Genomic DNA, 53,645 nt, shown 5'->3' on the forward strand with positions numbered 1-53,645 from the left:
ACCACCGACACCAGATGGTCCATCCCGTCGTCACGCCGAGCGGCCCACACCGCGGCCACCATCGTGATGACGGCAGCACAGAGCAGCGCCACCCGAGGCGTCCCGGAGTCAGTCCGGGACAGAACCCGCGGCAGCCGCCGGTCCCGGGACATCGCGAACAGCAGCCGCCCGGCCGCCGCCTGCCCCGCCAGCGCCGCGAACGCCGCCCCGATCGCCTTGCTCACCGCCACCAGATCGTGCAGCCACGTCCCGACGGAGGCGTCCACGGCGTCGTAGAACGCCGACCCCTGCTTGCCCGGATCGGCGGCGAGCTGCGCGGACGACAGCGGTTCGAGCAGGGCGATGAGATACGTCTGCGCGATGAACAGCACACCGGCGAGGGCGAGACAGAACAGCACCGCCCTGGCCACCTTCTCCGAACTCCCCGTCACCTCCTCGGCGAAGGAGGCGATGGCGTCGAAGCCGAGATAGGAGAGCACCGCGATCGACACGGCCCCGACGACCGCGGACAGCGCGAACGCCCCCTGGGAGCCGTCACCCGACAGCGGCGACAGCCACCCCCGCTCGGCCCCGTCGCGTGCGAGGACGACGACCGCCGACACGACGAAGACAAGGAGGACCACGATTTCCATCGCGAGCACCAGGAATCCGACGCGCGCGGCGGCCCGTACGCCCCACAGGTTGAGCAGCGTCGTGACGACGACGGCGAGTGCGGTCCACACCCAGCGCGAGACCTCCGGGACCAGGGAGTTCATCGCGATCCCGGAGAAGAGGTACGCCACCGCGGGGATGAGGAGGTAGTCCAGCATCGCCATCCAGCCGGCGATGAACCCCGCCTCCTTTCCGAGCGCCGCGCGCGCGTAGGCGAACACCGAACCCGCCTGGGGGACCACGCGCACCATCTGGGCGTAGCTGAAAGCGGTGAACGCCATCGCGACCGTGGCGACGACGTAGACCAGCGCGACCGCCCCGTGCGACCTGGCGTCGAGGGTCCCGAAGATGCCGACCGGCGCCATGGGCGCGATGAACAGCAGCCCGTAGACGACCAGATCGCGGAAGCCGAGATCGCGCCGCAGGCCGTGTCCGTCGTGTCCGTCGTGTTCGTCGTCGGCCCGCGCGGCCGAGGTCTCCGTGCCGGACATCCGTACCTCCCGAGAGTCGCGCCTTGCCCCACCCCTCCCAGCTCCCCAGCTGCCCGACCAGTCTCCCCAAGGCGGCGATCTTTGACGCGCAGGGCGCGGCCTTACGATGGGATGCATGACTGCTTCGACTGGCCGCCGTGTCCTCCTCGCCGCTCCTCGTGGCTACTGCGCGGGAGTGGACCGTGCCGTGATCGCCGTCGAGAAGGCCCTGGAGCAGTACGGGGCCCCGATCTATGTCCGCCACGAAATCGTCCACAACAAGTACGTCGTGCAGACCCTGGAGAAGAAGGGCGCGATCTTCGTCGAACGGACGGCGGAGGTCCCCGAGGGGTCCATCGTCATGTTCTCGGCGCACGGCGTCGCCCCGGTCGTCCACGACGAGGCCGCGGCCGGCAGGCTCGCCACGATCGACGCGACCTGCCCGCTGGTCACCAAGGTCCACAAGGAAGCGGTCCGCTTCGCCAAGGAGGACTACGACATCCTCCTGATCGGGCACGAGGGCCACGAGGAGGTCATCGGCACGTCCGGCGAGGCGCCCGAGCACATCACGCTCGTCGACGGCCCCGACGACGTCGCCAAGGTCGAGGTCCGCGACCCCTCCAAGGTCGTCTGGCTCTCCCAGACCACGCTGTCGGTCGACGAGACCATGGAGACGGTCGACGCGCTCAAGAACAAGTTCCCGCAGCTCATCTCGCCGCCCAGCGACGACATCTGCTACGCCACGCAGAACCGCCAGATCGCGGTGAAGAAGCTCGCCGAGGACGCCCAGCTGGTGATCGTCGTGGGTTCGAAGAACTCCTCGAACTCGATCCGCATGGTCGAGGTCGCCCTGGACGCGGGTGCCGCCGCCGCGCACCTGGTGGACTTCGCCGCCGAGATCGACGAGGCCTGGCTGGAGGGTGTCACCACCGTCGGCCTGACCTCCGGCGCCTCGGTCCCGGACGTACTGGTGGACGGCGTGCTGGAGTGGCTGGCCGAGCGCGGCTACGGCGACGTGGAGACGGTGAAGACGGCCGACGAGTCCATCACGTTCTCCCTCCCCAAGGAACTGCGCCGTGACCTGCGCGCGGAGGCGGCGGCCCTGGTGGCGGACCGCACCGGTAGCACCCCCTCGGCGGAGTGACTGTCCGTCGTACGACGTAACGTAGAGCCATGCAGATCTTCGGTGTGGACATCGGCGGTTCAGGGATCAAGGGTGCGCCCGTGGACCTGGACCGCGGCGACCTGGCGGAGGAGCGCTACAAGGTGCTCACGCCGCACCCCGCGACCCCGGACGCGGTGGCGGACGGTGTGAAGGAGGTCGTCGGCCACTTCGGCTGGACGGGCCCGGTCGGGATCACCTTCCCGGGTGTGGTCACCGGCGGCGCCACCATCCGTACGGCGGCCAACGTGGACAAGGGCTGGATCGACACGGACGCCCGCGCCCTCCTCGGCGACCGGCTGGGCGGACTGCCGGTGACGGTGCTGAACGACGCGGACGCGGCGGGCGTCGCCGAGATGCAGTTCGGCGCGGGCCGCGACCGCCAGGGCACGGTCTTCCTGCTCACGTTCGGTACGGGGATCGGCAGCGCCCTCTTCGTGGACGGCGTCCTCGTGCCGAACACGGAGCTGGGCCACCTGGAGCTGAACGGCCACGACGCGGAGAAGCACGCGTCCACCAAGGCCAAGGAGGACCACGACCTCACGTGGGAGCACTGGGCCCGGCGCGTCCAGAAGTACCTCGCCCACGTGGAGATGCTCTTCTCGCCCGAGCTGTTCATCATCGGCGGCGGCGTCAGCCGCAAGTCCCAGAAGTTCCTGCCGCTGATCGAGGACATCAAGGCGGAGATCGTCCCGGCCCAGCTGCAGAACAACGCGGGGATCGTGGGCGCGGCGATGCGGGCGGCGAAGGCGAGCTAGCGGCGCAGGCGACGCCCCCGGCGTCGACCACCCCGGGCGGCACTCGGGCCGAGCCGCCCGGGCATGGCTCCGAGGCCCGGGCGGCCATGGGGAGACAGGGACGCGAACCTCAGCCGACCCTGCGCCGCTGCTGCGCCGCACGACGGCTCATCATCCGTACCTTGCGCACGGTGACGATGAGCCCGGCGACCAGCGTGCCTCCGTACAGCCACCCGGCGTGCAGCGCGAGTGCGGTGACCAGCCCCATCAGCCGCCCGAAGAGCCCCCCGTCGCTGTCGGCGATCGGCAGCAGTCCGACGGCGAAGGCGATCGGCACGGCGACGACCGCCGTGACGAGGTCGGCCCGCCGCACCCACACCGCCGTCAACGCGCACACGGGCAGGAACAGCACCCCGTAGACGACGAGCGAGGACCCGAACAGCAGCGCGTCCAGACAGGCCAGCGCGAACATCGACGCGGCACAGAACAGCCCGCTGCCCAGCCCGGTGAGCCGGGGGTTGGGGAACCGGCGGACGGCCTGCACGAGCGGTGACACGGCCGGCGCGCTCCGCGGAACACCGGCCCCGGCCTGCCGGGTCGTACGGGCTCCGCCCCGTCCGGCCTGCGGGGGAAGGGGCGCGCCGCGTCGCAGCGGCGGTGACTGAGGGGGGCGAGTTCTGTGTTGCTCCACAGGTCCAACTTAGGTCGGGTTATGTGTGGAATAGGCCCTGGGACACGCGCTTTGGCCGACCTTGAGCAAGCGTTCGATACGTCGCCGGTACGGGGCGCGGAACGCCGTAGACTGGTGGATCGTCTGGATCGTCCTCCACCCTTACGTACGGGAAGTCGCAACGTGTCGCTCACGATCGGAATCGTCGGTCTGCCGAATGTCGGCAAGTCGACCCTGTTCAACGCCCTGACCAAGAACGACGTGCTGGCGGCCAACTACCCGTTCGCCACGATCGAGCCGAACGTCGGCGTGGTCGGCGTCCCTGACGCCAGGCTGACCAAGCTGGCGGAGATCTTCGGCTCTCAGAAGATCCTTCCGGCCACGGTCGACTTCGTGGACATCGCGGGCATCGTGCGCGGCGCGAGCGAGGGCGAGGGCCTCGGCAACAAGTTCCTCGCGAACATCCGTGAGTCGGACGCGATCTGCCAGGTCATCCGTGCCTTCAAAGACGAGAACGTCGTGCACGTGGACGGCAAGGTCTCGCCGAAGGACGACATCGAGACGATCAACACCGAGCTGATCCTCGCCGACCTGCAGACCATCGAGAAGGTCCTGCCGCGCCTCCAGAAGGAGTCGCGGATCAAGAAGGACGTCGCGGCGAAGGTGGCGGCGGTCGAGGCGGCCAAGTCCATCCTGGACGGCGGCCAGACGCTCTTCGCCGCGGGCATCAAGCAGGACTCGGACCAGGAGGCGCTCCTCCACGACCTGCACCTGCTCACCGTCAAGCCGTTCCTGTACGTCTTCAACGTCGACGAGGACGAGCTGACCGACGACGCCTTCAAGGCCGAGCAGAGCGCACTGGTTGCCCCCGCCGAGGCGATCTTCCTCAACGCCAAGCTGGAGGCGGACCTCGCCGAGCTGGACGACGAGGAGGCCCTGGAGCTCCTCCAGTCCGTCGGAGTCGAGGAGCCCGGCCTCGCCACGCTGGCCCACGTGGGCTTCAACACCCTCGGCCTGCAGACCTACCTCACCGCCGGCCCCAAGGAATCCCGAGCCTGGACCATCAAGAAGGGCGCCACCGCCCCCGAGGCCGCCGGAGTCATCCACACCGACTTCCAGAAGGGCTTCATCAAGGCGGAGGTCATCTCCTTCGAAGACCTGGTCGAAACAGGCTCAGTATCCGAGGCCCGCGCCAAGGGCAAGGCCCGCATGGAGGGCAAGGAGTATGTGATGCGGGACGGGGATGTGGTGGAGTTCAGGTTCAACGTGTAGCGGGTGACATACCATCACGTCGCTGATCTGGCAAATATGCAGTTCAGAAGGGGTCTGACTCTTCGGAGTCGGGCCCCTGGTTTTTTCCCGTGCTGGATCGGTGCTGGATTTTCTGACACCTCGTCACCTCTCGTCACCCCTCTTCATCCCTACCGTGCTGGATTGATGCTGGGTCTTCTGGGTGGGCTTCCGACGCACGAGGCGTCGCTAGGGTTGCCCGCTACCCGGCAGTACAAAGTGTGAGCCTCGCGGGCACGGAATGCGCTTGCATTCGAACGCGCGTCCGTTTTGGATAACTGGAAGCACTTGTTCCGAACCGGGGGGTTCTCTGTGGCTGCACGTCGTCTGTCCGTTTCCCGTGTCCTCGCGCTGCCGACGAAGGGGGAGCCGCAGAGAAGAACGGCCTTCGCGGGGTGGGGCATGCTCGCAACCGCCCTCGTATACGGCGGGTCGCTGGCCGCCTTGCAGCCAGGCGGCAACGTGGGGGCCCCGCAGAACACCGAGGCGGGCCACACTGCCCCCGACGCGGGAGCCGAGGATCGCGAGGCAAGAGCGGCTGAGACGGGCGACTTCTTCGACGGCCGGGGCGGAATTGCCGGGGTGGAGTTCACCGCCGCGCAGCGCAACGCCATCATCCGCGAGGCTCTGAGTCGAGGGCTGACTCTCAAGGAGGCCCGGGAACTCGCCTACGGCGAAGAAGAGGGCAAGGACAACGCGCTGACGTACGTAGTCGCGGACGGAGAGATGTACCGGCAGGTGGCGCCAGCGGAGGAGGCTTCGTACGGCGAAGCCTCCAGCGAGGGTGGCAAGGCGGATGCCCCGGCAGCCGGGAGTGGAAAGGCGTCGAGCGACAAGGGCAGCAAGAAGAAGGGCAACGGGCCCGCCGCGAAGGAAGACAAGGAGGACGGCAAGGCCACGGGGAAGGCCGAGGAGACGGACAAGGGGCTTGTCGACGTGCTTGGTGACACCGTGAAGGACGTTGTGCCGGACCCGATCGAGGATGTGGTCGAGTCCCTACCCGACGAGCTGAGCCCGTTCCGCACCTTCATGGCCGACATCAGCCAGCCCGGCACCGAGCCTGAGTACACGGTCGTCCCGCTCGACGTGAACGACGATGAGGTCGTGGAGGCCCTTCAGGTCACGGCAACCGCTCAGGTGTCCGCGTCGATGACCGTCACGGCGGAAGTCGTGGCCCCTGTCGAAGAGTCTCCGGAGGCGCCCCTGTGCACGGTCGTGGTGACGCTCACGGACTCGGCCACGGATGAGGTGATCTCCGCCCCGGAGCCGGTCGTCGTGGACAACCCGCAGGACGTCTCGCAGGCCGCCATCGGAGCCATCGTGGATACCGTCGTGGACGCGGCGCAGGGCGAGCCTTCGGCCACCGCGGAGATTCCCATTGAGGCCGTCTCGACGGTCACCGAGGCCCAGGACGAAGCCGAGGAGGTGGCCCCGGTTGGCGAGCCCGAGCCGTCCGAGCCCGAGACCGTCGACAGCCTCGGCGCGGCTGCTCGTGAAGAGGAAGTCGAGCGCAGCCTCGCCCAGGTGGGTTAAGGGGGCTGAGCAAGGTCTACAGGCTGGTGACGGGCTGTCCCGTGAGCGCTTGGGCGATTTGCCAGAGCTGACCACCGCGAGACGCTTTAACGAGCACCGTATCGCCGGGCTGAAGGATGGAATGGAGGTAGGCAGCGGCCGTCTGGTTGTCGCCCACCATCGCGATGTCCGGTACGCCTGCCGCGCCCGCAACGAGGGCGAGTTGCTTTGCGAGGTCACCGCCGACCGCAACGACGAGGTCAATGCCGTACTCCGCCGCCATGCGGCCGACCTCGTGGTGGGCTTCAACGGCTTGGTCGCCCAGCTCCAGCATCTCTCCGAGTACGGCGATCTTGCGGCCACCTGCGGCCTGGGTCGTGCCGCCGTCTGCCTCGGTCATTAAGACTCTCCAGTGAGTTTCAAGGGTGCGAAGGTGATCGCGCGGCCGGTGTACGAGGGGTACAGGCGGCTGAGGGTGACCCGGTCGTGAGTCTGGCCCCAAGCCGACGGGTCTCGGATGAAGATCGTCGGATCGGGGCCGTCCTCGTAGCCGCGAAGGATGACGAGGTGGCCGCCAGAGCGGCCGTCGTTGGGGAACTGCTCGGTCACAGAGACGATCAGCGGGGCCTCGTCGAGACGGCCGAGGAGATCATCGGCAGCCACAGGCTCAGCGGCCGAAGGAACCCCGAGATCGGCCGACAGACTCGCGATCCCTGCGTGGAGCGCCCCACGGGGCGTCAGAACCTCGTTCTTCACCGCGAGTTTCAGCAGTTCCGTAACCGTGGGAGCCTCGCGCCCGTAGGCAAGGAGGACCATTCTCAGCGAGGCCAGGCCGCACGCCCGGTTAGACCATTCGATCCTGTCCCCGAGTGCCCACCCTCCGTGTAGATCCCATTCGGCGGGGTCGATGAGCTGACGGCACATGGGGACTTCGTGGACGCGCGGCACAGCGGCAGGCTCCTACGGGGAGACGGCGGCCTCCCGCGTCACGATGGGGCTGGAGAGTGCGGGAGTGGGCAGGGGGACATCGTACGGCGGACGGGCCAGCGCCTCGTAAAGCATCGCCAGTACGACATCCGAGTGCGTGAGCCCGACCAGCGCCGCCCCCACCGCGAAGTTGCTCTCGCGGGACATGCCCGGAGTGGTGTTGACCTCCAACACCTGTTCGTCCTTGCCGAGGATGAAGTCGATCCGCGCCGAGCCCCGCAGCCCGAGGCCGATCCACAAGTTCCGGGCGTATTCGGCGACTCGGTCACGTACCTCGCTCGTCATCTCTGCGACCTGGACGTTCACCCTGCCCTGGGAGTCCGCGTCGAGCTTGGTGTCGGCGTCATAGAACTCCGCCTCCATGGCTTCGGTCGCCAGCGGGGGGAACATGACCACGGAGTCTCCGGGCAGCTCCAGGAGCCCCACGGTTACGGGTACACCCGGCAGGTAGTTCTCGACGAGGACGGGGCCGCCCTCGGTGCCGGCGGCTTTCGTCAGGGCCTTGAGGAGGTCGTCGCGTTCACGGACGAGGCTCATGTTCACGCTGGACCCGCCGAGGGGCGGCTTGACCATCACAGGGTGGCCGTTCCAAGGTGCTGGGCCTTCCGACCAGACCTGCCAGCTGGGCGTGGGGATACCGAGGCTCACCATCATTCGCTTGCAGAGGATCTTGTCGGTTGCCACCGCGGAAGCCCCGACCCCGCTGCCGCAGTATGGGATGCGCAGGTAGTCGAGCAATCCCTGAAGGCGTCCGTCTTCCCCGAACTCGCCGTGGAGGTTGGAGAGCGCGACGTCGTACGTCGACAACCTTGCGATGAAGTCCGGGTCGCAAGGGTCGAGGATGTTCCAACGGACGCCGATGTCGTCCAGGGCCTCGGAGAGGGCCGTGGCAGACAGTTGGCCCGGCGGGCACAGCGAGTGGTAGAGCCGGTCTTCGGCTGACACCGGGCCGTAGATCAGGGCGACGTTGAGTCCCTCCTGCCGCCAGGCGCGGAGGCGCTCAGCAGCCTCCCGGACGGCCGCTTGGGACTCGGAGCTGAGGAAGATGGTCACGCGAGCACTCCTTCGAAGGTGTTGGTGACAGGTCCACCGACCCAGTGGGTTCGCTTGGGCCGGTCGGCGTGCGGCCGGACCGTGAGCGGTTCCCCGGCGCGGTTGTGGACGGTGACGGCGCGGGCTGCGACGAGCCCGCGCATGGTGGCGATGACGACGGCCGCAACGGCTCCGCTCCCGCACGACAGGGTCTCGGCCTCGACGCCGCGTTCGTAGGTGCGGATTTTCAGGGCCTGGGTGCCGGCGGCCTGGACGAAGTTGACGTTCGTTCCCAGCGGAGCGAGGTCGGCATGGTGGCGAATGAGGCGGCCGACCGTTGTCGCGTCGATCGCGTCTACGTCGTCCACGATGGCGACTACGTGTTCTGTCCCGGTGTGGGCGCTGTCGAACCACGTCGGTCTGCCGTTGATTACGGTCTGGACGCGGCGGGGGTGGACAGCACCAACCTCAGCCGTGACCCACACGGAGTCGTCGCCTACGACTGCTTCGTGTTTAACGCCCTCCATGAGGAGGCTCATCTCCGCGAAGCCGTGGTCGTGGTGGGCGGCCCAGGCGCTACAGCGCAGAGCGTTCCCGCACATGGTTGCTGTGGAGCCGTCAGCGTTGAAGCAGGAGACTTCGAGGACTGCGGGGCTGACGCTTAAGACGGTGCTGATCACCAGCCCATCCGCCCCGACGCCGGTTCTCCTGGCGCAGAGGCGTTCCGCTTCCTTCGGCCACTCCTTGGTGCTGTCTGGTTTGAGGTTGGAGAGGAGGACGAAGTCGTTCCCGGCTCCGTGGATCTTGCGGAAGCGCATGGCAAAGCTCCTCGCGTCATGGATGACAGCTTTGGTCGACGCCTGAACGGGGGTGCGGTCAGGGGAAGTTGATCGGCCGGTACGTGGTCACCGGCTCCTTCATGACCAATGGGGGGTGGTTACCGGCGAAGTGGAGGACTCGGTGACTCGCAGTGCCGGCGGCCCTCATGTCGCGGATGCGGAGGTAGGCGCCGTCGATCAAGAGGAAGTCCCCTATGCGGACGTCTCCCGGAGGCCGGTTGGAGCCGATCGTGCCCACAGGCGGGGGCGGAGGGGCGTCAGGCTCCTGGTGCTTTCGTTCGTACATTCAGCTCCTCCAGATGCCCAGAAGGATGGAGCCGCCGAGGGCTACGACGCAGGCGACGTAGGCGAGTTGCTGGGTTCGTGGACTCATGGAACGCCGATCAGGTGGCTTTGCAGGCGGTCGCGGAGGTGGGGAATGTTGATCTCCGAGAGCGGTAGCCAGGCCGCCGCGCCCGTCGCGATGCTCTCGGGGAAGACGGCACCCGAGTGAGCCCGGAAGAGGTACCGGACGCCGACGCGGAGCCGGGGGCCGTACCTGTGCAGTCCTGGCCGGGTCACGTCGATCAGGAACGGGAGACCGCTGACTTCGTCCGTCCACACGTCGTGGACACCGGCCTCCTCCGCGAGAAGCCGCAGGGCGGCCTCTTTGAGTGAGTCGTCCTTGTCCTCCGGCTCCGCCTCGGCGAGGGCGTAGCCGCCATCGTGGCGCAGGCACAGGACGCGATGGTGTTCGTCGACGACGACCGCGCCCGTCATGACGAGAGGGCAGCGGTGTTCATGGGTGCACTCTCCACGCCGTACGTGGTCGTGGGAAGAGTCGTACACGGGCATGAGCGCCATCTGCTCGGCGGGAAACGCGTGGATGTAGCTGAGGAGTTCTCGGACGATCTGAGCCTCGCGGACGCTCACGGGGACTCCACCCCGTTGCGCTGGGTGTAGATCCACAGGAGCTGCCGAGTAAGAAGCGCGGTGTCCCGGAGGTGGGTGAAGACGCCGAACGCAGGGGTCTCGGCGGTCGGACGGGTCTCGCGGGCAAACAGCGCGTACCCCTTCCGGAACAGCGTCCGTACGTCCTCGTCGCCGTCGGCCCCCAAGTCCTGGCAGAGCAGTTGGTCCAGGTTCCGAGTGACGCCCACCAAGGCGTTGTCCATTTCCTTCCGGGTGGTCGTTCCCATCCTCATGCCGAGAATGGATTCGGTCCGACTGGAGATTGCATCCACGTCGATGGGGAGGGGCTCAGCCGAGGGGTCTTCGGCTGCCTCCAGTTCCTTGCCGGTACTTGCCAAAGCCATCACCACTTCGCCCCTTCCGAGCACGTTTTCAGCCGTGCTAACAAAGCTAAGAAGGGCGGCAGTTGAGGTTCCACGAGCTTGCCGGAACTTGCCAGGCGTTCACCCGAGAGATTCGATGGCGGCCGTGATGAGTTCGCGCGCAGCCGGGCCATAGACCGCGAGTTCGGCCAGGTCGCTGAACGTCTTGGCATACATGGCAAGTTCGTGGCGCTGAACCACCGCGAGGTGTGCGGACACGAGTTCGACGTTCACGATTTCGTCGTCGTAGAGGAAGAACCCCTCGACGGGCCAGAGCTTCGAACGGTCCGCGTCCTGGGGGATGATGCCGATGCTCACGGAGGGCAGGGCCATGGCACTGAGGAGATAGCCGAGCTGTCCGGCCATCACGTCTACTCCGCCGATGCGGTACCGGAGCACGCTCTCTTCAAGGAGGATGGCGAACGTGTGATTGCCGTACACGACCTGCTGCTTCTCGACTCTGACCTTGACGGCCGCCGGCACGTCATCAATGAGGCCGCGGCGGTCGCGAATTGAGTTGAGCAGAGCGGTGATATACGAGGCCGTCTGTACGGGGCCGGGAATCAACCACGGCGAGTAGATACGGAATCGCTGAGTGCGTTCCCACAGGGGAACGACGGACTCCTGGGCCAGCTTGAGCCCATCCCGTTCCATCCGTTGCCACTCGACGTACATGCCCTCGATGCCGCGCGCAGTCGTGACGAGATCCTCGGCTGAGTCCTGCGCTCCGCAGGCAGTCGCCCATTCACGAAGGTCGCGCTCCGAGGGCGAACGAGTACCGCTCTCGAAGCGCGAACACTTCGACTCGTGCCAGCCGAGTTGGGCTGCCAACGCCCTTTTGGTGAAACCGGCTTCAATCCGAATTTCGGCAAGGCGTTGGCCCAGGGCCTTTCGGGCCTCCTGGACACTTGAAGAGGGGGATGTCATGGCGATGTGAATTGCCTGGTCGAGCTGTCAGGCCGTCTGGAACTCTGCGTGCGGCGTTCCACGCCTCCACACGGCCTCGAAGGCCGACTCGCATAGCTTCACCACTTCTGGGGCATCGGTGAGTTCGACCTCCATGTTCTCGCCGTCGCCGTCGAAATGGTTGACGAGGACAAGGCTGGAGTCGAAGAGCCAGAAGTCGTTTCCAGGGAGCGCGATGTCGGTGGCGCTCCGCCGCGAGAGCCAGCGCACGTCTTCGCCGGCTGCGATGTTCAGGCCATCCGTCACGTCGTACTCGAAGCGGATGTACTCGCTGACGGGCGTGGAGACGACGCGTGCTCGGCGCACCTCGACACCTCGCGAGGCCGCCTCCGTGACGATCGCGTGCCAGTCGGCCCAGCGTTCGGCCGGGTCGAGAACCTCTCCGGCCTGCCAGTCGATGAAAGCCGGGTCCGACTTCATGTAGGCATCACGCATCTCCAGGTGGACAGCAGTCCTCTGGCAGTCGCGGAACAGTTCCTCAAACGTCGGAGTCCCTGTCGTCAACCTGCTTCACCTCCTGGAAGAACTGCACCATGCGCCGGGGGATCTCCACCACCGTCTCATGTCCGGGGATGTCCATCTGTCCGAGCCGTTCGATGTCCTCCACCTTCCACCCCTGTACGAGGTAGGTGTCTTTCTCTTCGTCGAGGTAGACGGTGGGGGAGCCGCCGCTGGGGCTCTCCGGGTCCTTGCCGAGCTTAACCAGGGCCATGATGACCTCCTCGGGTACCGGGAACGCATTCTGTGCCAGAGCTTGCCCCCGGTTTTGCTGTGGGGCGAGGAACTTGCCGAAACTTGCCAGGACTTCGGGGAGGGACCTTACGCGGCCGGGGCCAGGGCAACGAGCAGGGGACCAGCCGCAGCGCTCCAGAGGTGGCCGGATTCGATCGCCGTCCGTCCCTCCCCCGAGAGGCTGTCCCGGACGGGCGCGAGGAACGTCGCGCGGAAGTGTGCCTGAGCATCCGAGTTCATGGCGCTCGCGGAGACGGCCGCGCCGACCTTCTCGTCCAGGACAGCAGCCGCCTGGCTGAAGTCGTCGCCGGTCCATTCGTCTGCATGCTCGGCGACCAGCGCCCACGTCATCTTGAACATGGCTACAGCTTAACGCCGGGAACGCAAGTTGGACCCTCCGGAATGGAGGGTCCAACTTTACAGTGTGGTACGGGAGTCACCCGATTGGGCGATGGTCGGAACCTGATGCCGGTTGCTGATCGTCTTCCTGTACCAGCGGCCTCGCTTCTGTAGCCGGGCCTGATTCCCCGCGGAGGTCAGCGTTGCCTAAGCCCGTAGGCAGGTACGTCTACTGGTCCGAGAGGCTCGTCGGTGAGGTGATCGACGACAACGGGATTCGGCTGGACTCCCGCATCAAGCCCGCGGTGAATCTTGGCGTGGCAGGCAACGGCGTCAACCTCGCTGGCCGAGACCGCGAGAACACCACCTTCGACATTGCCGAGAAGCTGAGGAAGAAGCTCCGCAAGTCCATCGTCACGGACTTCGATGCCCCGACTTCCGGGCACTACGTTCAGGGTGCGGGCTGGGCCGAGGTGGCGGAGTTCCAGCGGTGGGGGTTCCCGGAGTTCCGCCTCCCGGGGCGGACCGCTCTGACTCACACACAGACCGTCACCCAGCAGGGCCGCCGTGTCGACCTCTGCCTGTTCGGGAGCCTGAAGAACCTGAAAGGTTACGACGTCCCGGAGGAAGACTCTGTCGGCGGATGGACCTCGTCGAATGCTCCGATGATCGAGGAGTTCATGGCTCTCCGGGGCGCGGAGGTGAGCGCCAGGACGGGACGGGCGTATCCGCTCGACGACGAGGAAGCTGCTGTGGAGATCCTCAAGGTCGCGTTGACACAGGGCATTTACGGCGACCCGGCCGATCATCAGGGGCGTCCCGAAACCCGCGCCTACACGATTATGGGGTTCGATGCGACTGAGTACGTGGCCGTCATCTACAAGGACGTGACGCTTACGCCGGGCCGCTGGAACTTCCGTGCGGAACCGGAGCTGGAGGGCGTGAGCCGCATCCTTATCGGGGCTCCGTTGTGGATGCGTACGACGCGCCAGGACAGCATCAAGGTGCACTTCGGCGAGAACAGGGTGTTGGTCCCCAGCGTTTGGGACAGATCGAGTGCACCGGCTATCGCTCCCGCCCTCGGGCGGACAGCCGGGGCTCTGCCGCAGTCCGCGCAGTTGGACCCGATGCCCGGCCAGGTTCCGCACCCCGATCTCGACCCTACAAACGTCACTGGATCTCGACCTCGACGCTTTCGAAGCGGCCCAGGCTGAGGCGGGCGATGGCCGCGAGCATCTCGGCCTGGCGGTTCGACTGCGCTGTGAGCGCGTCGACCTGTGCTCTCCCCTCGTCGCTGGTGAGGTCGGGCAGGGCGGCGAAGGCTTTGTTCGAAGCGATGTCGCCGGACAAGAGCACGGTCATGCCCTTGATGCAGTCGACGAGGACGGCTCGGTTCGCGGCGGCATTGGCCTGCTGGTTCTCCGCCTCGTTGTAGGGGCGGGTGATGACCGTGCCGTCGTCCTGGCGTTCGTAGTAGGTGCGGGTCTCGACGTCCCAATACTCATAGCCGTTCGGGCCCATGCCCGGCGGGGGCTCGACAGAGACCGGTCCCTCGGGCGAGGTCTCGCTCACGCCGCGCTCTCCAAGTCGTCGTAACTGTCCACGTAGCCAGTGCCGTTGAGGTGGGCGGCGAGTTTGCCGACGCCTCGTTCGAGTCGGTAGCGGACGGCGCGGTCGGTGACCGCCTCGCGGGCCGCTATCCGGCGGTCGTCCCAGTCGAGGGCGAAGCGCATGAACAGCGCTCGCTTCTCGACGAGGGAGAGCGGGGCCGTCGCCCAGCCCCGCCGGATGTCGGCGAGGTGGGCGAACAGGGCACCCGCGGCTTTCTTGTCGACGGTGCCCTTCGGCATGTCGGCGTCCGGGGCTTGCGGGTTGCGGATGCCGTACGCGGCCTCGGTGTCCCACACGGCCGGGAGGAGATGCTCGATGAGGCGCCGCTCGTACCCGCTCACACACGCCCTTGCTCGGCCGCGTTGCACGCCGCCTCGTACGAGGTGTGCCGGATGCGGCGTCTGGCCTCGGTCTTGACTCGGTCGATCAAGTCCAGGACGAGGCGGTGATAGAGGACGCCGAGCCCGAGGTTCGGGTCGGACAGGCATTCGCTGACCATGGCGGGCTTGGTCGCCAGGATCAGAAGTGCTTCCTGGCGGGCGTCGTCGTACTCCATCGTCAGGGTGTCCTCGTAGCCGTCGGCGATCCGGCGGGCGGCCCGGCCGGTGAGGCTCACCACTTCGGGCAGGTCGAGGAACTGCCAGTCGGCTGCTGGGGAGTTGGTCACCTGACGACCTCCTTCACCGGTACTGCGCCGTCCTTCGTGACCATGGCCATCAGGCCGGGGGCGCCTCGCGTGCCCTTCCGGTGCCGCCACCAGGTCGACTCGGACTCCATCGCCGGCACCTGCACGAAGGTGCGGGGACCGTCCGTGTCCACGAACTCGTGATGCAGGTGACCGGCGAGAAGCAGATCCGCGGTGTGCATCGCCGAGGTCTTGTCGAAGGCTTGGCCGCGCCACCATTCGAAGTGTTTGCCCGCCTTCCACTGATGGCCATGGGCGTGGGCGACGACCGTTCCCGAGCACTCGACGACGACCGTCAGTTCGTCCGTGTCGGGGACGTACACCTCGACGTGCGCGTACTCCTCGCCCGCCAGGGCCAGGGCCTCGCTGACCGAGATCAGGGCGTCGGTGTCGTGGCTGTCGTCGTAGCGGGTCACGCCCTTGCCGCCTGGCCGGACCGCCTCACCGTGGTTGCCGGGAACGGCGACGACCGTCAGGCGGGCGACCAGTGGGGCGAGCCTGACGATTGCGTGCGCCATCAGCCGGCGGGTAAGCCGGATCTGTTCGGTGAGGGTGAGCTGTGTGCGCCAGGTGTTCGCGCCGCCCTGCGAGACGAAGCCTTCGACGTGATCGCCGAGCCAGGCGAGGTGAACGTGTTCGATGTCGAAGCGCTGCCGGTACTCGACAAGCAGGTCCACCGCTCGGTCGATGCACTGCATGGCCCGTACGAGGGTGCCCTCCGGGCCGTCGCCGTCGAGCTTGCCGAACTGCATGTCGCCCAGGGCGATGACGAGCGTGAAGTCGCCGTCCTGGTCGTCGGGCACGGTGCTGGGGGCGTAGTCCTCGAAGACGCGAAGCAGCTCGTCGACGTTCGGCCGCTCGGTGACGGCGCCGCCCTTGCGGCGACCGAAGGAGAAGCGGGCCGAGACGCCCGGCTCGCCGCTCGCCATGGTCCACTCGCTCGACCGGAAACCGGTGATCTCCCACTCGGCGGGGTCGAGCTGGTGCGCGCGGAGCACGTCGGCCGCGGTGGACTCGGGGTCGATCCCCTCGGGGCCGCGAACGGTCACCTCGGCCGCGTCGCCCGAGACCTCGATCTGGCGGGTGAAGTCCTTGTCGGGGTCGGCCTGGCGGCCTGCGAGGGTCGGTGCGGTTGGTGTCGCAAGCAGGTCGTTCAACAGTTCAGACTGGTTCAAACTTTACACTCCATCGCGAAGGGAACGGCGGTACGTGCGGATGGTGGACGCCGACACGGTGTGCCCATGCCTGCGCAGGACCAGGGCCAGGCGCTCGGCCGAGGAGCCGTCGAGGAGCCGGACGAGGACGGTCTCGCGAACGTCGGGCTCCAACTCCTCGTACAGGCGCTTGAGCGTGGGGCCAGGAGTGCCCGGCAAGGGCTCGCTCACTTCGCCTCACGGTCGATCTGCTCGACGGCCGCGAGCGCGAGCGACGCCAAGCGGACGAGGCCCTCGCGGATGTCCTCGACCGTGCGCCCGCCGAAGGCGGAGAAAGCGACCTGCACGGCCAGGCCGTCAACGCCGAACGTCCCGGCGTCCTGGCGGGCCTCGTTGATCGAGTCCCAGTCCTCGGCTCGCCTGCGGTAGGACTCCGCCCCGCGAGAGGGGAGGTCGCCGCCGACCAGGGTGGAGGGGAGATCGCCGACCCTGCGGGCAGCCGCGCCCACCTCGGAGAGAACGGCTGCGAAGGCATCGGCCTTCCGTGCCGGCGCTTTGCGTGGGGCGGCCTTCTTGGCGGTCGCCTCGGTCACTGGTCGTCCTCCTTGATCAGGGAAAGGAGGGCCTGGGCGCCCCCCTGCTTGTAGGTCTCCGTCACATCGCCGTCCCGCAGCCGTACGCCCTTGGCGGACCGCAGGGCCCGGCAGATACGGGCCGTGAACTCGGCGCCTGCGTCGTCCGGATCGCCCCAGACACGGACGCGGTTGAAGCCCGCGAGCATCCGCCGGTGTCGGCCCTGCCAGATCGAAGCGCCCGGAATGGCTACGGCGTGAAGGCCGATCTTCCGCAGGATGATCCGGTCGAGTTCGCCCTCGGCCACGTCGATCGTGTCCCCGGCCTGGTGAACCGAGTCGATCCCGTACATGCGGGGCGGGTCGTCCTTGACGGTGTTGTACTTGCCGTGCCCGAAGGCCCGGTGGTCGTGGTCTTCGACCAGGCAGCGGAAGCGGACGGTCAGCGGGCTGCTGTGGCGGTCGAGGTAGGGGATGGCGAGCATGCCCCGGTACTTCTCGTGACCGGGGAAGGGGTGGTCACCGACGACGCCAAGCCGGTACGTAGTTGCCTCGTCGCGTCCGATCCCCCGATCGAGTAGATACCTTGCGACGCCCGGCGTAAGAGCTGCCTGATAGGCCGCGGTTGCCTCCTCCAGCATCTCGCGTTGCGAAGGCGAGAGAGGCTGCAAGACGCTTTGCTCCGACGAAATCGGTCTTCTCCTTCTTCATGATCAGCGTGTAGGAGTCCCCGCCCTCGCCGCACGAGTGGCACTTCCACACCTGGCGGTCGGTGTTCCAGGAGAAGGACGGGTTGTCGTCTTCGTGCAGCGGGCAGTGCGCCATGCCGCTCGCTCGCTGCGAGTTGAAGTCGACGCCGAAGTGTTCGAGGACCGCTTCGAGCGCGGGCTTCTCGTGCTCTTGGTCCTGGTGGTCGTTGTCGATCCGGCTGAACCTCACGGCACCCGGCTCCCGACGAACCACCCCTTGTTGTCGTCGTAGCCGAGGGATTCGAGTCGTGCGCCGACAGCCGTATCCAGGTCGAACCGGCCCAGCTCCTCGACGAGGCGCTCGTACTCGGCGGCTTCCTCGAACGTGATCGCGTTCACGCGTCGTCCAGCCCGAAGTACGTCTCGACCGTGGTCAGGACGAATGCCTTTCGCCATCCCTTGCCCCGGCGCTTCACGACGACGATCGAGTCCACGTCGAACGGGTCGAGGTCGCGGTGCCGGGCGAAGTTGAGGCGCTCGCGCTCGGCCTCGTCGAGGAAGGGGCCGGGCTCGAACTTGGCGTTCTTCGCCTCGATGACGAGATACGCGCCGCCGGGCTCGCGGATGACGAGGTCGCCCTCGTCCTCCGCGCCGGTCAACCGCAGGCGCTCGGTGTCCTCGCCCGTGGACCGCAGGCCCGCGAGGAGTTCGGTCTCCCAGGCGGCGCCCTTGCGCTTGTTGGCGCGGTTCCGCTCGGCAATCCGGTCCAAACTTTACACCGCCTTCTGGTTAAGGGCGCCGGTCGGCGACCAGGGCTTCGAGGGAGAAGCGATCGGTACGACCCGCTCCAACTTCGAGAAGCGAGTCACTTCGGGGTGGCAGCGCATCGACGCGTACCGCTTGGCTGTGGGGTCGCACGGGCCCATCCGCTGTTTGATCACCGCGACCCGGTACTCGTGAGAGGTGGGGTCGAGCGCCACGGAGAGAGACAGCTCCGGCTTCTCCGACAGGCCGCCCTTCACCTGATCGCGGGACGGCGGCGCCCACGGGTCGGACTTCGCCTCCCAGCTCTTGTCGCTCGCGTGGTGAAGAACGATCACGGTCGCGCCGGTCGCGCGGGCAAGCTCGGTCAGGCCGCTCATCACGGACATCTGCTCTGTGTAGTCGGACTCGGCGCCGTCGAAGTCCATGAGGTTGTCGAACACCATCACGGCCGGATAGCTGTCCCACAGTTCGATGTACGCCTCCAACTCCTCGTCTACGGTCTTCCAATTGATCGGCGAACCGAAGGAGAAGGTGACGTTCAGAGGGGTCAGGGCGGCGAGGTACTCCTCGCGATGCCGTCCGCCGGCACCCATACCGGCCTCGACCATCTCGGTCGTGTCGCCTGTCTGCATGGACGCGAGCCGGGACGACGCGGTGAAGGCCGACATGTCCGCCGAGAAATACAGGGTCGGCATGTTCATGGACGCCACCCAGTACAGGGCGAAGCCCGACTTCTGCGTGCCACTCCTGCCCGCGATCATGATGACCTCGCCGTGACGCGGTCGGCACCCCATGCCGTACAGGGCGTCGAACGCCTCGACCCTCGGCAGCTCCTTGCCGGACTCGGCGTGCAGCGCGAGGGACCTAGCGGGGGTCAGCACGTATGGACTCCTCTCTGTAGATGAAGCGGCGGATTCCCGCAGCGCGGATCAGGGTTGTGCGAGTTCACGGGCCCTCCAGGCCCGCGAGGGCGGGGGCCAGCCCATCGACCGGCCCCCAGCTCTTCGCGTGGGATCAGTCGAAGTCGGGAGCCTCGGCGACGGCCGCACTCACGGCTGCCTCTCGGGCTTCGGCGTACTCGATGACCCGCTGCCGGACTCCGGCTTCGTTGCAGGGACGCCAGACCCACGCGGGGTGCGCGCCCGGCCGCTTCGGGGGTACCTGCGCCAGGGTGACGATGGTGGCTCCGCCGACGACCTTCTCCAGGTCCCGGGCGAGAAGCGTCTGCTCGATCCGCGTCCCCTTGTTGACCTCGGGGGAGAGCTTGTCGATGCTCTCGCGGTCCTTGAACACGGTCACGTCACAGAGGGCCGAGTCCTTCGGACCGTTCGGGGTGGGGCGCTGGTGCTCGTACGAGTTGACCTCGATGAGGAACGCGATGGCGTCCTTGACCTCTGCGGGCTTGAACCAGCCGCCGCCAGCGGTCGGGATCTCAACGAAGTTCAGGGGCACTCGGTTTCTCCTTCAGTTCGGTAATAGGGGGTCGGCTCAGAGAACCGCGGTGTGATCACTGAGCCCAGCGCGGAGACGGCCAGGACCAGGGCGAGGACGACGACGGACATCCGCTCAGCCGCCCTTCACGGTCCGGCCCCGGGCCTTGTAGGCGGCCATCACGGCGGGGTCGGCGAACATCGACTGGTTCGCCGCCCACAGCTTCTTGAGGTCGTCGATGGTCGTCTGCTTCTCGATCTCGCCGAGAATCCAGGCGGACGCGTTATCGCTCGCGGGCTCGGGCTGTGCGGCTGAAGCCGCTGCCCAGGGGTCGTCCGCCGGAGTCTGCGCGGGAGCCTCGTCCGGGATGATCCGGGCGTCGAGGATCGAGGCGATGTTCCCCTTCCCATGGGCGAGGTTCGTCGCGTTGACGACGAGATCACTCAGAGAGAGGCTGGTTACATCTTTACACTCGAACCCGAAGTAGTCGCGAACCAGTTCGCGGACCTGCCTCACGGAGCCACGGAATACCGCCCAGGTGTCCTCGTAGCTCTTGCCGTACTTGATGGTGATCCCGATCGAGCCGTCCGGATAGGACGCCACGAGTTCGGCCTGATCTGCCTTCACTTCACTCCCTCGCTCTCTGGGTACAAACTTAACATGCGGCCGACAGTTAAGTGGCCTTCGGGTTTGTGAGGCCGGTCACCCACGGAAGCATCGCGCCCTTAGTGCTGCGCATGGCGCGGATGTCGCGGGCGAGCTTGGCGGCAGCCCAGCCGATCTCAAGGTCGACCCAGTACAGGGTGCAGTCGGCGGAGCCCGCAGACAGGTTGATGATGATCCCCCACTTCTGGGACACCTCGGGCAGGGGTGTGTATGCCTGGGCCGCTTCGTCCGCCGGCACCTGCCGCTTCTTCCAGGCCGCGAACGCCTTCTTGTCCGCCGGGTCCACGGGGAAGCGGCTGTAGTCGTACAACTCGCCCCGGCTGTAGACCGCGAGCTGAGAAGCCATCTTCAGGGCGCCGTACTGGACGCTGCCCGTCTTCAGATCGCCGATGAAGTTGCCCTCGACGTGCTCGCCGTCCGGCCCCGGCCCGGCGTATTCGAGGAGCCTGTCGAAGGTTCCGCCCGTGCCCAGCTCGGGGACCACGACGAACCGCTCAACGGCCTTCACGTCGAACTCGACCGTCGCACCCAGGTAGGCGGCCATGTCGAGCTGGTCGCGTACGGAGGTGCCGGCGGGCAGGGGGTCACCGCGGTCTACGTGCTCTGACAGCGTGTGAAGGTGGGTGCCCTTCTCGCGCTTCGTGTTGGCTCCGGCGATGTCGATCGCCTGCTCGGCCAGCGCGTTGAGCTTGCGCTTGTCGTCCGGCCCCTCGGGGTCGAGCTGCCTCACCACGTCCAGCAGGGACGGACGCTTCGCCGTCCCAACCAGGGTCATACGCTTGTGCCAGTCGGACAGGGCGGTCTTGTCCTCGATGCAGTCGATGAACGTCGTCGTGCGGGTCAGCGGCACCGGCTTGCCGCCCTGCTTCGGGATGACGAGCGGTCGGTCCCAGCCGTCGCGGGGGACGGTCGGTGTCGGTGTCAGGTCGACGATTCTCAAGCGGCGATCTCCATCTCTTCGGTGGTGGGGGCGTCTTCGAATGGGTCCTCGGGGTCGGTCGGTACCAGCCATAGGCGGACCGAGCCGTCGTCGAGAAGCTCCGGTTCGTGCTCTTCCTCGGTCAGCGGCTCCAGGCCCGCGAGGCTCAGCTCGTACAGGGCCTCCCGTACGAGAGCGGCCGGGGTGTTCGGGGCGATGATCAGGGCGCAGTCCCAGTCGGCAGGACTGCCGACAACTGACAGACCGGGCAGTAGGTTCAACTTAATATTGCGCAGAGGCTTGCTCGGCGCGTAGAGATCCGGCAGGGCCCCCTCATGCGGAACGTCTTCCCCGTCCCGCAGAAACGGGCCCGTGGCGTCGCAGTGCTTCCCCGGTTCCACGCCTGCGTTGCACGTGGTAAGCGACATGACCTGGCCCCCCTGGTGTAAACATGGAACTTGCGACCACTGTTCTATGTGGTTCGCGCGCAGAGTGTCAATCTGCGTCCGGCATGCAAGCCAGTGATCCGGGGTGTGCATTTACACGTGTCCTTCACACTTAGGTGAACCCTACGCAACCCCAGGTCAGGGGCCTATGCGACCTGAGAACGAGAAAGCCCCCGTCCAGATCAGACAGGGGTCTCATGCGAACAGTCGTTCGAGCGTTTGGGGTCGCATCAATCACGGGCCTTGTTGCCGGTCTTACTCTTCGGCTTCCGGATGAGTCCGGCGTCGCTCTCCTCGCGGGGCACGTAAAAGAAGCCGTCCTCGGTGTCCGGGTCGTAATGCACGACGAGGCTGCCCTCTTCGAGCATCTGCTTCCAGGACACAAGACGCTTCGCGTCGCGGTCCGAGATCGTGGCCTTGGGCTTCTTACCCTCGGTCTTCGCCTGCTCCTCGGCCCGGCGGCGTGCTTCGGCGCGGAGCATGAGGGCCGGGTACAGGTGCCGGTGCTCTTCCTTGACCTTCCAGGGGATCAGGTCGTCGGCCCTGAGATTCCGCCGGTCAAGGCCCCTGCGGCGCCGGAAGGCTGACCACATGGGGATGGTCGTTTCGATGCCGTACTTCTCGCGGTACTGCTCCTGCATCCACGGGTACGTGCGGTCTTCCTCGAACCAGCGGATGACTTCCGATTCGTCAACGATCTTCGACTGCGCCATGTGTCCCCCTTCGGTGGCAGATCGGTCTCATCCCCGGGTGGTCTCATCCTCGGGGATGAGCCCGGAGTCTTGGTTGTCGGAGTAAAGGTTGACCTTCGGACGCTGGTCATGTCAAGCTGAGACTCGACAGAAGCTGTCACTTAGCTATGTAAATAGGTGACCCCGGCGGTGCTACCAACACCCCGGGGTCTGGCACAGGAGCTAGCACTCCCAATGCAGATTCATCGTATCCCGACGCATGAGCGGGACTTCGTGATCATCGCCAATAAGGCGATCCAGGACCCGCGCATCTCTCACACAGCGCGCGGCATCCTCGCCCTTGTCCTGTCCCTGCCCAGCGGGGTCAAGGAGAACGTTCGCACCCTCTCGGACAACTACCCGCAGGGCCGATCCGCGGTGGCCAAGGCCGTCAAGGAGCTGCGCGAGTTCGGGTACTGGGTGACCAAGACCGCCCGCGACCAGGAGACGGCTCAGATCGTCTCGACCGTGGACGTGTACGAGCTGCCGAACATGGCCTCCGCTCCGGTTCCCACCCCTCCGGTCACCGGCCGTCCGGCCACCCGCAAGGCGGGAGCGTCCCCTTACGGGGAAAAGGATCTTTCAAAGGACGGGGACAAGAATCCTCCCTTCCCTCCGGCTGAGCCCGTCCAGGACGAGGCCGCGCCGTTCGGGGCCCAGGAGAGGGAGGGCTTCAGCGAGAAGCAGGACCAGAGCGACAAGCAGGCCGCCGAGGCTGCCCGCATCCTGCGCCGCTTCGCCGCGATCGACACCCGCTTGAGGCTGTCCGACCGGCAGGTGAACAAGCTCGTTCCGCAGGTCGCCGACTGGCTCGACCGTGGCGCCACCATCGTCGAGATCACCGACGCCGTGACACAGGGCCTTCCCGTGAAGGTCTACTCGGCCTCGAAGCTGATCGCTGACCGCCTCGACCGCAAGCGTCCTGCTCGCAAGCGGCAGTGGAAGAACTACGCCGAGTGCTCCGGCGGCTGCCGTGGGCTGCTGCCCGCTGGCCAGGACACGGGCATCTGCGGCGACTGCGCTCTCGGCACCACGGTCTTCGAGATCGACTGCACCACGGGCGAAATCACCGACCACGCGCCGCTTCCCGTCATGCCGGACGTGGCCGCCCGCGCCGCCGAGCTTCGCGCCGCCCTGCGGGCCTGACGCCCGTCCTCGACTTCATCCCTGCACTGCCCTTGAAAGGCACACCCATGTCTACGTCTGCCCGCCTGCCCTGGTACGCCTACGTCGTCGGCGCCCTGGTCCTGGCTGTAGCCCTCGCAATGTCGGCCCCCGGCGAGTACCAGCTCGCCCGCGCTGCCGGATGGGGCGAGTTCGTCGCCGCCGGCATGCCGGTCTGCATGAGCGTGTACGCCGTCGTCGCCGTGTGGTTCACCGAGAACCGTGCCAAGGGCGAGAAGGGCCGGGGCTCGGCCGTGGCAGGAGCTATCGGTGCCCTCGGGATGACCCTGACCGGTCAGGTCGTCGCCCACTGGATAGCGGCCGGATACATGACCTCCTCGAAGGAGCTGGTCGCCGCCGTCTCCGCTGTCCCGGCCATCGTCGCCGGTCATGTCGCGCACATGGTCATCCGCTCTGCGCGCCCCGCGGAGGCCGAGGCACAGTGGGTCGTCGAGGACCAGGACCAGGGCCAGGATCAGGGCGAGGCCGTCATGCCGGTTCAGCCGACACTCGACGGCACCGAGCCGCCGGTCGACGAGGTGGCCAAGCGCCGCGCCGGGCGTCGCCCCGGTCGCCCCGGCCCCTCCGTGGAGGAGCTGAAGCAGGCCGCCGCGACGCTCAGCACCAGGGGTGAAGAGATAAACGGTCCCAACCTCGCCAGGGTCATGGGCCGCAGCCGTCGCCAGGGCGCCCGCTACATCAGCCGACTCGAAGAAGCCACTGCCTGAGAACTGCGACCCGCGCCTCGTCCGTGAGGGACAATCTTTACAGCGAGAGTCCCCACGGGCGAGGAGACAGCGGAGGAATGGACGTAACGATCACAGTGCGCGTATGCGACATCTGTAAACGACGGGACAGGAACGCAACTCGCTTCACGCTCACGCCCGATGAGGGGAAGCCCCGTCAGCGGGATCTCTGCGACGAGGACGCCGCGCCCGTGCTCGCGGTGTTCGGCGAGGACGCCCTTAAGGCGACCGAGGACGACTCCGCGGATTCGCCGGCACCGCAGGAGCCTGCGGCGAAGAAGGCGCCCGCGAAGAAGGCCGCAGCCAAGAAGGCTGTCGCGAAGAAGACGACGGCGAAGAAGACGGCTGCTGGAACACGTCGACCCCGGCGTACCCCCGTCAGGACTCTGGCCGAGATCGAGGCGGAGAAGAAGGCGAAGGCCGCCGAGCAGACCTGAAACGACGAAAGGCGCCCCCTGCCGACCCGCGAGGGCCACCAGGGGGCGCTGTACTTACTCGGCCTCGTCAGAGTCCGATCCCTCGACCAGGCCGAGCGCGGTCGCTACCTGAACGATCAGGGCGACCTCGGGCCGGTCGGCGTAGACGATGGCGGCGACGCTCACGATCACTCCCAGGGCCGAGATGACGGCCCCGACGCGCGAGCGGTAGCGGACGGGCAGGACGGACACGAGAACGGATGCGGGGCGGCGATGCCTGCTCATCGGCGGCCCGCCTGCTTCTGGAGAGCTATGAAGCCCTGCGGCCCGATCTTCGGGTCGTGCAGGCCGCTGCGGTACTTCGGGTTCCGGTCGTGGAAGCGGGCCACCGCGCGCTGAGTCTCCGGACCGTAGAGGTCCGTCACCGAGCCCTTGATCGGCCCGTACCCCGCCTTGATGAGGAGCTGCTGAAGCTCGCGCACCTGCTTGTGGTGCACGCCCGGCTTCACGGCCGAACTGAGGGCAACGATCGAGGTCTTCACCGCAGCGGGCTTCGGCTTGGATGCCTCGGCCTTGGGCGCCCTGTCCTTCCATGCCGGGTCGGCCGACTTGATGCCCTCGGCGAAAGCCGGGTACCCGTAGCCGTAGACGTACGAGTCCTTGCGGCGCCGCTTCTTCTCGTACACGCCGTCGCCCTCGGCGCCGCCGTCGTCGTTGGTGTTGCCCTCGATCGTGTAGATGAACTCGGCGTCGTAGTCGTAGACCAGACCGGTGTGAGTCCCGCCGCCGGCACCGAAGAACACCTGCGCTCCCACGGCCGGATACGTGCTGAACTGCTTGCGCTGCTTGAACCAGGCGACGCCGGTCTCGCAGGACGCGGTACGCGGGTACAGGGCAGCGAGCCCGGCCTTCATCGCGCTCCAGGACACGAACGTCGCGCACCACGCCTGGAAGTCGCTCCACTCCAGGCCGGGCGTCTGGTCGCTGTACTTCTGGTCGTTGTTCCAGTGACCGGACTTCCGGCCCTCGTGGTAGCCCTTCTCGGCGCGGGCGATGCCGAGGATCTTCTGAGCCTGGGTGGTCAAGGGGGCGTTCTCCTTCGGGACATGCGAAAGGCCCCGTCCGTGGGGACAGGGCCTCGGGGAATGAGGGGGGTCTTAGGGGGTGGGGGTGGTCGTCGAGATGTGCGTGTCGAGACGCTCCGACACGGCCAGGCGCTCGACGCGCTCGTGGGACAGTTCGGCGCGCAGTTCGCGGATGTCCCGGCTGTGCTCGGCCTGGCCTTCGAGGACGCGGTCAAGTCCCGCGATCACTCGGTCCAGGTCGTCTCGCAGGTTCGTGTTGTGCGTGTTGGAGACCTGATCGCGGGCTTCCTGCGCGTGCTCGCGCACCTCGGCGATGGCTGTCCCCTGGCGCCGGACCAACTCGACGAGGACGCCGACGAGAGCCGCGGTGACCATTCCGCCGGCGGAGACCACCGCGACCTGAACGTCCGGGGGCATGCTCAACGGGACAACTCCCGGAGCTTGTCCTCCAGACGCTCGATTCGGTCGGCCTGGTCCTGCACGACGGACAGAAGCGCGACCCCGAGAAGGTCGTACCGCAGGGCGTCAATACGTCCCTCGTCGTCGTACGTGACGACCTCGGGAAGTGTCTCCGCGACCTCTTCGGCAATCAGGCCGAACTCGTCCCGCAGGTAGTCGTCCGAGCCCTCTTCCTTCGGGCGCCGGTCGTAGACGCGGGGACGCAGGGACAGAACTGCCTCGGGGTCGATATCGATGTCCCGGATGTTCTGCTTGAAGCGGCGCGACGAGGTGTTCCGGGCGAAGGTTCCGTCCCCCTGCACCCACACCGCGTAATACGTCCCGGACCCGGACACTGAGTCGTTGTGCACACGCTTCGTGCCGTTGGCCCACGAGATCGTGTCCCCTGACTCCAGGTAGGACGAGTGCGTGTGGGACGCGGGGGTGAAGGTGCTCGGCTTCGAGGTGATGCTCGACCACGCGTGCGTGTGGGACGACGGGGCGAACGTGCTGGGGACGCCGGTCAGTTCCGTCCAGGCGTGGCCGTGAGCGCTCGGGACATAACTCGTCGGCTTGCCCGTGACCTGCGTCCAGTCGTGCGTGTGCGCGGACGGGGGCAGAGTCGAAGGGCGGTCGGTGATATCGGCCCACAGGTGCGTGTGCGCGGACGGCGCGAACGTCGTGGGCTTGCCGGTCAGGGTCGACCAGCTCACGTTGGAGATGAGCGCGGTCCAGGCCGTGTCGTTCCAGAACTCGAATGCGCTCGTGTCGGCGTTGTAGCCGATCTGTCCCAAGCGCGCGGACGTGGGACGAGTCAGCGTGTTCCACGCCAGGATTCGCGTCCCCACGAAGGGGCGCGTTCTCGATATGTCCGCCAACGTGATCGAGGTGACACTCGCGTTCACCGTGACCTGGGCCAGGGGCAGTTCGTAGACGGCGGTGTCCGTCTGCGTCAGGGCTGGAGGAGTCGTCGAGCCCGCGGTGCCCTGCTTCACAGCGAGGACGATGCTGTTCAGCGACGGGTCCAGTCGCAGAATTACCCGGTCGACGCGGACCGATGTGCCGGCGGCCGGGATGGTGACGACCTCGGTCGCGGTCGACTGCACCATGAAGCCACGGAGGAACGCCAGGCCGGAGGAGACGTTGAGCGTCATGCCGGTGTTGGCCGTGACGTTGAACCCGGACCCACCGAACGAGGCCACGACGCCCGACTCCTGGAACTCCCGGAACATCTGGCTGAACTGGGTCTCGGTGACGGCCTGGGCGTCGAACGGGTACGAAGTGATTGCCAAGAAGAGACTCCTTAAATGGCTGACCCGGCGTCCTCGATAGCGAGGTGCGAGCCGCCCGAGACGAGATACCGGACCTGCCCGTACGTGGCGGCAGCCCGGTTCACCTTCAGGCCGATACCGATGGTGACCGTGCCTGCGGCGGGGTTGTTGAGGTACCAGTTCGCGTTGATCCCGCTCGCGGTGAACGAGTCGTCGTCGAACAACGTGCTGTAGAAGGTTCCGAGGAGCGTGCTCGTGTTGCTCACGGTTGTTCCGGCCGCCCACCGGCAGGCCGTGTAGCCCGACTGCTTCGCGTACCGGATGGTGGCGCTCGCGTTGTCGCCCGTCGCGTCGGTGTCCACGGCGGCCACCCGCAGGTTGATCCGGTAGCACCGGTTCGCCTCGGCCGTGAACGTCTGGGTGTAGACGATCGTCTCCGTGTCGCCGACGTACGCCGTACTGGCGAGAGCCTGCATGGCCATCACGCCGCGAGGAGTCTTCTCCACGTGCGCCGAGGAACGCCAAGCGGTCCAGCCCGCCGCGTCGTTGCCCGAGCGCGTCCACTCCTCGGTGACGGTCGGGCTCAGTCGTAGCCACGTCTGGTGCGCGAAGGCGGCGCCCACAGGGTGAACCGTCCGCACGGTGCCGTACCTGCCGCCGTTGCCGAAGTCCCATCCGCCGGTGGCCGCCTGCGTCTCGGTCATCGTCATCGTGGAGACGCCGTACGGGTACGCGCTGGGCAGGGAGCTTTGTGTGTAGCTCGCGGGGGTGAGCTGGTTGTCGAAGCCGGTCTGCCGCCAGGGGGACCAGCCTGCCGAGCTGCCCGCGCGCATCCACGTCTCAGGCGTGGTGGCGCCGGACACGCGGTGCCACGTCTGCGTGGCATCGCCGCGCAGTCTCCGGGTGACGAGGATTCCCCACTTGCCGCCGAACTCCCAACCGCCGGCGGTGGATTCGGTGTCGGTGAGGTAGAGCGTGGAGGTGCCTTCGGGGTAGGTCGCAACGGCTGTCGACTGCGTAACTGCGGTAGCCGTGAGCTGATGGTCGAACCCGACCTGCCGCCAGGGAGACCAGCCGCTTGCGTTCCCGCCGCGCACCAACATTTCGTGTGCGGTGGTGCTCGCGTGCACTCGGCGCCAGGTCTGCGAGGCGTCGCCGCCGGACCATGCGCGGGTGGTGACGTGCCCCCACTTGCCGCCGAAGTCCCAGCCGCCCGCCGTAGCGGCGGTAGCGCTCAAGTAGAACTCGGTGGTCTCGTTTTCCGGGTAGCTGGTGGGGGGCGTGGCTTGCGTGATGCCGGTGGGGACGATGACGCGAGCGCCGGAAGGGGTGGCCTCGGCTGTGCGCTCCAGCGAGGACACTCGCGACTCCAAGTCCTTCTGCGCGGATGCGGCAGCCGCCTCGGCGGAGAGCGGAGTCGGATCGCCCAGGGTGGCGCCGAGCCGGTACCCGTCCGAGTCGACCTTCAGGACCATGCCCGTGACGACGGCCGCCATCTCCGAGCCGCCGACGATGACGGACACCTTGTCGCCCAGGAACCAGTCACGCCCGAAGTCGAGCGCGGAGTCCTCCATGGGCACGGCCTGAGCCGCCTTGACCGTGGCGCCGCCATCGGCGAGAGCCTCCGTGCCCTTCTGCGTCAACTCGGTTGTGTCCGTCGAGGACCGCTCGTCGATGAACGACTCGATCCGGCGGCCCCAGTCCGTCTCGGCCGCGATCGAGTCCACGCTGTCGACACCGACGAACAGCCGGTTGGAGCCGTCCCCGTCGCCGCCGACAATGACCCGCGTCTTCTGCGGAGTCGACACGGACACACGCTGACCGGCGAGCGTGTTGTTCACGACGCCGAGCCGGGCTTCCTTCGTACGGTCCTGCACCGCGTACGTCTCGAAGACGAGGTTCGTACCGCGCTGCACGATCCGGAAGCCCAGGTTGTTCGGCTCGGCGAGTGCCGCGCACAGTTCGCCGAGGGTCTCGAAGCGCGCGGACTTGCTGATGATCGAGCCCCGCGCGCCGTTCGTGCCCATGATGAGTCCGGCCCGGCGCCGGTTGGCCGGGGCGCCAGGCCCGCAGTTCGCGTTGACGTAGTAGTGCATGAGCGACTCGGCCGTGTCGGTCCGGTCGTCGTAGGCGAAGTTCTGCGTGGCCGCGTCCCCGTTGGCGGGGTCGGGCCAGGCGAGCATGTCGGACAGGATGATCGTGTCGTCGACACCCTCGACGGTCAGCGTGCCCAGGGGGTCAGTCGCGGTGACCGCGTTCTCGGTCTTCGTCACCGGCCCGGAGAACAGAACGTCCGAAGGGCCGGTGACGAGGATGCCGGCGCCCGGGGTCGACAGGACGGCGGCGAGCGGATGCTCCGCGTTCAGCGAGAGCTTCCAGGAGCCGACGTTGTTGTGTACGTCCGTCGCTTCCATGGTGAGGAGATCCGCGGGGATGGCTCCCACGCGCGTCAGGGTCTTGTCCCGGACCTCGACGAGAAGATCCTCTTGCCGCACTAGATCACCACCCACTTACGAGGACGCCACGAGCACACGACCTTGGAGGCGGTCGTGATGTTGAGGAGAGAGGCCGTCGCCGTCGAGGCGCCCGGCGCGACGGACCAGAAGCGGGGAGCCGTGTTCAGTGCGGTGTACCGGTTGGCTCCGGTGCTGTCCTTGACCGTGCCCGCGCCCATGTCGACGACGAGCTTCTCCCCGGCCGCGAGCGTGCCTGTCCAGTGCAGTACCTCGCCGGTCGGGCTGACCGCCTTGAAGTTGTCGCCGGGCCCGGTCACCTCCCATACGGGGTAGGCGGGCACGTCGCCGTCGTTGGCCAGTTCCACGGTGCCGATCGCCTGCGACGAGGAGAGCGGCATCGCTGACATCGACGACAGGAACGAGGCCGCCACGGTGCCGCCGATCGCGACCGTCTGAGGTGACTCCGACAGGAAGTACGGACTCGGGGCCCGCAGTGTGATGACGGTCTGAATGTCCCGGTGGCCCGCGCCGGGGTCGATGCTGCCTCCGCCGGTCCAGCGGACCGCCGTCGACCAGCGGACCCCCGGTTCGTCGATGTACGTCAGGGTGCATTCGTCGGCCAGGACCCGGGCGAGGCGAGTCACCAGCGAGGAGAGGTGGGCCCTGTCCCGGCCCACGATGTCGAGGGGGATGTCGATGTTGCGGGGGAGGACGCGCCGCCCACGGTAGGTGGCGCCGTCCCCTGCGCCTTCGAGCCACTGCACGGAGAGCTGGGGCAGGCCCAGGCCGGTTATGCCGGCGAGGGCCTGGAACCCCAACCCATCCGTCTCGAATCCGGACAGGCTCAACCTGTCCGAGGAGGAACTGAGTTCGAGCTTTACCAACCGGCCATCCTTGCCCGCGAGGCAGCAGAGAACAGCTCCTCCTCGGACGAGAGGGAGCTGTTGGAGCCCGCGTAGTAGTTGAGAACCTTCGTCACGGACTGGCCGGATCCAGCCGCCGACAGGCCGCCGGAGACAGCGGCCGTGACCTGGCCCGAGGCGCCCGAAACGGCGCTTGCAGCAAGGGCGTTCGTCGCGCGTTCCACCTGTGCCTGCTGGTCCTCGACGCCGAGGCCGAAGCCCTTGCCGACGAACGAGCCGAGCTTGCGGAACAGGCGCGAAGGGCTGTGGATATCCAGCGACTTCTTGATCGCTGCGACCATGGCGTCAGCGATCTTGAGCATCTGCTTCTCGATCGCGTCCTGTTGGGCTTCGAGCCCGCGGACCAGCCCTTCGGCCGCCTGGATACCGGCGTCGTACATGTAGCTCGACGCGGTGGACCCGGCCTTGTTGGCGTACTTCTCCAACTCGGCTTGCAGGTCGTTGATTTCGCTGACACCGCTCAGGCCCGCATTGGCGATGGCCTCGGCCGCAGCGAGACCGGCCTCGGGCCCGGCCGACGCGATCTGGTCGAACGTCGTGCTGTTCAGGCCGAGGGTCTTGAGCTTCTTCAGGACCGCCGCGAACTTCTTCGCCTGCTCGACCGCGTTCTTCAGCCCCGACGAGATCCCGGTGAACGAGGTGTCCTCGATCTTCGTGACGTCGCCTGTGCTGATGACCGTGTCCGCGATCTGCTGCGCGTAGTTGGAGGCTTCCTCGCGGATCTTGTCGAGGTTGTCCCGCGCGGCTTCCAGCTTCTTGCCGACCGACTCCCACTGGGCGGCCAGCTTCAGGAGCGCGGCCCGGTCCTTGGCGATCCGCTCCTTCAGGCCCTTCGAGGCGTTCTTCGGGATCTTCGCCGTCAGCTCGTTCAGCGACGTCTTGACGTTGTCGTACTGCGACTCAAGGCCCTTGATCAGGCCCTTGATGATGAGCTGACCTGCGTTGTAGAGGAGCTTGGCGTCCTTGGGGGCCGGGCCCTTCCAGTCGGTGAGCTTGCTCGTCAGGTCGCCGAGGGTGCTCTTGACCGAGCTGAACATCGACTTGAGGCCGTCGATCAGGCCGGTGATGATCTTCTTTCCGGCGTCCACGAGCAGGCTCTTCGCACTGCTGAAGATGGCCGTGACCTTGCCCGGCAGCTCCTTCACGAAGTCGACGCAGCCTTGCACCTTCGTCTTGAAGATGTTCACCACTGCGTCCCACGCCACGGTGGCCGCAGTCCGGATGTCCGCCCACGTCTGGCTGAAGAACTTCGTGATCGCGGACAGTGCCGCGCCCGGCGCCGCCCGCAGGTCGGCGAGGAACGTAGACCAGCGCGAGGTGAGCGATGCCCACAGCTCCAGGCAGATCGTCTTCACGGCCTGCCATCCGGCCTTGAACATCTCGCCGATGCCCTTGAGGAGCTTCCCGCCGGCACCGAGGATTCCGACGCCCAGGAAGACCTTGAAGGCTCCAACGACCGTGTCCCAGAGGCCCGAAAGGAACGTCGAGAGGCCGTTCCATATCTGCTTCAGGCCGTTGCCGAAGGTGCTCCAGTCGCCGGTAAGCGTGCCCTTGAAGAACCCGATGACCGTCTTGAAGACGCCGACGATGATGTCCCAGACACCGACGAAGATGTCCTTCAGGCCGGTGAAGACGTCCGCTACGCCTTCGATGGCGTCGACCAGCGCGCCCAGGAACAGCCCCGCAATGAACTCAATTGCCGGTGCCAGGATCGGCATCAGGAAGTTCACGAGAGCGAGGAGCGCTTCGAGGAGCGGCTGAACCGCCTCCATGACGGCGGCGAACGCCTCGGAAATCTGAGGCAGGAACTCGGCGGCGAGCTGCTGTACCACCGGGATCAGCGGCAGGATCGCGGCCGTGAGGATTTGCATCAGGATCTCGATCACGGGCTGAAGCGCGGCTGACATGACCGACAGGGCCTCGGTGATCAAGGGGATGACCGGGGCGAGCCCGGCGACGAGCGCCTCGATCAGTGGGGTGACCGCCTCGACGACGGTCATCAGGAGCGGGGCAAGCGCGGCAACGGCGCCGCCCAGGGCCTCACCGAGGAGCCCGACCAGGGGCTCGATCGCGGGAGCGAGTTGAGTAAACGTTTCTGCAAGCGGCGTCAAGATCGACGCAACCAGCGGGCCGAGGCTGGTCAGCATGGACCCGACCAGCGAAAGGAGTGCCCCGAGGGCCTGGCCGACCGGGGCCATCGCGGGCGCGAGGGCACTCACCGCGGCCTGGATACCGTTGAACAGGGCCTCGACGCCCTCGACCATCGCGGGCTGTGACAGGGCACCAGCGATGGCGCCCAGCGCCGTGCCGATGATCGATCCGACCTGCGGCAGGATCGTGGTCAGGAGCGAGCCGAGCGTCTTGAAGAGGTTCTCGACCGCCGGGCCTGACGTGTCGGCGATCCGCTGCATCGCCTCGTGGGCGGCAGCGAAGACGTCCGTCATGCCCTTCTGGAAGCCCTCGCTGTCCACTGTCTTGTGGATGCGGTCGAGGGAGTCGGCCAGAGTGCCGAGCGTCGAACCGCCGGCAGCTGTAGCCGCCCGGGAGAAGCCCGCGAGAATGCCGCCCGTGTCGGCGAGGATCGACCCCAGATCCTTCAGGGCCTGGATGCCCTGGTCGATCATGTCCTTGAGGCCGTTGTCGCCCTTCTTCTTCAGCCAGGCATCGAAGTTCTCGCTGATCCGGACGAACCAGTCGGCCAGGGAGGGGAGGTAGCTGGTGCCGACCTTGCCGAGGGTGGCGATGATCGACGCGAAGGTGTCCGTGCCCTGCGTCGCGATGCCGATGGAGTCCGACAGGTCCTTGAACATCTGGTCCAAGGCCGGGGACAGGGAGGTGCCGAGGTTGGTCGCGAACGACCCGAAGAAGCCGCCGAGTTCGGTCGCCGTCTTGGAGACGCCCGCCGTGAACTTCGGAAGCAGGTCGTCGACCACGGCCCGGATGGGCTCCGCGGCCTTCGCCCAGAAGTTCTCGCTGATCGTGTCCTGAAGGTCGTGAAGAGCGGACTTGACCTCGGGGACGATCTTGTTGAAGTCCTTGAACGCGGCGATCGAGACGCCAAGGCCCACGGCCATGCCGCCCAGAAGTCCGGGCAGAAGCAGGGCTGTTGGGGCGATCGACGCGAGCGACGAGGAGAGGGCGGCGAGGTTACTCGTGGCCGCGATGCCCGATGCGCCCAGACCGGCGATGGCGGTCGCCAGGGTGCCGATGATCGGCGCCGACCGGTCGAGGTTCTTGATCGTGTTGCCCAGGCGCTCGAACATGTCGCTGATCACGCGTCCGCCGGACAGGGCCTTGAGCATCGCGGCGGCCGTGGCCGCAGCCGACGCGTTGACCTTTGGGATGATGTCGACGACCCGGTTCCGGGTCAGGATCGCCATGTGCGCCAGGACGGCCACGATCCCCGTACGGGATACCTCGGGCTCGACCTCCGACTTCAGCTTGTCGATCTTGTCTTGCAGGTCGTCGATGTCCCGCTCGACCTTGCGCTTCGCGAGCGCGTCCAGCTCGGGCGTGATCTGGGCCCGCAGATTGCGCATCTGCCCGAAGGCCGCTTCGAGTTGCCGGCGGACCTGCGCGACCTTCTGCCCGTCGAGTTCGGGCCGGATGGCTATCTCGTCGAGCTGAGCCTGAATCTCGTCGGCTGCCTGCTGTGAGGCGGCCCGGGATTCGGCGAGGAGATCCCGCTTCGCCTCTTCCAAGGACGCCTGGTCGAGCTTCACCTTCAGGTCGGTCTCGGCGAGCTTCTGAAGCTCCCGCTCGATCTCCGAGATAGCGGCCTGAACCGAAGCCTTGCTCTCCTTGTCGACCCGGAGGTCTATGTGCCCGATCTCGTCGAGGCGATCCTCGAACATGCTGATCGCGGCGTTCAGGCTCGGCTCGTTGAGGTCGACGTCGATGTCCGTCTCGCCGAGCGCGACGAGGGCGGCCTTCACCTTGGCGATGGCCGCCATGACGGAGCCCTGGTTGTCCAGGTTCACGCCGAGGTGCAGGTCCGACAGCTCGGCCTCCGCCTGCCGGCGGGTCCTGCGGGCTTCCTGTACGACCTGGCGGCCGGTCGCCGAGAACGTGATGCGGTGCTGGTTCGCGCGGGCCTGGTACTCGCGGACGGCCTTGGTGACCTCGCCGGACATCCCCGCGAGGTCGAGCCTCGTATAGAAGCGGATCTTGCGGGTGTCGGTCTTCTTGTTGTCGTTGTTGATCGACCGGACCGCTTCGAGGACATCCTTGCGAGCGCCGGTCGGATCGGCCTTCGTACGGATGGTGACCGCGATGTCGTGCTCAATCTTCTTGAGCTTTTCCTTCAGGTCATCCTTGAACCCGGAGGTATCCGGCATGACCTTGACCGCTACGCGGCCGACGACATTCGCATCCGACACCGGCTCACCTCCGCTGGAATTGCTTGTAAATCTCCGCGACAGAGCGCCGCTTCTTGGCCTGCTTCTCCGGGGCCTTCTTCTTCGGCTCTGGCCTCGGAAAGGGCGGAATCTTGGGGGCCTTGCTCTTGCCCCACTGGCCGGTCGCCCGCGTGTTCTGATTGATCGCGTCGAATAGGTCGGCGGTCAGATGCCGGTCCTGACCCCAGCCGAATAGCGCACGGCCGCCCGACGCGAGAGCGACCGTAAGAGAGGTGTCGGGAAGCCTCTGCACAAGCAGAAGGACGAGAGCAGGGGAAGGCCCCCGGCCCGCTACCACCCCGGCGAGATCAACGCCGAAGTGGAACAGCAGGTCCGGGTACAGGCCCTCGCCGTATTCGTCGATCAGCCCTGCGAGGCCGAGGCTTCCCCCGCCTGAGTGCTCTCGCCGTAGTGGCGGAAGACCTCGGCGAGGATCGCCAGGTCGCCGCCCACCTCGCCGAGGAGCGTGTCGGCCGCCTTCTCGGACTGCGCCACGGTGCGGATCGCCTTGGACAGCAGCTCCGCCTGATCGCTGTCCTCCTTGCCCATCTGCTCCTGAAGAGCGAGCAGTTCGTCACGGCGGGTCTTCGGCAGGCGCAGCGGATTGAGGAGCCGGACGGACTCGCCGCCGACCTCGATGTCGGTCGAGCCGTACTTGCGCTCAGCGGCGGCGCGGATGTCGTCGAGGGAGTAAGAAGCCAAGGGGGTGCGGACCTCCAGAGAGAAGACAGACAGGGGAAGCGGACCGAGGAGAGAAGAGGGAGGCCCGGCGCGGGCGGGTCCGCAATGCGCCCGCGCCGGGAGTCATCACGCCTGGCCAGCCACCCAGGCAGTGCCGTTCCAGTACGCCTTCGAGGAGTCGCCCAGAAGCACGTGCTGACCGGTGGTCCACGCGGTCGTCGGGGTGGCGATCACGCTGGACATACCGGCGAGGGTGGTCGGGGCGGTGGCGCCCTCGGGAGTGAAGGAGCCCGGGGAACCGGCGGTCGCGCCAGTAGCCATGACGCCGCCCAGGGGCGTGATGGCGTAGGTCCAGGTGTTGTTGCCGTACGCCATAGGCTTCACGCCGAGCGGCAGACCGGCGAGGGACTCGGTGTCCGAGATCGCCATGTCGTCCGCGCGGTAGATCTCGGCGCGCGGGGCGTAGAAGGCGAAGTGGTTGTCCCCGTCGATGAAGATCGCCATGAAGGCCGCCTGCGTCGGCTCCGGCTCGGTGGGAACACCGACCGAACCGTCCGGCAGGATCGGCGCGTTGGCGCCGAAGTAGAGCTTCAGCGCCGCCGTGTCGAACTGCTGGAGCGTGAACGTCATGGTCTCGGTCCTGGCCGAGTACTTCGTCCGCAGGCTCTTGTTCTGAAGGCTGCCGATCGTGGTCGCCTCGCCGCCCTCGGAGGTGATGCCGAAGACGTCTTCCAGGCTGGTGTGCCCGACGTTCTGCCACGGGGAAGTGGGCGTCAGGAGATCCGCCGGCATCGCGGTGCCGGTCGGGGCGGTCAGGTAGTTACCGGAGCCGACGACAAGGGTTGCGTCATCGTTGATCGCCAAGAGGCTGCATCCTTACTCGCGCACGCGAAAGACCCGGCGCCCCGCGACGGGGGACCGGGCCTTGCGTGAATGGAACTGTCAGGGGGTGAAGGGGCGAGTCCGCGGCTTGCGGATCTGCACGTCGAAGATCGACTCGTAGCGCCACACCCCCGTGGGGAGGTCGGCGTACTGGACGGGGCCGGTAGCGGTCGCCCAGTCCGTTGCGCGTCTCGGCGCCGAGTTCAGGTCCACGCGGATGATGTGGCCGAGTCGCGGATAGACCTTCTGCTTCAGCCAGGCGTCACGCATGACGACGCGGACGGCCTCGCCGAGAATCGCCGCGTCCTCGTCCCCGTTGGGGTCCGGCGCGAAGGTGTTGATCACGATGCGGGCCGCGTCCGTGAAGCGGGTGTCGCCCTGCCACTCACCCCATGTCGGATCGCGGCGGACCAGGACGAGGGGGAACTTCTCGTGCAGGTCGACGAGGGACTTCACCCGAATTCCCGGCAGGCCCTCGCGCAGTACAGAGAGAAGGAGATCCTCGACGGGGGACAGCTCGGCCATGGCCTTGATGTGGTGAGGGAGTCCTGCCAGACCGTTTCTCCTTTTGGCTGCGTGCTCTCGCATCCCGCGCGATGCGGTAGGCTCAAACTCGAAGAGTGAGTTACCCCCCTCTGGCGACAGGGGAGTGCGGCAACCCCTTCGAAGCCCGCGCACCAGGTCGTATGCACTTCGACCTCAACGGAACTGTCCGTCGCAAGACGGCACGCAGTCGGCGGGTGCTGTGTGTTACAGACTTGCCGTCTGTCCGTTGAGGTTCGCCGCGTTCGCGGTGGCTTCCACGCAGTCGGCATCGCCGTGGAGGTAATCCCTTGTTGCGAAGCGTGCTCGAACAACTCGCCGTTAATGCCCCATGGGTTGTGCTCGGAGTCATCGTCGTAATTGCGTTGACATTTCGGAGCACCATTCGGATTTCTTTGGACAAGTCAGATCCGGCTTCGCGTCCGGAGATCATCCGGGCGCTGCGAGACCTGTTCCATAGGTGCCGCTAGCCGAGATGCACCTTCCCCTTCCGCTTCTTGGGCAGGTTCGCGGCGCGGGCCAGGATGAACAGACCGTCCATCGCGCCCTGCATGGCGAGGTACGTCCTGCCGTTCTTGTCCGTCCGGACCACCACGTCAGCGGCGCGGCCATACTCGATCGACAGGGCAGCGGCCTTGCCGCGCTCGTCATCCAGGACGACGTACTTGTCCACGGCGCCGTCAACCACGTCGATCCGCGCGTGGCCCTCCAAACGGTGCTGGAGAAGCAGTTCCTCGGCCCGTGCGGCGATCTCGAACCGGACTTCGTCGAGGGCGACCTGAACGCCGGGAAGGAGGGCGATGTACTTCTCCAGCTCGTGACGGCCCACCTTGTCTTCGATCTCTGCCATCAGGGCCGCTCCCTAATGTCGATCGACCAGTGCCGCGTACGGCGGTCGCCGTGGTGATAGGCCGGAGGGGTCACGATGTCCCACAAGCGGCCCTGGTACTCGACCCGTGACCACAGGGTCACGCCCTCGACATGAGGGTCAACGACCATGCGGACGACGTTGATCTGTTGCTGACCTGGCACCTCGGCCTTGCCGCTGCGCTGCGGGATAAAGGCGGCCCTGACGTCGACCGGGTTGTCCTCGTCCACGGAGATGACGGTGTTGCCCCGGTTGTCGACGACCTCCTTCGTCCGCCAGACGCGGGCGGGTTGGCCTCGCCTGCGCTGCACGCTCACCAGGGGCTCACCTCATCCCCGAACAGGGGGAACGGCGAAGCCGGGGAGTAGTCGACGGGTACGTGGCCGACATCGCGCGGGCGCCGCTTGGTGCCCCAGGCGGAGACGACCACGCTGGAGATGCCGCGCTTTCGCCCGGCAAGCTCCTCCAGGAGTCGGATCTCCTCGCGCGTGAAGTACACGGTGCCGGCGTCACGTCCGATGTCCGACCAGGCGAGCGTCTCGTCCCCGGCCCGGCTCTGTGTATAGCCGTTGGGGTTGCGCATGTACCGTGCCGCAGCCTTCAGGACCAACGTGCGCACCAGGCGCGGAACGGTCTCCTCGGGCCACTCGCGGCCGTACGTGGCCGCGAGGTCGGATGCGTCCTCCAACGCCCCTGTTGCGATGCGCAGTTCGTCAGGGTCGAGGTCCCAGTCGAGGCGACCTTTTAGCTCGTCGACCGTGGCATATGTCAAGCGATTCCCTCGTTGATCCATCGAAAAGGTGAACCAATTCGTTGGGATCGTTAATCCTGATAGACGGCTCATCTAGACTGTGAGGCATGGCTAACGATGTATTTAGCAAGGCTGTACGCCGTCGCAATCAATTCGGTGGCATGGCCTTCAATAGCATGGCGGCTAAATGTGGTTGGCAACGTTCGTCTGCTTGGTGGAACAACATGGCCAACTACTTGATGGAAACACCGCCGGCTCCGAAATACATCCCCGGGATTGCGCGGGTGCTCAAGGTCTCCGAACGGCGAGTTGGTGAGCTCATCGCCGAGCAGTGGTACGCGGTGAAGCCTGACGACGCCATCCCCGATCATCTGAAGGATGTCGTGACTCTGCTCGGTGACATTGACCTCGACGACCTGCCGGTCGTGGAGGAACTCCTTACTACCCTTGGAAAGAAGCGTGCACTGGCAACAAAACTTGCGCAGATCGCAGCGGAGGCGGGGGCGGCGAAAGAGACCGAACAGAAGGCAGCCTGAGCACGCCGTCCCCTGCCGCATTAGGCGTTGGCCGGGTCGGTCTCAGCCTTCATGCCGGTCGGGGTCCACACCTTCGCGTCAGAAACGCCGGTGATGGTGGCCAACTCGCTGCCAGCCGCCGGGTAGTCGGACTTGCCGTCAAGGGTGAGCTTGATGCCGCGAACGAAGTGCTCCTGGGTGGAGACGATCTCCTTCTCGTTCGCCTGGTCCCAGCCGACCAGTACGTCAGGCACCGAGCGGAAGCCCGCGTACGTGTTCACGACGGAACGGTCCTGCATGTACAGCGGGTCGTAGTCGCGGACCCAGCGGAGCGCGATGTTCTCGAAGCTCGTGGTCGCGCCGTACGGAACGGACTGCGGCACGCTCGGGGCGCCGGACAGGAAGATGAAGCCGGACTGCGCGAAGGCGTACGCGGCATCCGCCGGGATGGTCTGGTCGACCACGATCCGGAAGCCGAAGCGCTCGCCGATACTCGCAGTGCGGAGCGCGGTCTCGGCCTCGGAGTCACCGACGTTCTGCGCGAAGTTCAGCGTCTCATCGGTCAGGAGCGCCGACTCGAACTCGGTACCCACCAGGAGGTACCGGCCCTCACGCGGAGCGTGGAAAGCGTTCAGCACCCGGCGGGCCTCGATCAGGGCACCCCGGAGATTCTGACCGGCGTTGCCGATGGTGGCGTTGTACGTCTGGCCGGTCAGGAGATTGACGGCCCGGCGCTGGAGGCCGCGCGCGATGGCCTTCGACTGGGGGCGCAGGAGCTTGGACCAGTTGTCGATGTCGAAGTCGTTCTGCTCGTCGGTGAGCTTCACTGCGGAGTAGACGTTGCCGCCGAAGGTGACTGCGATGGTCCGCTCGCTGTATTCGTCGAAGACAATCGGGTTCGAGCGGTCGTTGCGCCACGCGTAGTCGTGGAACGGCAGGATGCCTTCGACCTTCATGGAGATGGTGTCGTTCTCGGCACCCTTGAACTGGTCGACGCCCTGCTTCTGGAACAGGTTCGGGATGATCAGCTCCTGTTCGAGCATCCCGACGGCGGTGTTCACAAGCTTCTGGGGCTTTACGACCTGATGCTGTGCAGTGGGCAAGTGTTGCTACCTCCGGGGTACAGAGAAACCCCCGGGTACTTGCGAAACCGGGGGTGAATGGTTTGTGGCGCTCCCTAAAATGGGGGTTCGGTGCCCCAGGGATCTTTCTTGTATGGCTCTGGGTTCGCCAGTGCCTCACTCCACACGCGCTTCATGTAGATATCGAATCGGCCGGTGTACAGGCCGTTTCCCAAGGCGAACTCTTCGTCGTCCTCTTGCGAATCAAATGCACGCTCCGCGAATTCGCAAAGCGCCATTAGGGTCACTCGGACTGAACCCCACCCTGTAGGGATCTGACCCCGAAACATGCGTCGGACGGTCTCGCGACTTGCCGTCGCTCCGGCCTCTTGGCGCTCATTGATCTCGTCAACGCGCTCGGTGATGGCTCGCAGGGTGGGACGCCCGGCTTCGCCGTACAGCTCAAAGACCGCTTCCACGAACCGCCTCGGGGCACCGTTCGGCAGCTCCTCAACTGTAGGTATGCGTATCACCCTTGGCACAGCCGGCTCCCCATGGTCCGCGTCGTGTTACCCGGAAAGACTCATGATGTCAGGGGAGGGCCCGTGTTGGCAGGTGTTGGCACAACTGGTGGGCCGTTGGCAACCGTTGACTCGCGCTGGCCATATTGATCAACCACATCTCGAAATGCCCCACGCTAATTCTGTGCGAGGCGAAAGGTTCGTCGTGCCGAGAGAGATGTGGGGAAGCGATGGCGTCTGAGTGTTCGTCGATCGAGGACGGCGAGGATGGACGTTCAGTGAGGAGGTGCCGTGTGGTGGAGATCCTGATGGAATTGGCAGGATCTATCGCAGATGCTCTGCACTCCGGGGAGACTGCTGGGCTCTATTTCCAACTCGCGCGAATCTCATTCCTGCTGTGGGTCATGACGAGGGAGACAGAATGACTACTAGAAACGTCGAGTTCGCCGCGCGAGCTTGCGCGGGTCCATGTCTCCGTCGTCCTCGTCGGACGGGTCGAGACCGCCGCCCAGAGAGGGCGTAGCCGCAGGGGTGAGAAGAACCTGAAGGGCCTTGGCGTCGGCTTCCAGCTCCTCGGAGGTAGCGCCGCGCAGGCGCCCTGCCAGTTCCTCGGGCAGGTCGAACTTCCGCGCCACGGTGGTGACCAGGACGGAGCGTTCCAGCTCGGCGTTCTTCGTCTTCACCTCGGCGAGGGCGGCCTCGAACTCCTCTGGGCTCTTGGCCTCGGAGAGCTTCGTCTCGGCGTCCCGCAGTCGTGTGCGGTACCCGGCCGCCTCGTTGCGGACCTTCGCGAGTTCCTTGCGGGCCCAGTCGGGCAACTCGTCTTCCGGGCTGGTGGACTGGCCGCCGGCACCGGATGCGTCGTCCGGCTTCTGGCCGGGCGGAGTCTCCTCGCTCGGGGTCTCCTCATGGGGCTTCTCGTCAGACACTTCACGCCTCCGGGGCCGTGCTCGTGGACTGCCGCGCCTCCGGGGCTGCGGCTCTCTGCTGCTTGCGGATGAACCGGCGCCAGACACTCACCGCGTCTTTGCCGGTGTGGCCCTTCGTGACCTCCGGCCACAGGGCCTCGTACTGCCGCGAAAGCGCGGTCAGTTCGCTCGACTGGTACTGATCCCGGTTCCAGACCGGCATCGCGTAGCAGTGGCAGTTGTCGTGGTACTTGTCGCCGTCGTTGAACGTGGCGGACTCTCGGCTCTTGTAGACCGGGCCCCGGCTGATCAACATCGCGCACCAGCCGCAAGGGGTGCCCGTACGCGACAGGCGTACGTATCCGAGAGCCCGCCCGTCGCGGCTCATGTGCGTCCAGTTCGTTGACCGGGCGCCGTTCATGGCGACGCGGGAAGCGGCTGCGGCCTGCTGCGCGCCTGCCTGCCGGTGTGCCTCGTCAGGGTCGGAGTCCTCGACGCTCATACGCCGGTCGAGGTTTGTCGGGCCGAGGGCTTCGAGCACGAGCCGAAGTTCCTCCTCGGCCTGGCGCTCGATCCGCTGCTCTTCCTCGCGGAGCCCTTCCAGCTCCTCGACAAGGACGCGCTCCCAGTTGGGCTCGTCGTCCTGGTCCTCGTCGTCGGTGACGGTCCCCGAGTCGTCTCCGGGCGCCTGGCCCTGGTCGTCGCTCTCGGAGGTGTTCCCGACTTCCTGCGCGGACGAGGCTTCCCCGGACGTGCCGGTCGCGGCCTCGCCCGCAGGTTCGGAGGGCGGGCTGTAGGTGCCCGCCAGGGCGGCGAACTCGCGCCGCAAGTCGGCCAGGGTGATGTACGTCGGCTCGGGATGGTACGGGTCGGCCAGCGTCGTACCGGTCTGAAGCGCTCGGGCAAGCCGGTAGTAGGCACGCGCGAGATCGCGAGACTGGCGACGACGGGACATGACGAGCGTGATCGCCTTGCGCAGCCAGCCGCCCGCCGTAGCGGCGCGCTGGTCGACCGGAACGTCCACCCACAGGGCCAGCGCCTCGGCCGTGGTCTTCGCACCGAGCTGCGACAGAGCGACGTGGAAGGCGGCCGAGACCTCGTCGGTCTCGGCCTGCCTCGTCTGCTTCGTCATGCAGCCGCCGGCACCGTGGCCGCGGTGGTCGTCTCAGGCGTTGCGCGGTTCAGCACGGAAGCGAGCTGCCCCACCGAGTCTTCCTCGTCGGCAAGGTCGTCCCACTCGTCCAACTCGGTCTGCGTGACGTTCGGGACGCGCTTCCACAGACCCTTGGCCGGGATACCGAGCTGCTCGCGCAACTTGCCCAGCGCGTCAGCGGCCTGCGCCAACGAGCGCTGTTCCATGTCGCGCCAGATGACCTCGCCCTTGAAGTCGTCGGCCGCACCGCCTTCCAGCTCGGCGGCCAATCTGAAGACCCGTTCCCACGCTTCACCGAACACCGTGCGGAACTCCTGGATCTTGCGGGACAGCGCTGTCTCGGCGGCCTGCAGAGCCTCGGCCGAGAGGTTGGCGATCTGGCCCAACAGATGGTGCGGGGGCACCTGCGCGACGGCGCTCAGGTGCCGGATGCTCATGTCGATCGAGTCGATGAACCCGCCGAGCGGGGTCTCGTCCAGCGATCCGAAGCGAACGTCGGGGTCCTCGGCGAAGAGGAACCGCTTGGCGTTGTGGTTGATCGGCAGCGGGATCGGGTTGCCGCGCTCGTCGTAGACGACCTCGCCCGTGTCCGGGTCGCGCTGGACCGGCGGAGCCATGCCCGAGACGGTCCTGACCTTCACGCTCGCGTACGTCTGCGCGATCAACAGGTCGAAGATCGTCTGGTTGATCCGGTTCTGCAACGGGATCATCGGCTCGATCACGCCAACCGTCCGGCCTTCGAGGTCCACCGACGCCGCGAAGCGGGTCACGGGACACTCGCTCGCGCCGTGGCGCTTGCCCTTGGCGACGGTGATGCCGTCGACATCGACCAACGCCTTGAAGGTGACCGCGTACTCGAAGCGCCCATCCCACATACGGGCTGTGCCGGGCGTCTCGGCGCGGGGCCAGACCGTCACCGTCAGCGCGGCGTACGGAGTGTCGTCGTTCGCCGCGTCCTCGTACAAGGCAGCCGTGCGCAGCGCGGACAGGCCCTTCGTCAGGACCCGGCCTTTCACGCGCTCGGTCAGCGTGAACGAATGCCCGTACGTCAGCGCGCCCTTGTAGATGGCGGACTGCCGGGCGTCGAGACGGGAACGCTGCCAGTGCTCCCACTGCGGGGAGGACAGGTTCGTCGCCGAACCCTGGCCGTCGTCGTCCCCCGCCCTGTAGCCGTCCACGTAGAGGGCCTGCGCCGGGGTGTTGACCAGCAGCGGTGTCCAGTTCGAGACGGCCCTCTTCGCGAGGAGCCGGTACTCGTCATCGGCCATCGCGGGCATGTACGGGTCGTCGTGGCGACCGTGGAGATAGTTGTCGATCCGGGTCAGCCGGTCCTTGTCCCGGCTAAGGGTGGCAAGGAGCTGCACCGCCAGGGCGGTAGGCGTGGGTTCGGCCATGGTTCACCGCCCTTGGTTACATGTTTACACAGCTACAGGAAGAAGCCCCGGCCAGTCCGCTTGCGGACCTTCTTGCCACGGGCGCGAAGATCGAAGAGGGCCTCGTGCGCGAGCATCAGCGCGGCGTAGGCGTCGACCTTCTTCGGGCTTTCTCGGCTTTCCTTGCCGAAGCTGACCCCGTAGTTGTTCACCCGGCGCCGCGCGTTGAGCGCGTGCCGGCGGAGCTTGAGGTCGCCGTCGTGGACGAGTTTGCGATCGAAGACTGAGCGCATCAGCCGCTCATGAGCCATGGTCGAAGCCTTCAGGCTGGTGCGCATGTCCCAGCCGATCGCGTCCTTGCCGGGCGCCTTCACGGCCAGGCCCTCGCCGTACGCCTCCGACCATTCGGAGATGTACGACTCCCAGAGGGCAACGTCCGCGTACATGCCCTGCACGGCGAACACGCGGAAGGCGTTGTGTACGGCCGAGTCGACCTCGGCCTTCGGCACTTCCCAGTTCTTCCCGGCCGGGCCGTCAGGTTTCTCCCACAGGCCGAGCAGGAAAGCCGCCATGTCGGAGACGCGGACCGCGACCAGGGCGGTCGCGTCGTCGGTCTTGCCGCCGTCGAAGCCGAGCGTGATCTCGTCGTCGGGCTTCAGCGCGAGCGAGTCGTCCCGCAGGACATCCCATTCGGCCGGACCGAGAACCGCGTCCTCTTCGGCAACGATCTGATTCAGGTACATGCGCCGCGAGCGAGCGGCCGAAATCGTCAAGTTCAGAACGGACTTGATGATCGACTCGACCTTGAGCCAGATCGCGTCACCGCGGATCTTCGGGATGACGATCCGCAGGGCCTCGGCCGTCAGGGGCGTTGCCGGGTGAGCCTCGATCGAGTCGTACAGTGCGCCAACGTCGGCCGCCAGGCCAGCGCGGACCTTCTCGTACGCCTCGCGCATCCGCTCGGCGACGGAGTCCTCACCAGGCATGAAGGCGTTGGTGATCGACAGATACCGGGAGTCCATCTTGGTCGCGTTGCCGTCGATGGTCTCGTACATCTTGTGGCCGCCGTTGCCCAAGATCCAGTGATGGGTCTCGTTCAACAGGGTGAAGGTGGTTCGCTTGCCCTCGATGGCCCGGTACGAACTGGTCACCGCCTGAAGGCGCTTACGCCCCCGGTCGGCCCGGATCAGCTCGGCACCCATCTTGATGCCGTGCGTCGTGATGAGCTTGTCCGAGATCAGGATCGGCAGATAGCCCATGGTGTTCGTCGTCTGCTCTTGGCTGACGGCCGTCACCTGCACCCACGCCTGCGGGTGCGGCTTGGCTACCGGCTCGCCGTTCTCGTCCCAGTGGGAGAAGCGAGAGGGGCCCACGAACTCGACGAGGCTGATCACGGCGAGGAGCGGGTCTTTCCCCCACCCCTTGAGGCGCTGCAGGACACCCGTGCGGTAGACGAACTCGGCGTCCTCATCGATGGCGTACCACCACAGGAGGAAGCGGAGTTGCTCCCTGGTGAACTTCCAGGGCACCCGCTTCTCGTCGGTCGACCCTTCGCCGTTCAGGTACTCGGCGCACCAGCCGGCGATCTGCCAACCGAGCGTGCGCTCGGGTAGCTTCCACTGCCCGAAGGCGTCCTTCTGCCAGGTCGGCCCGTGGAACTCGGGCTCCAGGGCCTCGATCTCTTCGAGGGTGAGGATGAGGGTGGGGATGGGACCCCCTCCCCTCACAGACGCACAACTCACCGCGCTGATTAATCATTAGCCGATTTCCATCCGGAAGCCGCAGCTCAGGCGCTACTCTCCGAGCTAATGCGTGACGACAGGTGGCGCAGGCGTTGAGATGGAGGGAGAGCCTCAATGGCTAAGGGACACAAGTGCCCCGTGTGCGGCACGAACACCGTGCAGCGGGTCAGCGCCAACAAGTTGCAGTGCTCGAAGTGCGGGTCTCGCTACGACAAGAGCATCTTCGGTCTCTGACCCGGTGCTCTACTCGGCGAGTCCGAGGTCCTTCTTGTAGTCGGCGATGGCCAGGACAGCCGCGGACTGCTCCTCGGGAACGGGCTCGTGCAGCTCGATGCGCACGCGGCGCCGATCGCCCTCGGCGACGAGGAGCCGCTCGAAGGCTGCGTAGATGGTCTGGAGCATCTGTCCCGACCGCTTCCCCGACTTCTTGTAGAAGGAGAGGTCTTCGCACAGCGAGTAGGCGAGGGCCCAGTCAGACTGCTGGTAGAAGTCGGCCTGGCCGGACTCCTTCAGGGAGTCCCACAGGCGCTTCGCGATGGGGTGCCAGGTGCGGTCGGCGTTCGGCACCTTCGCGGGCCGGGCAACGCCCCGGGTCACCGACTGAGCGTCTCCGCCCTTGCGTTCGCGGGGGCGGGCGAGGTCAGCCTCACGGTTTGGCACAGGGCCGGGCATGCTCCACTCTCCTTCGACTTCAATGGAGACATGGACGGAGCGGTCATTGGGTTAATCGGGACAGTCGTGGGCGCCGTGAGCGGAGTGCTGGGAACGCTGATTACCATCCGCCTTGGCGGAGCGGAACAGAGGCGCACTCAAAACGATCAGTCAGAGAGGCAAGGCAGATCCTCTGCGTACTCGGCCCTCGTCACGGCGTGTAGCCGCACCTATCGAGTGGGCTACGCCGCCCACGCCACGTTGCAGGCCGAGGGCCATCAGCAGTCTCCCAACGATGCTGAAACGCTTGAGGAGTTCAGGTCGGCTGTTGAGGAAGCTCTCGAAGCTGTGAGCGTCGTGAAGCTACATGGGCCGAATGGGATTGCGTGCGCTGCGGACAACTTGGCCTCGGCTATGAGCGGTTGGCGCAGCGAAGTCGAGCTTCTGGCTGACGGCCGAGGAGACGATCAACGGGCAAGCGAGGCCATTGAACTGTACGAGGAGCTGGAAGATCGGTTCATCGCGCTGGGGCGGGAGACGCTCAGTGGCGTACCTGCGCGACCTTAGGTGATCAGCCCGGGATGCTGCTCCGCCCTGCGGAAGCGGGCACGGATTTTCTGCCGCCGCGCAGCGAGAGCAAGGGCTCCCTCGCGAGAGGACTTGACCCGGTGATGAAACCCGCAGAGCGCTCGAAGGTTGGTCTCTCGATGGTCATCACCAGGCACGATGTGGTCCACGTCTGTGGCGAGTTCCTCGCAGCGCTCGCCGTACTGATCGCGGTGAGTGCAGCGGTTTCCGTCTCGCCGCAGGACGCGAAGCCGGATCTTCGGCCAATCCGCCGGCAGGCGCTCACGCCTGTCTGAGGAAGCCCAGTTCGGCATCAGACCCCCAGGTCGAGCAGTGCCGTGAACGCGACCGTTGCCTGTTGCGCGACGACGCCGTTCCCGAGGATCTGGAGCTGTTGTCCACGCGTCAGGCCGGGCACGTCGGTCACGTAGCCAAGGGGGAGGCCCATCAGCCACTCGATCCACTCGACGGTGACGCGAGGGCCGCCCTTCCGTCCCACCTCGGTAGGCGGAGGAGCGGCTCGGCCGGTCACTGACTCCCACTGCCGGACTGCTGGGAGGTACTCACCCCACCAGTGCGCAGGGGAGTTGGGGCCGTCGACCGCGGTCTCGGGCTCGCGGCCTTCGCGAATCGCGTCCGAGTACGGGAGGAGGTAGCACGCCTCGTCGTCGAGGGTCGGACCGTGGCCTCCGCGCCGACGCTCCTCGGGATGGCAGGCACCGCCATTACTGCCCAAGTTCGAGGTCGGCGTTTTCAGGGGTCGCGATACAGAACCAGCGGTCACGGAGGTGAGGGGCTTGAGCTGCGGTAGCTCGAATGCACACCCACCGCGCGCTATACCCGATCTCGGCCAGGTCACCGAGGACGACTTCGAGCCCCCGCGTCCGGATATTTGAGACGTTCTCCAAGAAGACGAGCCTTGGTCGAATGACGCGAATTGCGTCAAGGGCGTTGACCCAGATTCCAGAGCGATCACCTCGAATTCCAACCCGGTTGCCCGCAATCGAGATGTCCTGGCAGGGCGTTCCTGCGGTTATCACGTCGACCTCGCCCACGAGCTGAGCCCAGTCGATCTCGCGGATGTCGCCGAGGTTGGGAGCGTCCGGGTACCTCCCAGCGAGGACAGCGCTCGGTCCTGGCGCGCTCTCCGCCACGTAGACAACACGTCCGCCGATGAGGGGAGCGACAGCCATTCCCAGGCCGCCGTACCCTGCGCAGAGTTCGAGGATCTTCAAGCAGACCCCCAAGCGCGAAGGACGTGATTACGTACGTACGTCTTTCGTCTTCACTCAGGTGGCCCCTTTCGGGGCCAGGCCTGCAATTCGCGAAAGCGCGAAATATGTAAGGCGTCTTCATGCTGGCGAGCCCCGACAGGGGCTCAAGCCTTGGCAACTTGCTACTTACGTACTTACATATAGAAGTCGCTAGTTGATCTTGATTTCGGAAAGGGGGAACCATGTGACCCTACTCACACCCGGCGGCGCCCGAAGGGCAACGGCGACGGGGGCGCCAGGGAAGGGAAAGTGCCGCCCGGAGGGCGGGCAGCGTGAAGACTCCAGCGGCCAGGGCCGCCCGCTCGGGCGGCAGCATTGTTGATCAAGCTTGCCCGCGGTGCGCTCAACTCGGGCCCGGTCGCTGGTACGGGGACTGTCAGTCCTTCCCCGTATCGTGAAGAGATGACGTTCGAGCGTCCGAAGACGCCCCAATACCTTGTCGACTCGACCTACCGTCTACTGGGTTCCCGGTGTCTGCGATGTGACGTGGACCGTCCGCTGGAAGTGGCGCACATTATGGACTGGCCCAAGTGTGTTGCCGTCGCTGGCGAAGGGTTCGCGGCTGCCCCGGATGGCTGGCACTACGCCGAAGCCCTCCGCCACTTTCACCATGTGGGCAACATGCTTCCCTTGTGCGCCAACTGCCATGCGCTCTACGACGGTTCTCGATATGCGGACGTCACCGAGTGCGAGATCCGTAGCTACCGGGACACGGCCGTGCGCCGACCAGAGATCCTGTCGCGGTTGATTGACTTCGTCGGCACGGAGCTTTCTGGCCGACCAAACCGGTGTGCCCACAGGGTGAGCGGAAAGCGGATGCACTCGCGGGCCGCCGACGTCGGCGCCTGCACATGGCCGCTGATCTGGATCTCGAAGGGGTACGAACTGGGCCTCATCGACGACAATCCGAAGATGCTGGTCGTGACGAATGGTGACGTGTTCCACGATCACGTTTGCCTGCGCACGACTGCTGTCAGTTCGTGCTCAGGGGATCTCAGTGAGTGCCGCCAGGGCAGCCGGATTTGGCGCCACGCTTCGAGGTCGGCGTAGGCGGCTTGCGCTCGCTCTGGGGCACTTCTCGCCACCGTCGTCGATCGCCGAGGAGATGCCCTACCTGCGGAAACGTGGCTAGCTCGCGCCATTGCTGGGGCTTGGTCGACCCTGGAACCGTGGCAGAATCCGAGCTGCTAAGACCTGGCGGCCCCTCTTTCAACGCCGGCGGGGTCATACCCCCACCCATCCGTACGGGTCGGCGCGAGGGAGGGCGAGAGCGCACGCACGTGCATCGATCTGGCCAATCGGATGAATGCAGGCATGTGTGCTGTACGCGGTGATGGCGTGTGTATCAGAGCGCATGAGCACATAGCGGGGCATGACATGACCGGCCAGGCATGGCGGACGTTGGTCACTGCCTGCCTGCCTCACGCGTACGCATGCGCGCGGAGGAACGGGCAGGCAGCGCGTACGGGCCGGATTGGACGGACACCCCAGGGAGCGTGTTAAGGTGTAGCCACATCGCACCGAACAGACCGGCAACGGGATGGGCGGAATGACACGCAGGACCGAGAAACCGCAGCTCACGCAAGGGGGCTGCGGGACGGATCGGAAAGTGTGTTAAGGTGTAGCCACGCATCGAACAGGCCGCGCGGTCCGGGAGGGGGCGCGATCGGCCAACGGTCCGGGCGGTAGGACAATGGGAGTGCCTACCGCTGACCAGGCAAAACGCGAAACCTCGAACGGTGAGCATGGTAAAGTTGGAACCAAGCCGAACCGGAAACGGGGCGGCGAAAAAAGCGGCTGGTGTAAACTTGAGACCAGCTCGGATCGAGAGATAGGGTCACATGACCGAGTACGTGTTCAGCGACATTGATCGCCAGTACGGCAAGGCGGTCGGAGTCAAGAAGTCGGACGGCGACTTCAGGTGCTACGAGTGTGTGGACTTCAGCTTCTACGAGCGGAACGTCGCTGAGCGGGACGCCAACGAGCGGTGCTCTTACTGCGGGGGGCTGGTCTTCATCCTCGCCGGAACGATCGCGGCGATGGAGGCCCCGAAGGTGGTCCGGCCGGTCAACCTGGCAAAGCCCGATGTGCAGCGGTTCGACCTGCTGTCCATCGCTTACAACCTGCGGACCCGACTGGATGAGGTGTCGTACGCCTACGACAAGGCTCGTCAGCGGATCGCGGAGCTGGAAGCCCAGCTCACCGAGCGGGAGGACGTCAGGGTCGCCGAGACCGTCGACGTCTAGGCCCTGATGTAAACATTGTACCTGGCCGCCCCTTCCCGCACAGGGAGAGGGCAGGGGCGGCCCCTCTCTCGAATGCGAGGACACATGTCTGCGATCGTCGCCCCCTCCGAGGCCCGCTGGTACCTGATGCTGATCGTTGAGGACGCCGCAGGCGAGACGACGTACATCGACCACTACCTCGACGACGAGCCCGCCGATGTATGGGAGTTCATCCCCGAGGGCTGGGACCTGCTCGAAGACGAGTCACAAGAGATCATCCGAGGCGCGCACGACTGCGAGTGCTGCGGCATGCACATCATGAACGCCCACGAGTGCGAGTCCTGCCGCAATGAAGACTGCGACCCGGCCAACTCGTGGCACTGCTTCACCGGGTACTGCGACGGCTCCGGGTGCACCTTCGAGAGCGAGTGCGAGCCGAACCACGAGGTCCGGGTCTGGCGTGAGAACGGCGACCTAGTGGGCCTGTGGGAGGTCGAGGCCCAGGCAACCGGCCGAGTCCTGGTGACGCAGCGCGAGGGGTACGAGCGCGACGCGGAGTCCCGCTTCACCTCGCTGTGGTCGGCCTGGCAATACGCCCAGGGTTGCGCCGAGATGCACGCACAGATGCTCCGCGACGAGTGCGAGTGCGGCGAGGACGACTGCGGCGTGATTCACGACCACGGGATCTCTGTGCAGGAGGTCACGAGCAACTCGGACCTTGGTCGGGCCTGACCTCCTCTCCAACTCCAACGCAAAGGCGAAACACCCCACTTGGGGTGTTAGCGGCAGGCGGGACCTGCCCTCTGAATGAGCCATCCGGCGTTCAGTCCTTCTACCTCGAACACGAGGAATCCATGAAGCGCGTAGTCAGATCCGCGGTGGAGTCTGCCGCCGGCATCGTCGAGAAGCACCGTGGGGTCGTTGGCCTTGCCCTGATCTCCGACAGTGAGGAACTGCGTCTCTCCGCCCGCAAGGCCCGGGAGAAGGCATTGCACTCCTTCGCCAACGAACGCGACGACGAGTCCGGCCTCGCCAAGCACGTGGCCACGGCCCTTTCCAACCGCGTCGCCACCCCGGCCTTCTGGGTCGAGCACCACTGGCTGACGATTCTCGCGGCCGTCACCCGCCGAGAGGCCACGGATCTCGCGCTGGCCAAGTCGGTCCTGAAGTGGCTGGAGACGTACGAGGGCGCGACCGACACCCCCGTCTTCGGGGTGCAGTCCTGGCAGTACAAGTCGGCCACGGCTCGGGCCCAGGCCCTCGCCGAGGTCAAGGCCGCGCTGACCGCCGTACGCGACGCACTGCGCGAGGTGGGCGAGCTGCCCCCGTACGAGTCCGCCGCCTGACCTTCCGCTCTTCGGGCCTCCCTGCACACAGGGAGAGCGGGGAGGCCCACCCTCCGAGAAAGCGAACGCAGATGCTCACGCCTGACGACAAGATCGCCTTCATCGCCCCCGAGTGCGGTGCCCTGTCCCTCATCCTGCGCATCGGTGACGTGGTGGTCGCCGGGTTCTTCAGCCCCGACCTGACCGAACCCATGGGCGAGGTGGTGTCGACCTTCGACCTGCCGACCTACGCCGAGCGGGAGTCCGCCGCGAAGGCCCGGATCGACGAGTTGGCCATCGTCCACATCCTCGACGGCTGGGACCTGATCTCCGCCTGACAGCGCCGGATGCAAAGGCGAAACCTCCCGAAGGGAGGTCGGCGGTAGGTGGTCCCTACCCTCTGACGATGCCAGCCCGCGTCGGTACCCACTACCCAAGGTGTAAACATGGAGCCAAAGAACGACAAGCTCGCGAAGATCCGTGCACTCCTGGCGAAGGCCGAAGACCCGGCCGCCACCCCTGACGAGGCACAGATGTTCTTCGCGAAGGCGGCCGAACTGATGGCGAAGTACGGGATCGAGAGAGCGATGCTCGCCGACTCCGACCCCCGCCACGACAAGCCCGGAGACCGCGTGATCGTCGTCGAGGGCAACTACGCCAATGACCGCATAATCCTCCTCGGCTATGTCACCGACGCTCTGAACTGCCACGGCATCACGAAGGACCAGAGCCGGGGGAGGACCGAGGTTCACCTCTTCGGCTACGAGTCCGACCTCGACCGGGTGGAACTGCTGTTCACCTCGCTTCTCCTTCAGATGTTCAACGGCATGCGCCAGGGTCGCCCCGCCTTCGGCGAGAAGCTGATCACCTATCGGAAGTCGTGGATCGCGGGATTCGTCGTGACCATCCACGAGCGGCTTCAGGAGATCGAGGCCCGCGCACGGCAGGAAGCCCCGGCAGCCGCCTCGGGACGCTCCGCCGAGTTGGTCGTCGCCGACCGCAAGGCCGTGGTCCTGGCGCAATTCGACGCCGCGTACCCCAACGCCCGGACGAACGGCCGCAAGACCAGCCGGGCCGGGACCGGCGTCGCCGCCGGGAAGGCAGCGGGCCGCCGAGCCGACCTCGGACAGACCCGAGTCGGCGGACGTCGAGCCATCAGCGCCTGATCCCCCTCTCATCACCGGCCGCCCTCTGCACACAGGGAGAGCGGGGGGCGGCCCCCTTCGAACACAGGAAGAGCCGGACATGATGCCGTCCATCACGAACGCCGAGTCGATCGCGTTCGACAGGATCAAGAAGCTCGTAGCGGATGTACTCAAGACCACGCGAGAGGTCGACGC

General features: G+C 66.4%; 70 protein-coding genes (2 of these 70 running past the window's edge). 19 read left to right on the forward strand and 51 right to left on the reverse strand.

Annotated elements, in window-relative coordinates; all coding sequences use genetic code 11:
* On the reverse strand, window positions 1–1,142 hold the 5' portion of the coding sequence (locus tag ACIBEI_RS12215; protein WP_398887760.1) for an APC family permease. The gene continues 247 nt to the left of window position 1, outside the view; the window shows 1,142 of its 1,389 coding nt (coding positions 1–1,142); it begins with the start codon at window positions 1,140–1,142; the stop codon falls past the left edge of the window.
* 106 nt (window positions 1,143–1,248) lie between these two features.
* Between ACIBEI_RS12215 and ACIBEI_RS12220 the strand changes: the two genes are divergently transcribed.
* Window positions 1,249–2,265: a 4-hydroxy-3-methylbut-2-enyl diphosphate reductase gene (locus tag ACIBEI_RS12220; RefSeq protein WP_398887762.1), complete on the forward strand. Its 1,017-nt coding sequence runs from the start codon at window positions 1,249–1,251 to the stop codon at window positions 2,263–2,265.
* 29 nt (window positions 2,266–2,294) lie between these two features.
* Complete coding sequence (gene ppgK, locus ACIBEI_RS12225) at window positions 2,295–3,041, forward strand: polyphosphate--glucose phosphotransferase (protein WP_398887764.1); 747 nt, start codon at window positions 2,295–2,297, stop codon at window positions 3,039–3,041.
* Window positions 3,042–3,150: 109 nt separating this feature from the next.
* Here ppgK and ACIBEI_RS12230 read toward each other — a convergent pair whose 3' ends face one another.
* Window positions 3,151–3,576 (reverse strand): DUF6542 domain-containing protein, encoded by a 426-nt coding sequence (locus ACIBEI_RS12230; RefSeq protein ID WP_398887766.1) that lies wholly within the window; start codon window positions 3,574–3,576, stop codon window positions 3,151–3,153.
* Window positions 3,577–3,873: 297 nt separating this feature from the next.
* Between ACIBEI_RS12230 and ychF the strand changes: the two genes are divergently transcribed.
* Window positions 3,874–4,962, forward strand: a complete 1,089-nt coding sequence (gene ychF, locus ACIBEI_RS12235) for a redox-regulated ATPase YchF (protein WP_398887768.1) — start codon at window positions 3,874–3,876, stop codon at window positions 4,960–4,962.
* A 420-nt stretch (window positions 4,963–5,382) separates the two neighbouring features.
* A complete protein-coding gene (locus tag ACIBEI_RS12240) occupies window positions 5,383–6,513 on the forward strand; it encodes a hypothetical protein (RefSeq protein ID WP_398887770.1) in 1,131 nt (376 codons plus the stop codon).
* Between the two features lie 16 nt (window positions 6,514–6,529).
* On the opposite strand, the gene ACIBEI_RS12245 is transcribed toward ACIBEI_RS12240, so the two are convergent.
* From ACIBEI_RS12245 to ACIBEI_RS12290, 10 genes are all read right to left on the reverse strand, one after another.
* Window positions 6,530–6,892, reverse strand: coding sequence for a glutamate ligase domain-containing protein (locus ACIBEI_RS12245; protein ID WP_398887772.1), 363 nt, complete (start codon window positions 6,890–6,892; stop codon window positions 6,530–6,532).
* Window positions 6,892–7,440, reverse strand: a complete 549-nt coding sequence (locus ACIBEI_RS12250) for a C39 family peptidase (RefSeq protein WP_398887774.1) — start codon at window positions 7,438–7,440, stop codon at window positions 6,892–6,894. Before ACIBEI_RS12250 ends, ACIBEI_RS12245 begins: the two co-directional genes overlap by 1 nt.
* Before the next feature lie 12 nt (window positions 7,441–7,452).
* The gene (locus tag ACIBEI_RS12255; RefSeq protein WP_398887776.1) at window positions 7,453–8,532 is read right to left on the reverse strand and encodes a D-alanine--D-alanine ligase; all 1,080 of its coding nucleotides are present in this window, start codon (window positions 8,530–8,532) and stop codon (window positions 7,453–7,455) included.
* Complete coding sequence (gene dapF / locus ACIBEI_RS12260) at window positions 8,529–9,329, reverse strand: diaminopimelate epimerase (protein ID WP_398887778.1); 801 nt, start codon at window positions 9,327–9,329, stop codon at window positions 8,529–8,531. The genes ACIBEI_RS12255 and dapF overlap by 4 nt, the downstream gene beginning before the upstream one ends.
* Window positions 9,330–9,719: 390 nt before the next feature.
* The gene (locus ACIBEI_RS12265) at window positions 9,720–10,262 is read right to left on the reverse strand and encodes an NUDIX domain-containing protein (RefSeq protein ID WP_398887780.1); all 543 of its coding nucleotides are present in this window, start codon (window positions 10,260–10,262) and stop codon (window positions 9,720–9,722) included.
* Entirely contained in the window at window positions 10,259–10,534 is a 276-nt protein-coding gene (locus tag ACIBEI_RS12270) for a hypothetical protein (RefSeq protein ID WP_398887782.1), read from the reverse strand. The genes ACIBEI_RS12265 and ACIBEI_RS12270 overlap by 4 nt, the downstream gene beginning before the upstream one ends.
* A 210-nt stretch (window positions 10,535–10,744) precedes the next feature.
* Window positions 10,745–11,590, reverse strand: a complete 846-nt coding sequence (locus tag ACIBEI_RS12275) for a helix-turn-helix domain-containing protein (protein ID WP_398887783.1) — start codon at window positions 11,588–11,590, stop codon at window positions 10,745–10,747.
* A gap of 27 nt (window positions 11,591–11,617) precedes the next feature.
* Window positions 11,618–12,064, reverse strand: coding sequence for a DUF6879 family protein (locus ACIBEI_RS12280; protein WP_398887785.1), 447 nt, complete (start codon window positions 12,062–12,064; stop codon window positions 11,618–11,620).
* Between the two features lie 43 nt (window positions 12,065–12,107).
* Window positions 12,108–12,341 (reverse strand): hypothetical protein, encoded by a 234-nt coding sequence (locus tag ACIBEI_RS12285; RefSeq protein WP_398887787.1) that lies wholly within the window; start codon window positions 12,339–12,341, stop codon window positions 12,108–12,110.
* A gap of 107 nt (window positions 12,342–12,448) precedes the next feature.
* Window positions 12,449–12,721 (reverse strand): hypothetical protein, encoded by a 273-nt coding sequence (locus ACIBEI_RS12290; protein ID WP_398887789.1) that lies wholly within the window; start codon window positions 12,719–12,721, stop codon window positions 12,449–12,451.
* A 182-nt stretch (window positions 12,722–12,903) separates the two neighbouring features.
* On the opposite strand from ACIBEI_RS12290, the gene ACIBEI_RS12295 reads away from it, so the two are divergent.
* Window positions 12,904–13,914 (forward strand): hypothetical protein, encoded by a 1,011-nt coding sequence (locus ACIBEI_RS12295; protein ID WP_398887791.1) that lies wholly within the window; start codon window positions 12,904–12,906, stop codon window positions 13,912–13,914.
* On the opposite strand, the gene ACIBEI_RS12300 is transcribed toward ACIBEI_RS12295, so the two are convergent.
* The 16 genes from ACIBEI_RS12300 to ACIBEI_RS12375 form a co-directional block, all read right to left on the reverse strand.
* Window positions 13,871–14,272 carry a hypothetical protein gene (locus ACIBEI_RS12300; protein ID WP_398887793.1) on the reverse strand — a complete coding sequence of 134 codons (402 nt, stop codon included), beginning with the start codon at window positions 14,270–14,272 and terminating at the stop codon, window positions 13,871–13,873. The genes ACIBEI_RS12295 and ACIBEI_RS12300 overlap by 44 nt on opposite strands.
* The gene (locus ACIBEI_RS12305; protein ID WP_398887795.1) at window positions 14,269–14,652 is read right to left on the reverse strand and encodes a hypothetical protein; all 384 of its coding nucleotides are present in this window, start codon (window positions 14,650–14,652) and stop codon (window positions 14,269–14,271) included. The genes ACIBEI_RS12300 and ACIBEI_RS12305 overlap by 4 nt, the downstream gene beginning before the upstream one ends.
* On the reverse strand, window positions 14,649–14,978 hold the full coding sequence (locus ACIBEI_RS12310) for a hypothetical protein (RefSeq protein WP_398887797.1): 330 nt from the start codon (window positions 14,976–14,978) through the stop codon (window positions 14,649–14,651). The genes ACIBEI_RS12305 and ACIBEI_RS12310 overlap by 4 nt, the downstream gene beginning before the upstream one ends.
* Window positions 14,975–16,153 (reverse strand): hypothetical protein, encoded by a 1,179-nt coding sequence (locus ACIBEI_RS12315; protein WP_398887799.1) that lies wholly within the window; start codon window positions 16,151–16,153, stop codon window positions 14,975–14,977. Before ACIBEI_RS12315 ends, ACIBEI_RS12310 begins: the two co-directional genes overlap by 4 nt.
* Before the next feature lie 21 nt (window positions 16,154–16,174).
* Window positions 16,175–16,381: a hypothetical protein gene (locus ACIBEI_RS12320; RefSeq protein WP_398887801.1), complete on the reverse strand. Its 207-nt coding sequence runs from the start codon at window positions 16,379–16,381 to the stop codon at window positions 16,175–16,177.
* Entirely contained in the window at window positions 16,378–16,743 is a 366-nt protein-coding gene (locus ACIBEI_RS12325) for a hypothetical protein (RefSeq protein WP_398887803.1), read from the reverse strand. Before ACIBEI_RS12325 ends, ACIBEI_RS12320 begins: the two co-directional genes overlap by 4 nt.
* Window positions 16,740–17,207, reverse strand: coding sequence for a hypothetical protein (locus ACIBEI_RS12330; RefSeq protein ID WP_398887805.1), 468 nt, complete (start codon window positions 17,205–17,207; stop codon window positions 16,740–16,742). Before ACIBEI_RS12330 ends, ACIBEI_RS12325 begins: the two co-directional genes overlap by 4 nt.
* A gap of 34 nt (window positions 17,208–17,241) precedes the next feature.
* Window positions 17,242–17,661, reverse strand: coding sequence for a CHC2 zinc finger domain-containing protein (locus ACIBEI_RS12335; protein ID WP_398887807.1), 420 nt, complete (start codon window positions 17,659–17,661; stop codon window positions 17,242–17,244).
* Entirely contained in the window at window positions 17,658–17,810 is a 153-nt protein-coding gene (locus ACIBEI_RS12340; RefSeq protein WP_398887809.1) for a hypothetical protein, read from the reverse strand. Before ACIBEI_RS12340 ends, ACIBEI_RS12335 begins: the two co-directional genes overlap by 4 nt.
* On the reverse strand, window positions 17,807–18,181 hold the full coding sequence (locus ACIBEI_RS12345; protein ID WP_398887811.1) for a hypothetical protein: 375 nt from the start codon (window positions 18,179–18,181) through the stop codon (window positions 17,807–17,809). Before ACIBEI_RS12345 ends, ACIBEI_RS12340 begins: the two co-directional genes overlap by 4 nt.
* Window positions 18,182–18,184: 3 nt before the next feature.
* Window positions 18,185–19,057: an AAA family ATPase gene (locus tag ACIBEI_RS12350; protein ID WP_398887813.1), complete on the reverse strand. Its 873-nt coding sequence runs from the start codon at window positions 19,055–19,057 to the stop codon at window positions 18,185–18,187.
* A gap of 133 nt (window positions 19,058–19,190) precedes the next feature.
* A complete protein-coding gene (locus ACIBEI_RS12355; RefSeq protein ID WP_398887815.1) occupies window positions 19,191–19,628 on the reverse strand; it encodes a hypothetical protein in 438 nt (145 codons plus the stop codon).
* A 114-nt stretch (window positions 19,629–19,742) separates the two neighbouring features.
* Window positions 19,743–20,234: a hypothetical protein gene (locus ACIBEI_RS12360; RefSeq protein ID WP_398887817.1), complete on the reverse strand. Its 492-nt coding sequence runs from the start codon at window positions 20,232–20,234 to the stop codon at window positions 19,743–19,745.
* Between the two features lie 46 nt (window positions 20,235–20,280).
* Window positions 20,281–21,213 (reverse strand): hypothetical protein, encoded by a 933-nt coding sequence (locus ACIBEI_RS12365; RefSeq protein WP_398887819.1) that lies wholly within the window; start codon window positions 21,211–21,213, stop codon window positions 20,281–20,283.
* Entirely contained in the window at window positions 21,210–21,620 is a 411-nt protein-coding gene (locus ACIBEI_RS12370) for a hypothetical protein (protein WP_398887821.1), read from the reverse strand. The genes ACIBEI_RS12365 and ACIBEI_RS12370 overlap by 4 nt, the downstream gene beginning before the upstream one ends.
* 248 nt (window positions 21,621–21,868) lie before the next feature.
* Window positions 21,869–22,351 carry a hypothetical protein gene (locus ACIBEI_RS12375; RefSeq protein ID WP_398887823.1) on the reverse strand — a complete coding sequence of 161 codons (483 nt, stop codon included), beginning with the start codon at window positions 22,349–22,351 and terminating at the stop codon, window positions 21,869–21,871.
* A 213-nt stretch (window positions 22,352–22,564) separates the two neighbouring features.
* On the opposite strand from ACIBEI_RS12375, the gene ACIBEI_RS12380 reads away from it, so the two are divergent.
* The 3 genes from ACIBEI_RS12380 to ACIBEI_RS12390 all read left to right on the forward strand — a co-directional run bounded on the left by ACIBEI_RS12380 (window position 22,565) and on the right by ACIBEI_RS12390 (window position 24,716).
* Window positions 22,565–23,515, forward strand: coding sequence for a hypothetical protein (locus ACIBEI_RS12380; RefSeq protein ID WP_398887824.1), 951 nt, complete (start codon window positions 22,565–22,567; stop codon window positions 23,513–23,515).
* A gap of 47 nt (window positions 23,516–23,562) precedes the next feature.
* Entirely contained in the window at window positions 23,563–24,261 is a 699-nt protein-coding gene (locus ACIBEI_RS12385) for a hypothetical protein (protein WP_398887826.1), read from the forward strand.
* A gap of 77 nt (window positions 24,262–24,338) precedes the next feature.
* Window positions 24,339–24,716, forward strand: coding sequence for a hypothetical protein (locus tag ACIBEI_RS12390; RefSeq protein ID WP_398887828.1), 378 nt, complete (start codon window positions 24,339–24,341; stop codon window positions 24,714–24,716).
* Between the two features lie 54 nt (window positions 24,717–24,770).
* Here the strand turns inward: ACIBEI_RS12390 and ACIBEI_RS12395 are convergent, their stop codons facing one another.
* From ACIBEI_RS12395 to ACIBEI_RS12460, 14 genes are all read right to left on the reverse strand, one after another.
* Window positions 24,771–24,980, reverse strand: coding sequence for a hypothetical protein (locus ACIBEI_RS12395; protein WP_398887830.1), 210 nt, complete (start codon window positions 24,978–24,980; stop codon window positions 24,771–24,773).
* On the reverse strand, window positions 24,977–25,780 hold the full coding sequence (locus tag ACIBEI_RS12400) for a peptidoglycan-binding protein (RefSeq protein ID WP_398887832.1): 804 nt from the start codon (window positions 25,778–25,780) through the stop codon (window positions 24,977–24,979). Before ACIBEI_RS12400 ends, ACIBEI_RS12395 begins: the two co-directional genes overlap by 4 nt.
* Before the next feature lie 72 nt (window positions 25,781–25,852).
* Window positions 25,853–26,197 (reverse strand): DUF2746 domain-containing protein, encoded by a 345-nt coding sequence (locus ACIBEI_RS12405; RefSeq protein WP_398888320.1) that lies wholly within the window; start codon window positions 26,195–26,197, stop codon window positions 25,853–25,855.
* A 2-nt stretch (window positions 26,198–26,199) separates the two neighbouring features.
* Window positions 26,200–27,510 carry a tail fiber domain-containing protein gene (locus tag ACIBEI_RS12410; RefSeq protein WP_398887834.1) on the reverse strand — a complete coding sequence of 437 codons (1,311 nt, stop codon included), beginning with the start codon at window positions 27,508–27,510 and terminating at the stop codon, window positions 26,200–26,202.
* An 11-nt stretch (window positions 27,511–27,521) separates the two neighbouring features.
* On the reverse strand, window positions 27,522–29,984 hold the full coding sequence (locus ACIBEI_RS12415) for a siphovirus ReqiPepy6 Gp37-like family protein (protein ID WP_398887835.1): 2,463 nt from the start codon (window positions 29,982–29,984) through the stop codon (window positions 27,522–27,524).
* Window positions 29,984–30,829, reverse strand: a complete 846-nt coding sequence (locus ACIBEI_RS12420; protein ID WP_398887837.1) for a phage tail domain-containing protein — start codon at window positions 30,827–30,829, stop codon at window positions 29,984–29,986. Before ACIBEI_RS12420 ends, ACIBEI_RS12415 begins: the two co-directional genes overlap by 1 nt.
* Window positions 30,823–35,247 (reverse strand): hypothetical protein, encoded by a 4,425-nt coding sequence (locus tag ACIBEI_RS12425; RefSeq protein WP_398887839.1) that lies wholly within the window; start codon window positions 35,245–35,247, stop codon window positions 30,823–30,825. The genes ACIBEI_RS12420 and ACIBEI_RS12425 overlap by 7 nt, the downstream gene beginning before the upstream one ends.
* Before the next feature lie 4 nt (window positions 35,248–35,251).
* A complete protein-coding gene (locus tag ACIBEI_RS12430) occupies window positions 35,252–35,518 on the reverse strand; it encodes a hypothetical protein (RefSeq protein ID WP_398887841.1) in 267 nt (88 codons plus the stop codon).
* A 110-nt stretch (window positions 35,519–35,628) separates the two neighbouring features.
* The gene (locus ACIBEI_RS12435; RefSeq protein ID WP_398887843.1) at window positions 35,629–35,967 is read right to left on the reverse strand and encodes a phage tail assembly protein; all 339 of its coding nucleotides are present in this window, start codon (window positions 35,965–35,967) and stop codon (window positions 35,629–35,631) included.
* A gap of 105 nt (window positions 35,968–36,072) precedes the next feature.
* On the reverse strand, window positions 36,073–36,810 hold the full coding sequence (locus ACIBEI_RS12440) for a hypothetical protein (RefSeq protein ID WP_398887845.1): 738 nt from the start codon (window positions 36,808–36,810) through the stop codon (window positions 36,073–36,075).
* A 78-nt stretch (window positions 36,811–36,888) separates the two neighbouring features.
* Window positions 36,889–37,353, reverse strand: a complete 465-nt coding sequence (locus tag ACIBEI_RS12445) for a hypothetical protein (protein ID WP_398887847.1) — start codon at window positions 37,351–37,353, stop codon at window positions 36,889–36,891.
* Window positions 37,354–37,837: 484 nt separating this feature from the next.
* Window positions 37,838–38,221, reverse strand: coding sequence for a DUF5403 family protein (locus ACIBEI_RS12450; protein WP_398887849.1), 384 nt, complete (start codon window positions 38,219–38,221; stop codon window positions 37,838–37,840).
* Window positions 38,221–38,556 (reverse strand): phage head-tail adapter protein, encoded by a 336-nt coding sequence (locus ACIBEI_RS12455; RefSeq protein WP_398887851.1) that lies wholly within the window; start codon window positions 38,554–38,556, stop codon window positions 38,221–38,223. The genes ACIBEI_RS12450 and ACIBEI_RS12455 overlap by 1 nt, the downstream gene beginning before the upstream one ends.
* Window positions 38,553–39,011 (reverse strand): hypothetical protein, encoded by a 459-nt coding sequence (locus tag ACIBEI_RS12460; protein WP_398887853.1) that lies wholly within the window; start codon window positions 39,009–39,011, stop codon window positions 38,553–38,555. Before ACIBEI_RS12460 ends, ACIBEI_RS12455 begins: the two co-directional genes overlap by 4 nt.
* A gap of 86 nt (window positions 39,012–39,097) precedes the next feature.
* Between ACIBEI_RS12460 and ACIBEI_RS12465 the strand changes: the two genes are divergently transcribed.
* Window positions 39,098–39,526, forward strand: a complete 429-nt coding sequence (locus ACIBEI_RS12465; RefSeq protein ID WP_398887855.1) for a hypothetical protein — start codon at window positions 39,098–39,100, stop codon at window positions 39,524–39,526.
* A 20-nt stretch (window positions 39,527–39,546) separates the two neighbouring features.
* Here the strand turns inward: ACIBEI_RS12465 and ACIBEI_RS12470 are convergent, their stop codons facing one another.
* From ACIBEI_RS12470 to ACIBEI_RS12495, 6 genes are all read right to left on the reverse strand, one after another.
* Window positions 39,547–40,608: a hypothetical protein gene (locus tag ACIBEI_RS12470; RefSeq protein WP_398887857.1), complete on the reverse strand. Its 1,062-nt coding sequence runs from the start codon at window positions 40,606–40,608 to the stop codon at window positions 39,547–39,549.
* Window positions 40,609–40,682: 74 nt separating this feature from the next.
* The gene (locus tag ACIBEI_RS12475) at window positions 40,683–41,045 is read right to left on the reverse strand and encodes a hypothetical protein (protein WP_398887859.1); all 363 of its coding nucleotides are present in this window, start codon (window positions 41,043–41,045) and stop codon (window positions 40,683–40,685) included.
* Between the two features lie 470 nt (window positions 41,046–41,515).
* A complete protein-coding gene (locus tag ACIBEI_RS12480; RefSeq protein ID WP_398887861.1) occupies window positions 41,516–42,016 on the reverse strand; it encodes a hypothetical protein in 501 nt (166 codons plus the stop codon).
* Between the two features lies 1 nt (window position 42,017).
* Window positions 42,018–43,127, reverse strand: a complete 1,110-nt coding sequence (locus tag ACIBEI_RS12485) for a hypothetical protein (protein ID WP_398887863.1) — start codon at window positions 43,125–43,127, stop codon at window positions 42,018–42,020.
* Window positions 43,124–44,542: a phage portal protein gene (locus tag ACIBEI_RS12490; protein WP_398887865.1), complete on the reverse strand. Its 1,419-nt coding sequence runs from the start codon at window positions 44,540–44,542 to the stop codon at window positions 43,124–43,126. Before ACIBEI_RS12490 ends, ACIBEI_RS12485 begins: the two co-directional genes overlap by 4 nt.
* 32 nt (window positions 44,543–44,574) lie before the next feature.
* Window positions 44,575–46,248, reverse strand: coding sequence for a terminase (locus tag ACIBEI_RS12495; RefSeq protein ID WP_398887867.1), 1,674 nt, complete (start codon window positions 46,246–46,248; stop codon window positions 44,575–44,577).
* Between the two features lie 129 nt (window positions 46,249–46,377).
* Between ACIBEI_RS12495 and ACIBEI_RS12500 the strand changes: the two genes are divergently transcribed.
* Window positions 46,378–46,497 carry a hypothetical protein gene (locus ACIBEI_RS12500; protein WP_398887869.1) on the forward strand — a complete coding sequence of 40 codons (120 nt, stop codon included), beginning with the start codon at window positions 46,378–46,380 and terminating at the stop codon, window positions 46,495–46,497.
* Between the two features lie 9 nt (window positions 46,498–46,506).
* Here ACIBEI_RS12500 and ACIBEI_RS12505 read toward each other — a convergent pair whose 3' ends face one another.
* Window positions 46,507–46,935: a hypothetical protein gene (locus ACIBEI_RS12505; RefSeq protein WP_398887871.1), complete on the reverse strand. Its 429-nt coding sequence runs from the start codon at window positions 46,933–46,935 to the stop codon at window positions 46,507–46,509.
* 30 nt (window positions 46,936–46,965) lie between these two features.
* On the opposite strand from ACIBEI_RS12505, the gene ACIBEI_RS12510 reads away from it, so the two are divergent.
* Window positions 46,966–47,481: a hypothetical protein gene (locus ACIBEI_RS12510; RefSeq protein WP_398887873.1), complete on the forward strand. Its 516-nt coding sequence runs from the start codon at window positions 46,966–46,968 to the stop codon at window positions 47,479–47,481.
* 14 nt (window positions 47,482–47,495) lie between these two features.
* The gene (locus tag ACIBEI_RS12515; RefSeq protein WP_398887875.1) at window positions 47,496–47,777 is read left to right on the forward strand and encodes a hypothetical protein; all 282 of its coding nucleotides are present in this window, start codon (window positions 47,496–47,498) and stop codon (window positions 47,775–47,777) included.
* 17 nt (window positions 47,778–47,794) lie between these two features.
* On the opposite strand, the gene ACIBEI_RS12520 is transcribed toward ACIBEI_RS12515, so the two are convergent.
* Both ACIBEI_RS12520 and ACIBEI_RS12525 read right to left on the reverse strand, forming a co-directional pair.
* Window positions 47,795–48,217, reverse strand: coding sequence for a DNA (cytosine-5-)-methyltransferase (locus ACIBEI_RS12520; protein WP_398887876.1), 423 nt, complete (start codon window positions 48,215–48,217; stop codon window positions 47,795–47,797).
* Window positions 48,207–48,716 carry a DNA cytosine methyltransferase gene (locus ACIBEI_RS12525; protein WP_398887878.1) on the reverse strand — a complete coding sequence of 170 codons (510 nt, stop codon included), beginning with the start codon at window positions 48,714–48,716 and terminating at the stop codon, window positions 48,207–48,209. The genes ACIBEI_RS12520 and ACIBEI_RS12525 overlap by 11 nt, the downstream gene beginning before the upstream one ends.
* 441 nt (window positions 48,717–49,157) lie before the next feature.
* Between ACIBEI_RS12525 and ACIBEI_RS12530 the strand changes: the two genes are divergently transcribed.
* The 7 genes from ACIBEI_RS12530 to ACIBEI_RS12560 all read left to right on the forward strand — a co-directional run.
* A complete protein-coding gene (locus tag ACIBEI_RS12530) occupies window positions 49,158–49,805 on the forward strand; it encodes an HNH endonuclease (protein WP_398887880.1) in 648 nt (215 codons plus the stop codon).
* A gap of 791 nt (window positions 49,806–50,596) precedes the next feature.
* Window positions 50,597–51,001, forward strand: a complete 405-nt coding sequence (locus tag ACIBEI_RS12535) for a hypothetical protein (RefSeq protein WP_398887882.1) — start codon at window positions 50,597–50,599, stop codon at window positions 50,999–51,001.
* An 84-nt stretch (window positions 51,002–51,085) separates the two neighbouring features.
* A complete protein-coding gene (locus tag ACIBEI_RS12540; protein WP_398887884.1) occupies window positions 51,086–51,712 on the forward strand; it encodes a hypothetical protein in 627 nt (208 codons plus the stop codon).
* A gap of 122 nt (window positions 51,713–51,834) precedes the next feature.
* Window positions 51,835–52,326 (forward strand): hypothetical protein, encoded by a 492-nt coding sequence (locus ACIBEI_RS12545; protein WP_398887886.1) that lies wholly within the window; start codon window positions 51,835–51,837, stop codon window positions 52,324–52,326.
* A 71-nt stretch (window positions 52,327–52,397) separates the two neighbouring features.
* Window positions 52,398–52,643 carry a hypothetical protein gene (locus ACIBEI_RS12550; protein ID WP_398887888.1) on the forward strand — a complete coding sequence of 82 codons (246 nt, stop codon included), beginning with the start codon at window positions 52,398–52,400 and terminating at the stop codon, window positions 52,641–52,643.
* A 108-nt stretch (window positions 52,644–52,751) separates the two neighbouring features.
* Window positions 52,752–53,471 carry a DUF2786 domain-containing protein gene (locus ACIBEI_RS12555; RefSeq protein WP_398887890.1) on the forward strand — a complete coding sequence of 240 codons (720 nt, stop codon included), beginning with the start codon at window positions 52,752–52,754 and terminating at the stop codon, window positions 53,469–53,471.
* A 79-nt stretch (window positions 53,472–53,550) separates the two neighbouring features.
* Window positions 53,551–53,645, forward strand: partial view of a hypothetical protein gene (locus ACIBEI_RS12560; protein ID WP_398887892.1) — the 5' end (the start) only. It continues 193 nt past the right edge of the window; the window shows 95 of its 288 coding nt (coding positions 1–95); the start codon lies at window positions 53,551–53,553; its stop codon lies beyond the right edge, outside the window.

This window comes from Streptomyces sp. NPDC050988, from assembly GCF_044456225.1.
Taxonomy (GTDB): domain Bacteria; phylum Actinomycetota; class Actinomycetes; order Streptomycetales; family Streptomycetaceae; genus Streptomyces.

Coding starts and splice junctions, on each gene's coding strand:
- ACIBEI_RS12220 (WP_398887762.1), top strand. CDS start 1,249: ATGGGATGCATGACTGCTTCGACTGGCCGCCGTGTCCTCCTCGCCGCT.
- ppgK (WP_398887764.1), top strand. CDS start 2,295: ATGCAGATCTTCGGTGTGGACATCGGCGGTTCAGGGATCAAGGGTGCG.
- ACIBEI_RS12240 (WP_398887770.1), top strand. CDS start 5,383: ATGCTCGCAACCGCCCTCGTATACGGCGGGTCGCTGGCCGCCTTGCAG.
- ACIBEI_RS12245 (WP_398887772.1), bottom strand. CDS start 6,892: ATGACCGAGGCAGACGGCGGCACGACCCAGGCCGCAGGTGGCCGCAAG.
- dapF (WP_398887778.1), bottom strand. CDS start 9,329: ATGCGCTTCCGCAAGATCCACGGAGCCGGGAACGACTTCGTCCTCCTC.
- ACIBEI_RS12270 (WP_398887782.1), bottom strand. CDS start 10,534: ATGAGGATGGGAACGACCACCCGGAAGGAAATGGACAACGCCTTGGTG.
- ACIBEI_RS12275 (WP_398887783.1), bottom strand. CDS start 11,590: ATGACATCCCCCTCTTCAAGTGTCCAGGAGGCCCGAAAGGCCCTGGGC.
- ACIBEI_RS12280 (WP_398887785.1), bottom strand. CDS start 12,064: ATGCGTGATGCCTACATGAAGTCGGACCCGGCTTTCATCGACTGGCAG.
- ACIBEI_RS12285 (WP_398887787.1), bottom strand. CDS start 12,341: ATGGCCCTGGTTAAGCTCGGCAAGGACCCGGAGAGCCCCAGCGGCGGC.
- ACIBEI_RS12290 (WP_398887789.1), bottom strand. CDS start 12,721: ATGTTCAAGATGACGTGGGCGCTGGTCGCCGAGCATGCAGACGAATGG.
- ACIBEI_RS12330 (WP_398887805.1), bottom strand. CDS start 17,207: ATGCTCGCCATCCCCTACCTCGACCGCCACAGCAGCCCGCTGACCGTC.
- ACIBEI_RS12370 (WP_398887821.1), bottom strand. CDS start 21,620: ATGTCGCTTACCACGTGCAACGCAGGCGTGGAACCGGGGAAGCACTGC.
- ACIBEI_RS12375 (WP_398887823.1), bottom strand. CDS start 22,351: ATGGCGCAGTCGAAGATCGTTGACGAATCGGAAGTCATCCGCTGGTTC.
- ACIBEI_RS12380 (WP_398887824.1), top strand. CDS start 22,565: ATGCAGATTCATCGTATCCCGACGCATGAGCGGGACTTCGTGATCATC.
- ACIBEI_RS12385 (WP_398887826.1), top strand. CDS start 23,563: ATGTCTACGTCTGCCCGCCTGCCCTGGTACGCCTACGTCGTCGGCGCC.
- ACIBEI_RS12390 (WP_398887828.1), top strand. CDS start 24,339: ATGGACGTAACGATCACAGTGCGCGTATGCGACATCTGTAAACGACGG.
- ACIBEI_RS12395 (WP_398887830.1), bottom strand. CDS start 24,980: ATGAGCAGGCATCGCCGCCCCGCATCCGTTCTCGTGTCCGTCCTGCCC.
- ACIBEI_RS12405 (WP_398888320.1), bottom strand. CDS start 26,197: ATGCCCCCGGACGTTCAGGTCGCGGTGGTCTCCGCCGGCGGAATGGTC.
- ACIBEI_RS12445 (WP_398887847.1), bottom strand. CDS start 37,353: ATGGCCGAGCTGTCCCCCGTCGAGGATCTCCTTCTCTCTGTACTGCGC.
- ACIBEI_RS12450 (WP_398887849.1), bottom strand. CDS start 38,221: ATGGCAGAGATCGAAGACAAGGTGGGCCGTCACGAGCTGGAGAAGTAC.
- ACIBEI_RS12465 (WP_398887855.1), top strand. CDS start 39,098: ATGGCTAACGATGTATTTAGCAAGGCTGTACGCCGTCGCAATCAATTC.
- ACIBEI_RS12485 (WP_398887863.1), bottom strand. CDS start 43,127: ATGACGAAGCAGACGAGGCAGGCCGAGACCGACGAGGTCTCGGCCGCC.
- ACIBEI_RS12490 (WP_398887865.1), bottom strand. CDS start 44,542: ATGGCCGAACCCACGCCTACCGCCCTGGCGGTGCAGCTCCTTGCCACC.
- ACIBEI_RS12500 (WP_398887869.1), top strand. CDS start 46,378: ATGGCTAAGGGACACAAGTGCCCCGTGTGCGGCACGAACACCGTGCAG.
- ACIBEI_RS12505 (WP_398887871.1), bottom strand. CDS start 46,935: ATGCCCGGCCCTGTGCCAAACCGTGAGGCTGACCTCGCCCGCCCCCGC.
- ACIBEI_RS12510 (WP_398887873.1), top strand. CDS start 46,966: ATGGACGGAGCGGTCATTGGGTTAATCGGGACAGTCGTGGGCGCCGTG.
- ACIBEI_RS12515 (WP_398887875.1), top strand. CDS start 47,496: ATGCTGCTCCGCCCTGCGGAAGCGGGCACGGATTTTCTGCCGCCGCGC.
- ACIBEI_RS12530 (WP_398887880.1), top strand. CDS start 49,158: ATGACGTTCGAGCGTCCGAAGACGCCCCAATACCTTGTCGACTCGACC.
- ACIBEI_RS12535 (WP_398887882.1), top strand. CDS start 50,597: ATGACCGAGTACGTGTTCAGCGACATTGATCGCCAGTACGGCAAGGCG.
- ACIBEI_RS12540 (WP_398887884.1), top strand. CDS start 51,086: ATGTCTGCGATCGTCGCCCCCTCCGAGGCCCGCTGGTACCTGATGCTG.
- ACIBEI_RS12545 (WP_398887886.1), top strand. CDS start 51,835: ATGAAGCGCGTAGTCAGATCCGCGGTGGAGTCTGCCGCCGGCATCGTC.
- ACIBEI_RS12550 (WP_398887888.1), top strand. CDS start 52,398: ATGCTCACGCCTGACGACAAGATCGCCTTCATCGCCCCCGAGTGCGGT.
- ACIBEI_RS12555 (WP_398887890.1), top strand. CDS start 52,752: ATGGAGCCAAAGAACGACAAGCTCGCGAAGATCCGTGCACTCCTGGCG.